The 57671-nt window shown below is 58.3% G+C and carries 41 protein-coding genes and 12 pseudogenes (1 of these 53 running past the window's edge); 24 read left to right on the top strand and 29 right to left on the bottom strand.

Going from position 1 to position 57671, the window contains the following annotated elements; translation table 11 throughout:
* Positions 1–166 precede the first annotated feature (166 nt).
* The 5 genes and pseudogenes from NKJ00_RS25840 to NKJ00_RS25860 all read right to left on the bottom strand — a co-directional run.
* Positions 167–307: pseudogene (locus tag NKJ00_RS25840) on the bottom strand (uroporphyrinogen decarboxylase family protein); the annotation flags it as partial.
* 147 nt (positions 308–454) lie between these two features.
* Positions 455–1063: a D-alanine--D-alanine ligase family protein gene (locus NKJ00_RS25845; RefSeq protein ID WP_352631762.1), complete on the bottom strand. Its 609-nt coding sequence runs from the start codon at positions 1061–1063 to the stop codon at positions 455–457.
* A 428-nt stretch (positions 1064–1491) separates the two neighbouring features.
* A complete protein-coding gene (locus NKJ00_RS25850) occupies positions 1492–1653 on the bottom strand; it encodes a GNAT family N-acetyltransferase (RefSeq protein WP_352631865.1) in 162 nt (53 codons plus the stop codon).
* Between the two features lie 50 nt (positions 1654–1703).
* Positions 1704–1940: pseudogene (locus tag NKJ00_RS25855) on the bottom strand (GNAT family N-acetyltransferase); the annotation flags it as partial.
* A 145-nt stretch (positions 1941–2085) separates the two neighbouring features.
* On the bottom strand, positions 2086–3333 hold the full coding sequence (locus NKJ00_RS25860; protein ID WP_352631764.1) for an ATP-grasp domain-containing protein: 1248 nt from the start codon (positions 3331–3333) through the stop codon (positions 2086–2088).
* A 610-nt stretch (positions 3334–3943) separates the two neighbouring features.
* Here NKJ00_RS25860 and NKJ00_RS25865 point away from each other — a divergent pair.
* The 7 genes and pseudogenes from NKJ00_RS25865 to NKJ00_RS25895 all read left to right on the top strand — a co-directional run bounded on the left by NKJ00_RS25865 (position 3944) and on the right by NKJ00_RS25895 (position 11846).
* Entirely contained in the window at positions 3944–4237 is a 294-nt protein-coding gene (locus NKJ00_RS25865) for a LysR family transcriptional regulator (RefSeq protein WP_352631766.1), read from the top strand.
* A 782-nt stretch (positions 4238–5019) separates the two neighbouring features.
* Positions 5020–6120 carry an ABC transporter ATP-binding protein gene (locus NKJ00_RS25870; protein WP_352631768.1) on the top strand — a complete coding sequence of 367 codons (1101 nt, stop codon included), beginning with the start codon at positions 5020–5022 and terminating at the stop codon, positions 6118–6120.
* Between the two features lie 37 nt (positions 6121–6157).
* A complete protein-coding gene (locus NKJ00_RS25875; RefSeq protein WP_352631770.1) occupies positions 6158–7195 on the top strand; it encodes an extracellular solute-binding protein in 1038 nt (345 codons plus the stop codon).
* Positions 7196–7277: 82 nt separating this feature from the next.
* A complete protein-coding gene (locus NKJ00_RS25880; protein ID WP_352631772.1) occupies positions 7278–8102 on the top strand; it encodes an ABC transporter permease in 825 nt (274 codons plus the stop codon).
* An 8-nt stretch (positions 8103–8110) separates the two neighbouring features.
* A complete protein-coding gene (locus NKJ00_RS25885) occupies positions 8111–8998 on the top strand; it encodes an ABC transporter permease (protein WP_352631774.1) in 888 nt (295 codons plus the stop codon).
* A gap of 269 nt (positions 8999–9267) precedes the next feature.
* Entirely contained in the window at positions 9268–10329 is a 1062-nt protein-coding gene (locus tag NKJ00_RS25890) for a C45 family autoproteolytic acyltransferase/hydrolase (RefSeq protein WP_352631776.1), read from the top strand.
* 215 nt (positions 10330–10544) lie between these two features.
* Positions 10545–11846: pseudogene (locus NKJ00_RS25895) on the top strand (NAD(P)/FAD-dependent oxidoreductase).
* Positions 11847–12094: 248 nt separating this feature from the next.
* On the opposite strand, the pseudogene NKJ00_RS25900 reads toward NKJ00_RS25895, so the two are convergent.
* Positions 12095–12221: pseudogene (locus tag NKJ00_RS25900) on the bottom strand (IS6 family transposase); the annotation flags it as partial.
* A 161-nt stretch (positions 12222–12382) separates the two neighbouring features.
* Here NKJ00_RS25900 and NKJ00_RS25905 point away from each other — a divergent pair.
* A complete protein-coding gene (locus NKJ00_RS25905; RefSeq protein WP_502906414.1) occupies positions 12383–13024 on the top strand; it encodes a CoA transferase subunit A in 642 nt (213 codons plus the stop codon).
* A 16-nt stretch (positions 13025–13040) separates the two neighbouring features.
* Positions 13041–13697 carry a 3-oxoacid CoA-transferase subunit B gene (locus NKJ00_RS25910; protein ID WP_352631780.1) on the top strand — a complete coding sequence of 219 codons (657 nt, stop codon included), beginning with the start codon at positions 13041–13043 and terminating at the stop codon, positions 13695–13697.
* 112 nt (positions 13698–13809) lie between these two features.
* Here the strand turns inward: NKJ00_RS25910 and NKJ00_RS25915 are convergent, their stop codons facing one another.
* Complete coding sequence (locus tag NKJ00_RS25915) at positions 13810–14772, bottom strand: LysR family transcriptional regulator (protein ID WP_352631782.1); 963 nt, start codon at positions 14770–14772, stop codon at positions 13810–13812.
* A 724-nt stretch (positions 14773–15496) separates the two neighbouring features.
* On the opposite strand from NKJ00_RS25915, the gene NKJ00_RS25920 reads away from it, so the two are divergent.
* Genes NKJ00_RS25920 through NKJ00_RS25930 form a run of 3 tightly spaced genes read left to right on the top strand, consistent with a single transcriptional unit; the run spans position 15497 to position 17653 of the window.
* The gene (locus NKJ00_RS25920; RefSeq protein WP_352631784.1) at positions 15497–16591 is read left to right on the top strand and encodes an IS5 family transposase; all 1095 of its coding nucleotides are present in this window, start codon (positions 15497–15499) and stop codon (positions 16589–16591) included.
* A complete protein-coding gene (locus tag NKJ00_RS25925; protein WP_352631786.1) occupies positions 16591–16935 on the top strand; it encodes a hypothetical protein in 345 nt (114 codons plus the stop codon). Before NKJ00_RS25920 ends, NKJ00_RS25925 begins: the two co-directional genes overlap by 1 nt.
* Entirely contained in the window at positions 16856–17653 is a 798-nt protein-coding gene (locus NKJ00_RS25930; RefSeq protein ID WP_352631788.1) for a class I SAM-dependent methyltransferase, read from the top strand. The genes NKJ00_RS25925 and NKJ00_RS25930 overlap by 80 nt, the downstream gene beginning before the upstream one ends.
* A 23-nt stretch (positions 17654–17676) precedes the next feature.
* Here the strand turns inward: NKJ00_RS25930 and NKJ00_RS25935 are convergent, their stop codons facing one another.
* Together NKJ00_RS25935 and NKJ00_RS25940 are read right to left on the bottom strand one after the other, a co-directional pair.
* Positions 17677–19098: a CocE/NonD family hydrolase gene (locus NKJ00_RS25935; RefSeq protein WP_352631790.1), complete on the bottom strand. Its 1422-nt coding sequence runs from the start codon at positions 19096–19098 to the stop codon at positions 17677–17679.
* 4 nt (positions 19099–19102) lie between these two features.
* Entirely contained in the window at positions 19103–19432 is a 330-nt protein-coding gene (locus NKJ00_RS25940; protein ID WP_352631792.1) for a CocE/NonD family hydrolase, read from the bottom strand.
* A 589-nt stretch (positions 19433–20021) separates the two neighbouring features.
* Here NKJ00_RS25940 and NKJ00_RS25945 point away from each other — a divergent pair.
* From NKJ00_RS25945 to NKJ00_RS25960, 4 genes are all read left to right on the top strand, one after another.
* Positions 20022–20795: an enoyl-CoA hydratase/isomerase family protein gene (locus NKJ00_RS25945; RefSeq protein WP_352631794.1), complete on the top strand. Its 774-nt coding sequence runs from the start codon at positions 20022–20024 to the stop codon at positions 20793–20795.
* A 2-nt stretch (positions 20796–20797) separates the two neighbouring features.
* On the top strand, positions 20798–22918 hold the full coding sequence (locus tag NKJ00_RS25950) for an acetate--CoA ligase family protein (protein ID WP_352631796.1): 2121 nt from the start codon (positions 20798–20800) through the stop codon (positions 22916–22918).
* A gap of 73 nt (positions 22919–22991) precedes the next feature.
* Positions 22992–23852: a hydroxymethylglutaryl-CoA lyase gene (locus tag NKJ00_RS25955; RefSeq protein ID WP_352631798.1), complete on the top strand. Its 861-nt coding sequence runs from the start codon at positions 22992–22994 to the stop codon at positions 23850–23852.
* Positions 23849–24634: a crotonase/enoyl-CoA hydratase family protein gene (locus NKJ00_RS25960; protein WP_352631800.1), complete on the top strand. Its 786-nt coding sequence runs from the start codon at positions 23849–23851 to the stop codon at positions 24632–24634. Before NKJ00_RS25955 ends, NKJ00_RS25960 begins: the two co-directional genes overlap by 4 nt.
* Positions 24635–24931: 297 nt before the next feature.
* Here NKJ00_RS25960 and NKJ00_RS25965 read toward each other — a convergent pair whose 3' ends face one another.
* From NKJ00_RS25965 to NKJ00_RS26005, 9 genes are all read right to left on the bottom strand, one after another.
* A complete protein-coding gene (locus tag NKJ00_RS25965) occupies positions 24932–25063 on the bottom strand; it encodes a hypothetical protein (RefSeq protein ID WP_352631802.1) in 132 nt (43 codons plus the stop codon).
* Between the two features lie 250 nt (positions 25064–25313).
* Positions 25314–26495: a M24 family metallopeptidase gene (locus NKJ00_RS25970; RefSeq protein WP_352631804.1), complete on the bottom strand. Its 1182-nt coding sequence runs from the start codon at positions 26493–26495 to the stop codon at positions 25314–25316.
* A 94-nt stretch (positions 26496–26589) separates the two neighbouring features.
* Positions 26590–27363: an AroM family protein gene (locus NKJ00_RS25975; RefSeq protein WP_352631806.1), complete on the bottom strand. Its 774-nt coding sequence runs from the start codon at positions 27361–27363 to the stop codon at positions 26590–26592.
* An 83-nt stretch (positions 27364–27446) separates the two neighbouring features.
* Positions 27447–28871 carry a M20/M25/M40 family metallo-hydrolase gene (locus tag NKJ00_RS25980; protein ID WP_352631808.1) on the bottom strand — a complete coding sequence of 475 codons (1425 nt, stop codon included), beginning with the start codon at positions 28869–28871 and terminating at the stop codon, positions 27447–27449.
* A gap of 117 nt (positions 28872–28988) precedes the next feature.
* Positions 28989–29786 carry an amino acid ABC transporter ATP-binding protein gene (locus tag NKJ00_RS25985; RefSeq protein WP_502906415.1) on the bottom strand — a complete coding sequence of 266 codons (798 nt, stop codon included), beginning with the start codon at positions 29784–29786 and terminating at the stop codon, positions 28989–28991.
* 68 nt (positions 29787–29854) lie between these two features.
* A complete protein-coding gene (locus tag NKJ00_RS25990; protein ID WP_352631812.1) occupies positions 29855–30829 on the bottom strand; it encodes an amino acid ABC transporter permease in 975 nt (324 codons plus the stop codon).
* A 65-nt stretch (positions 30830–30894) separates the two neighbouring features.
* Positions 30895–31737 (bottom strand): transporter substrate-binding domain-containing protein, encoded by an 843-nt coding sequence (locus tag NKJ00_RS25995; RefSeq protein ID WP_352631814.1) that lies wholly within the window; start codon positions 31735–31737, stop codon positions 30895–30897.
* Positions 31738–32338: 601 nt separating this feature from the next.
* Positions 32339–33280 (bottom strand): methyltransferase domain-containing protein, encoded by a 942-nt coding sequence (locus tag NKJ00_RS26000; RefSeq protein ID WP_352631816.1) that lies wholly within the window; start codon positions 33278–33280, stop codon positions 32339–32341.
* A gap of 284 nt (positions 33281–33564) precedes the next feature.
* Positions 33565–36240, bottom strand: coding sequence for a condensation domain-containing protein (locus NKJ00_RS26005; protein ID WP_352631818.1), 2676 nt, complete (start codon positions 36238–36240; stop codon positions 33565–33567).
* A 655-nt stretch (positions 36241–36895) separates the two neighbouring features.
* Here NKJ00_RS26005 and NKJ00_RS26010 point away from each other — a divergent pair.
* Positions 36896–37228 (top strand): annotated as a pseudogene (locus NKJ00_RS26010) (IS21 family transposase); the annotation flags it as partial.
* Positions 37229–37413: 185 nt separating this feature from the next.
* Here the strand turns inward: NKJ00_RS26010 and NKJ00_RS26015 are convergent.
* The 3 genes from NKJ00_RS26015 to NKJ00_RS26025 are packed head-to-tail and all read right to left on the bottom strand — an operon-like array spanning position 37414 to position 42673.
* Positions 37414–39852 (bottom strand): GcvT family protein, encoded by a 2439-nt coding sequence (locus NKJ00_RS26015; RefSeq protein ID WP_352631820.1) that lies wholly within the window; start codon positions 39850–39852, stop codon positions 37414–37416.
* 59 nt (positions 39853–39911) lie between these two features.
* A complete protein-coding gene (locus NKJ00_RS26020; protein ID WP_352631822.1) occupies positions 39912–41078 on the bottom strand; it encodes a mandelate racemase/muconate lactonizing enzyme family protein in 1167 nt (388 codons plus the stop codon).
* A 50-nt stretch (positions 41079–41128) separates the two neighbouring features.
* A complete protein-coding gene (locus NKJ00_RS26025; protein WP_352631824.1) occupies positions 41129–42673 on the bottom strand; it encodes a trimethylamine methyltransferase family protein in 1545 nt (514 codons plus the stop codon).
* Between the two features lie 103 nt (positions 42674–42776).
* On the opposite strand from NKJ00_RS26025, the gene NKJ00_RS26030 reads away from it, so the two are divergent.
* Both NKJ00_RS26030 and NKJ00_RS26035 read left to right on the top strand, forming a co-directional pair.
* Positions 42777–43685 carry a LysR substrate-binding domain-containing protein gene (locus NKJ00_RS26030; protein WP_352631826.1) on the top strand — a complete coding sequence of 303 codons (909 nt, stop codon included), beginning with the start codon at positions 42777–42779 and terminating at the stop codon, positions 43683–43685.
* Between the two features lie 163 nt (positions 43686–43848).
* Positions 43849–44491 (top strand): annotated as a pseudogene (locus tag NKJ00_RS26035) (IS5 family transposase); the annotation flags it as partial.
* Positions 44492–44684: 193 nt separating this feature from the next.
* Here NKJ00_RS26035 and NKJ00_RS26040 read toward each other — a convergent pair.
* The 3 pseudogenes from NKJ00_RS26040 to NKJ00_RS26050 all read right to left on the bottom strand — a co-directional run.
* Positions 44685–45125 (bottom strand): annotated as a pseudogene (locus NKJ00_RS26040) (transposase); the annotation flags it as partial.
* A 322-nt stretch (positions 45126–45447) separates the two neighbouring features.
* A pseudogene (locus tag NKJ00_RS26045) lies at positions 45448–46613 on the bottom strand (IS110 family RNA-guided transposase).
* 82 nt (positions 46614–46695) lie between these two features.
* Positions 46696–47603 (bottom strand): annotated as a pseudogene (locus NKJ00_RS26050) (transposase); the annotation flags it as partial.
* 517 nt (positions 47604–48120) lie between these two features.
* On the opposite strand from NKJ00_RS26050, the gene NKJ00_RS26055 reads away from it, so the two are divergent.
* Together NKJ00_RS26055 and NKJ00_RS26060 are read left to right on the top strand one after the other, a co-directional pair.
* The gene (locus NKJ00_RS26055; protein ID WP_352631828.1) at positions 48121–49671 is read left to right on the top strand and encodes an ABC transporter substrate-binding protein; all 1551 of its coding nucleotides are present in this window, start codon (positions 48121–48123) and stop codon (positions 49669–49671) included.
* 285 nt (positions 49672–49956) lie between these two features.
* The gene (locus NKJ00_RS26060) at positions 49957–51474 is read left to right on the top strand and encodes a M81 family metallopeptidase (RefSeq protein ID WP_352631830.1); all 1518 of its coding nucleotides are present in this window, start codon (positions 49957–49959) and stop codon (positions 51472–51474) included.
* A 59-nt stretch (positions 51475–51533) separates the two neighbouring features.
* Here the strand turns inward: NKJ00_RS26060 and NKJ00_RS26065 are convergent, their stop codons facing one another.
* The gene (locus NKJ00_RS26065) at positions 51534–51638 is read right to left on the bottom strand and encodes an integrase core domain-containing protein (RefSeq protein WP_352631866.1); all 105 of its coding nucleotides are present in this window, start codon (positions 51636–51638) and stop codon (positions 51534–51536) included.
* A gap of 175 nt (positions 51639–51813) precedes the next feature.
* On the opposite strand from NKJ00_RS26065, the gene NKJ00_RS26070 reads away from it, so the two are divergent.
* Both NKJ00_RS26070 and NKJ00_RS26075 read left to right on the top strand, forming a co-directional pair.
* A complete protein-coding gene (locus NKJ00_RS26070) occupies positions 51814–52590 on the top strand; it encodes a serine hydrolase domain-containing protein (protein ID WP_352631832.1) in 777 nt (258 codons plus the stop codon).
* The gene (locus tag NKJ00_RS26075) at positions 52578–53024 is read left to right on the top strand and encodes a serine hydrolase (protein WP_352631834.1); all 447 of its coding nucleotides are present in this window, start codon (positions 52578–52580) and stop codon (positions 53022–53024) included. The genes NKJ00_RS26070 and NKJ00_RS26075 overlap by 13 nt, the downstream gene beginning before the upstream one ends.
* Positions 53025–53441: 417 nt before the next feature.
* Here NKJ00_RS26075 and NKJ00_RS26080 read toward each other — a convergent pair.
* Positions 53442–53930 (bottom strand): annotated as a pseudogene (locus tag NKJ00_RS26080) (IS630 family transposase); the annotation flags it as partial.
* A gap of 49 nt (positions 53931–53979) precedes the next feature.
* Here NKJ00_RS26080 and NKJ00_RS26085 point away from each other — a divergent pair.
* Positions 53980–55181 (top strand): annotated as a pseudogene (locus NKJ00_RS26085) (IS256 family transposase).
* Positions 55182–55220: 39 nt separating this feature from the next.
* Here the strand turns inward: NKJ00_RS26085 and NKJ00_RS26090 are convergent.
* The 3 genes and pseudogenes from NKJ00_RS26090 to NKJ00_RS26100 form a co-directional block, all read right to left on the bottom strand.
* Positions 55221–55695: pseudogene (locus NKJ00_RS26090) on the bottom strand (transposase); the annotation flags it as partial.
* 257 nt (positions 55696–55952) lie between these two features.
* Entirely contained in the window at positions 55953–57236 is a 1284-nt protein-coding gene (locus NKJ00_RS26095; protein ID WP_352631836.1) for an NAD(P)/FAD-dependent oxidoreductase, read from the bottom strand.
* A protein-coding gene (locus tag NKJ00_RS26100) for an aminotransferase class I/II-fold pyridoxal phosphate-dependent enzyme (RefSeq protein ID WP_352631868.1) crosses the window boundary here: on the bottom strand, positions 57230–57671 show its 3' portion. 179 nt of this gene lie beyond the right edge of the window; 442 of the gene's 621 nt are visible here — the last part of the coding sequence; its start codon lies beyond the right edge, outside the window — the gene reads right to left on this strand; it ends in the stop codon at positions 57230–57232. Before NKJ00_RS26100 ends, NKJ00_RS26095 begins: the two co-directional genes overlap by 7 nt.

Here is a 57671-nt window from a genome sequence, read left to right on the forward strand (position 1 = left end):
CACGAACAGGATGGAAACGAATCTCCATCCTGTTCGATAGGTCTTACCAGATCCTCATCCAGCCCAACTTAAGTGAACTGCATTACTCGCTTGGCGGAGTGTTTGCATGTCAAGGGAATGCAGATCCGAAATACCGCGCGTGAGCAACATCCAGGATGCGATTGACCAAGCCTAGGAAGCTGCGGGCCCGCTTTCTGGTATCGCGATACTCCGGCAGATAGCGCCCGGCCTGACGCATGATCCAGAGCGGTGGCGGAGACACCGCCTCGCCCTTCAATACGTCCAGCATGATCCGCTTGTGCCGCATGCAGCGTTCGTCCGGCGGTCATCGGCATTGGCAGGCACGGAAAGTCGCAACCGAAAATATCCCGCAGCACCGTCGCAAGGCTGCTTCCGATCTGAGCCGGGCAAATCTTCGGCGGCGGCGGGACCGCCATGTGCTTCGCTTCCCAACTTACAAGACGGGTTTCGCAATCGAGTCCTGCTCCACCAGAGGCAACACTACAAGCTCTCCGTTTCCCAGCAGCGCCACGCAGATTGCTCTCCCTTCGATGTACTCTTCCACGAGCGCCTCCTGCCCATACTGCGTAACGGTCACTTCCACAGCCTGCCTTAGCTGAGCGGGCTCATGGACGAGGTGGACTCCGCAGCTATCGGATTCGTGGCGCGGCTTCATTACCAATGGGAATTGCAGGTCGCCAGTACTCTGCGTGCCGCGACGCATCACGCGAAAGTTCGGCGTCGGCATGCCACGATCGCGGATGAGCCTCTTAGTGATAACCTTGTCGAGCGCCAGCCCATGCCCGAGCGGGCCGGATCCGGTGTAGGGTACGCCAGCCATCTCGAGCATGGCCGGAACGTGGGCGAGACGGCTCTCGCCCTGAATTCCGTATGCCAGGTTGAAAACGATTCCCGAGGGGCAGGCTTCGGACGCAGGTGGCATGAACCGCTCGAGTGTAGCGAGCAGTCCTCTATCGCCTTCGCACAGCAGCGTCTCGTGCCCGCCCTCTTGCAGTGCCGCCGCACGCGTTTGCCTGCATCGCGGCCGAATTTCTCGGGACAAGGCTGACCAATCCGGTTGATCACACCCGTGTTTTCATCATTCCGCACAATAGCTATTCGCATGAGCCACTCCTTGGATGTTTGCTCAGCTGTCACCTTCATTTGTTCGGATTTGATAGACCGAACACAACAACTCGTCTGGCGCGCATGCCCCGCCGATATCGGTGGGCCAAGCGGCGAGCGGGCTTGGTCCGACCTCCTCGGTCGGAGCATGCGACACCGCTATGGGAACAGGTCGTGCGCCGGGTCCAAGCAATCGGCGTGCCACTGAGAAGGTTGTGGGAGAGAGGGGCAAACCACGTGTTTCGCGGCGCAACGACGGAATGCTTGCCCTCATTGTGTCGGGTTCCGTTTCCGGTAGACCACGCCCGGCCGCAACCAATGACCCGCGCCGAACGTCCGGTTTTCGTAGTCGCGCTGGATCATAGATCATGCCGATCTTTGCATGACCCGTTGGCTCGGCGCGTTCTCCCTGGCCGTGCAGGCGGCGACCTCAGGCAGACCGATTGACCAAGCGTAGTCAAGCCATGCCTGCGCGCCTTCCGGCGCGAGTCCGTTGCCCCAATGCTCCTTTGCGAGCACCCATCCGATTCGACGCGCGGAGGGCTGGGAATTGCCGCCTGCACCGTCTCCGAGAGGACGCCAAGCCCTATCAGACCAATAAGCTCGCCGCCGCCTTTCAGCTCCGCCGCCTGATAGTGAAACCCGTTGGTCCGGGCGCGCTCGATCGCAACGTCAATCCTGACATTCGCTTCCTCGACCGTTAGCACTTTGGGAGAGAACCGTCTGACGTACGCATCACGGTAAATTCTTGCCATTGGGCCCCGGTCTTTGTCCTCCCAGGGACGCAATATTAGACGTTCGGTCGTCAGCCTCATCGGTCAACTCATCGATATTTCGAGATGGATGTCGGCAAAGCTTGCCCACCTCAATTTCACTTGACGACGACATTCATGCGGGCTCGACCTAATCTTTCCACGAGCTGAAGACAAAGGACGCCCTCCGCCCGCCTACCCATCGCCTCTACGGGACGCCATGAGCTGGTGGCCGCCAATTCTTCCTGTTCGCCAAGTTCGGGAACGGTGAGATCGACCAATCGATTGAGTCGACGGCACGCTCAAGTAGTGCCTCTGTCCCAGCACGGCTGGGTGAAACTGCAATGACAAATCCAATCCAGTCGCGGAAATCGCCGTTCCTGACGATCGGCATGTTGGGTTTGACATACAATTTAACCTCGACGATACCGGGCACTGCAGCCGCCCCACGCTCGCCATCGATCCAATCGAGGATGCCATCGCGATCAGGAACCAGGATCCGCGCGGCAGCAGTCTGCGAATGGGTTGTTCGCAAATCCCATTCGTCGCCGATGACGAGCTTGATGTGCTCGGTGACGAGGTCGACACCGCATGCCAGCTGAACAAGTTGAGGAGTAGGCACGGCACCAAGGCGCGGATTGACCTCAATGACGACTGGGCCACGCTCCGTCCATCGGAATTCTATGTTCATAGGCCCCCAGCCGACGCCGAGAGCTCGCATACAGCCAAGCGCAATACCGGCGATACGCGAATGCTCCTCATCAGTAAGCGCCTCCGGGAACGTGAACTGGCGAAGCACAAAATGCGGTGGGGGACCGAAGTCAGCGGCGGCAATCCCAATGACCTCATTTCCCATGGTTTCAATGCTATACTGGGGGCCTTGTGCGAACTCTTCGACCAATATCCTCGGCAAAGACCGCCATTTGTGCTTCCCGCCCAACAGATAGGTCGTATGTTCGGCCACCTCATCTGCGTTGCGGCACAATCGGACACCTTGGCTGCCTGCGCCCACGGCTGGTTTAAGAACCACCGGCAGGCCGATCTCCGCGGCTGCGCTTTCCACCTCCGCCGCATTTGCGGCGACGCGAAACGCAGGTATTGGAACGCCGGCCTCCGCGAGAAGCTGACGTTGAGCGGGTTTGTCACAGCATCGTTCAATCGATTCGGGATTCGGTCCCGGTAGATCGAAGTGCCGGCAAAGCTTGCCAACGGTCGCGTAGTAATCCTCCCGGGAGGACGTGATGCCAGCAATGTCATAAGTAGCCCCTAAATGGGAACATTCGCGGATCAGCGCGTCGAGATTGGCGGTATCGACACAGAGTGCCTCATAGTCGTACTGATGTGGATCAGCCGATAGGGTAATTGGATGAAGACCAAGACGCCGGGCCGCTTGGACGTATAGAAGACCAGTACCCGTCGTACCGCCTTCGACCAGGATGAGCGCTCTACTTGCCATTGGCGGTGGCCTCCGTTGCATTCTGTGCGGCGGTTGAGCCTAAAAACAGGCATCAATCTTTCAGGGGTGATTGAGCTCGAACTTTGCAGTGAGGCTAGCATCCTCAGTGATCCGCGGTCACGAAGGTTCTGTAAATTTAGTTGAAGGATCTGTTGCGACGTAGATTAATTTTGTTGCGGAATTCACGCAGTCGTCGCTACGCCGATAGCGTTCACTCATGGCAGCAGCGCGTCAACGCCTCAGGAGGCGTTTTCCAACAGAGCGTCCTTCTTGGTCGGGCATTGAGCTGCTGCCACGGCGGCGACCTCGGCAGCGCGGCAGCCCGTTGGTGCTCTCGTTGGTTCGACGCTGCCGGGCTTTGCGCGACCGCGATCCCGCGCATCTCTCCACAAACCTCATGTACTAAGCTGGACAAGACTGTCGAAAACCTGACGAAACCAACGCCAGGGCTGGGCCATCGGCACGGGTGAGTGGTGCAACTAAAACGCGCCAATTCGGCACGCAATTTGCGGGGGTCGCGGCGGACGGCTGCAATCCGTCACGGAACCCAATGGTGGCACGGGATACGATGTCGTTCTGTTCCCGATTGCCAATTCTCTATGAGTGATCAATGGTCCATCTCTATCATGATATCCCGTCCCTGACTGCCCTAGAGGGATTCGAGGGATCGGCACGCCATTTGTCGTTCAAGCTTGCGGCTTCCGAGCTAGAAGTGACATCGGGAGAGATCCGTCGGCAGATCAAAGCCATTGAGGAGGAACTTGGCGTTCGGCTGATTGTGGGGCTTGGGGATGACGTCGTGCTCACCAGCGTCGGCGAAGACCTCTATAGGTTGCTGGCAAGCAGTTTTTCACAGGCGGCGGAAGTCGTGAGGATCATTAGACGCCGTGATTATCCCCGGTAGGTCACGATTGGCTCGATGCGTTCGCGTCGACGTGGCTGATACCCGTATGGGGCTGGTCCGAACCTCGGTCGAAGAGTGCAGATCGCCAGGATTGCCGACGGCCTTGAGCATGCCCGGGAGAATAGTATCTGATGCGGAACAGACCCTCACCAGGGGCCAAGCGTTTGCGTGAGTGGTCACGGGAGATCTCGACCGAAGAGCGGAGCGCTTGTCGTCAGAACCAGCGCCCGACGCGTCTTCGGCCCTGAAGCTAGCGCTGTGGTGATCGGCATCACGGGCACGGGATGATGTTTGCATCAATGCTGCGTGCCGTGCCCCAGCACTAGCAAAGACCGCAGGTCCACATCCGGGGCAGAAAGCGCTGCCGCGGATTAGCTAAGCTAGGTTCTAAACCGGCCGCAGCGCGGCTGGTTGTCGTCGTCCGGCGATTATTGAGCCGCCGTTTCCATCCGACCCTTCGTAGGCGCCGTTATCCATCGGTTTTGCGGTAGACGCGTCGGCCGTGAAGGCGCGGCGCACAAGCGAGGCTTTGATTTGGCCGCCCACGCGGGCAGAGGTGGCAGCCGTCGTAGAATTCTGGCGCTGCAACTCAATTGCGCGATCTTCCGGGAGTGGCCGCAGCGGTATGTTCGTCGCGCTCCGCGATCACGACGAACTCGCGACTCTTGAGAGTTGGTATTATTGCTCATTCGCGATTGATCTATGTCCAAAAAATGTTAGACGCGCAATGGTTTTTAACGAAGATACGGGAAGCAGAGGAGAAAAAGGGAGGCGCTCGGCTAATGGCATCGATCAGTCTTGAGGGGCTTTCGAAGCAATACGGCCAGTTCCGCGCGCTGGAGCGGCTCGACTTCGTGGCCCAGCAGGGCGAGTTCGTCACCATTCTCGGACCCAGCGGGTCGGGAAAAACGACGGTCCTCTCGCTGATTGCCGGCCTGACGGAGCCAACCACGGGTCGTATCGTCCTCGGTGGGCGCGAAGTTACGGCAACCCGACCGGCGCAACGCAATATCGGGCTGGTGTTCCAAAGCTACGCGTTGTTTCCGCATATGTCAGTGTTCGATAACGTCGCTTTTCCGTTGAAGGTCCGGGGCGTGACGGCAGAGGATGCGCGGCGGCGGGTGGGCGATGCGCTGGACCTGGTGCGACTACGCGGTTTCGAAGCCCGACGCCCTACCCAGCTTTCCGGCGGCCAGCAGCAGCGCGTTGCGTTTGCGCGGGCCATCGTGTTTCAGCCCGATATCCTGCTGCTCGATGAACCGCTTGCGGCTCTGGACCGAATGCTGCGCGAGGAGTTGCAAGTTGAGCTGAAACAATTGCAGCGCAAACTCGGAATTACCACGATCCTGGTCACCCACGATCAGGAGGAGGCGCTTTCCCTCTCGGATCGCGTGCTGGTCCTGGCCGACGGCGCGGTTCAGCAGATCGCCGAGCCCCTGGAAGCCTATACCCGACCCGCCAACCGGTTTGTCGCAGGCTTTCTCGGCACTACCAATTGCCTTGACGGCGAAGCGATCCGGCATGGTGCCGGGAATTGGGTCGTCCGGCTCAGCTCCGGCGAGGAATTGCCCTACCGCGCTTCGGACGAGCCGTCCGGTTCGCTGGTTACCATCAGCATACGGCCTGAACATGTTCGCGTGCTCGGGCCGAATTCGGAGCGGGGTGTCCCCGCGACCGTCATCGAATCCGTCTATCTCGGACAGACCATTCGTTATCATGTCGAGACAGTGCGCGGCACACCATTGATCGCCGCTTGCATGCAAACGGGGCGGCCATATCCGCCTGGGGCATCCGTTCGCCTCGATTGGGATGCCGAAGCCGTGTGGCTCATTCCCGATGGCGCCGCGGTACGCAGTGAGCGCCCCGTATTACTACCAGTCTAAGTCTAACAAAACAAAAAACTCTGAGAGGAACTTGACCATGAAAATGAAAAGGACGCTTTCCGCGTTCGCATTGCTTGCGGGGGCAACAGTCTTTGCTGGTGCTTCCTTCGACGCCAGGGCGGATGATGCGGTAACTGAACTCCGCATGGTCGAAGCCGGCGGTCAATCCGGTGACTCGATCCAGAAAGGCTACATCGAGCCGTTCACGCAAAAGACTGGCGTAAAGGTGGTCCGCGAGAACCCGAACGGGATCGGAAAGCTGCAGGCGATGGTCGCGTCCGGCAGCATCTCGGCAGTGCTTTTCGAGCTCGTTGGCACTGAGGTCCAGCAGGCCAAGGCTTTGAACCTGATTGAGCCGCTCGATTGGGGTGCGATCGCTCCCTTGCCGATGTTTCCCGAGGCGCGCGATGATTATGCACTGGGATATGAGTATTATTCAACAATCATGACGTGGCGTAAGGACGCCAAGGCGCCAAAGACCTTGGCCGATTTCTGGAATGTCAAAGATTTCCCGGGTAAGCGCGCCCTCCCGAACATTGCATTTTATGCTATTCCGATGGCCTTGTTGGCCGACGGCGTTAAGCCTGAACAGCTCTATCCACTCGATCTTGACCGAGCCTTCAAGAGTTTGAAAAAGCTTAGCCCCGACGTTGCCGTCTGGTGGTCCACCGGTGCCCAGCCGCCCCAACTCCTGAATGACAATGAAGTTCAGTATGCTATCGCGTGGTCAGGGCGCGTCACCACCGAGCCGAAGCTGGACTACTCGTTCAACCAAGGTCTGATCGATCTCAGCTTCTTCGCCGTCCCGCGCGGCGCCAACCCGGCGCAAAAGGCTGCCGCGATGAAGCTGCTGCACGAGATGACGGTACCGGAGAATCAGGCTGTGGCGGCGACCGTCATTTCGTATACCGGAACCAGCCCGGATCTTAGTGCCCTCTTGCCAAAGGATAAGATCGGTCAGTTCCCGACCGCGAAGCAGAACAAGGATGTCCAGGTCGGTTACGACTACAAATGGTGGGTCGATCACGGCAAGGAAGTCGAAGAGCGCTGGCAGGAATTCAAGTTGGGACTTTGAAAGTATACTGAATCCTCTAGCTCGCTGCCTGGAAATGAATAGGGCAGCGAGCTGGGAATAAAACAGCTGGCGGATTTAGGACATGGGACGTACCGGGCTCAATCGCAACGGTTTTGCATACGTGCTTCCGTTAGCTGTGATCATGTTGGTCGCATTCGACGTTCCGATTTTGCTAATGTTGCGTACCAGCTTCGCGCCCTCATGGACGCTGGCAAACTACCAACACCTTATTGGGCAAGAGGTTTATCTCAAAGTCCTGCTGAACACCTTCAAGGTGGCCGCAATTACCACCTTTTTCTCCGCTTTGCTTGGATATCCAGTTGCCTATTGGATGACCCGGCTATCGCCAACTGGGCGGTTGGTAGCGATGGCTTTCGTAGTCATACCCTTCTGGGTCAGCGTCCTGGTGAGGAGTTATGCTTGGATCGTACTCCTCGGAAATGCTGGCATCGTCAATCGGGCGCTGCTGTCTCTGGGTGTTATAGATCAACCAATCGCTCTGATGTACAACGAACTCGGGGTGATCATCGGCATGACGAACATTCTCATCCCGTTCATGGTCCTACCCCTCTATGCCGCGATGACGAAGCTCGACCGACGCCTGCTGCAGGCCGCAGCGACCTTAGGCGGATCGGACGTCCAGACATTCTGGATGGTTTTCTTTCCCTTGACTCTGCCAGCTCTTACCGCGAGCACTCTCTTGGTCTTCATCTCAGCAATCGGGTTCTACATCACTCCGGCACTCCTTGGCGGCGGGCGCGTCTCAATGATAGCAAATGTGCTCGACGTCTTGATCAATAAGATGCCGAGCTGGGAACTCGCCGCAGCCATTTCTACCGTATTACTTGCGGCCAGCCTCGCTCTCTACGCGCTCTATCGCCGCGTTGCGCCCCATTCGGGCATGTGAGGAGTGTCATGAGCAATCGACAAGGGCGTAACGGCCGCCACGACATACCGATCAGCCCGAGCGCTTTTGAGGCTATGCCTATCGTGGTGCACCAGCACAAGATTGCCCTCGACCGCGTGATCTTGGGTGCGGCGGCGATCTCAGTCCTCCTTTTCCTGTCTCTGCCGATCCTTGTGGTCGTGCCAATGTCGTTCTCGAGCGCGAGCGCACTCCAATTTCCACCACCTGGATTATCGCTTCGCTGGTATGCAGCATTCTTCACGGATCCACGCTGGATCGACGATCTATGGACCTCGTTAGGAGTGGCGGTTGCTGCAAGCACTCTGGCGCTACTGCTTGGAGGCTCGGCCGCCTACGGCTTGGTGCGGGGGAGGTTTGCCGGGCGGCTGGTCGTCGAGGCCAATTTCATCGTGCCGATCGTGGTTCCATCCATCATCACCGCGCTGGCGCTATATCTTGTGTTCGCGCGTACCGGTCTGCTGGGAACCTTGTCGGCGCTTATCATCGGCCATATGGTGCTTGGGGTTCCGGTAGTAGTCCTCGTGATGACCGTCGCCTTCCGGAGTTTCGACGTCAGATTAGAGCAAGTGGCCTTCACATTAGGGGCTTCTACGCGAGTAATGCTGTGGCGCGTCCTGATTCCTAACGTTCTTCCCAGTATCGGAGCCGCCTGGATCTTCGCTTTTATCACCAGCTTCGACGAGGTCATCGTCACGACCTTCATCTCAGGAACCTATGAAACCGTTCCGAAGCGGATGTTTAATGAGCTGGCGCTTCAGATCAATCCGACGATCACGGCCATCGCCTCTTTGCTTACCGGAATCAGTATTTTTCTGCTCGTGGTATCGGCCCTGCTGATGAGGCTCGGAGAGCGGGCTAAATCGGGATCTGACTAGCTCGAATCTAGAGGGATCGCTGAACGAGCGGACTTTATTCATGCATGGACGTGAATGAGTGAGGGTCAGTCATGCGTCTGGCGAAGAGGCGCCGCTTGGTTGGGGTCAATGGAGAGCGAGAGGTTGGCCGCCCAAAGGGACGGATTCTGAGGGAACGGATGGTGCTAACCGGGCCGGCCCTGCAGTTGGTATGGCCTCGCCGAATGCCCAATGTTGCGCCGGCTCGCTCCGGTAGATTTTAGTAACCTCACAGAAAGCAGAGGCCGCATATGTCCAGAAATCCCATCTCGCGCGTTCGCGCTAAGGGCGACGCCTTTTCCATTGGCTTCACGCTCGGGCGGGCCACCGCCTCCGGCTTCCGCCAGCGCGTCCTGGGCACCGAGGAATTCAAGGCTCTCTACGCCCGCTGGCGTGGATCGGAATATCTTCGTGCGCTGGAATCCGCGGCCCGCGCGGCCTATCCCGGCTTTGTGCGTGAGATCGAGGGCATCGCCGAAGGCGCCGGGCAGGATTTCGAAACGGTCTTCCTCTGGAACTGCCGGGGCGACCTACGGCTTCCCAAGCACGTCTCCCCAGCAACGAAAGCCATAGCCGCCGCCGGCTGCACCACACTTCTCATTCCGGCGGAAGGCGATGCTCCGGCGATAATCGCCCATAACGAAGACGGCGCAGCCGAATTTCTAGGCGCTTGTATTTGGGTTGACGTCGAGCCCGAGAGGGGCCCCGCCTGGAGTAGCTTCATGTATCCCGGCATGCTGCCGGGGCACACATTTGGGTTAAACGAGGCCGGGGTCGTTCAGACTGTCAACCACATCAGCGCTCAAGATTTTCAGCCTGGCGTGCCCCGGCAGGTCATCTGCCGCGCGATCCTCGATGCGGGAAGTCTGGACGAAGCAGTCGACATACTTAAGCGTAAGGACCGTGCCAGCGGCTTTCATCACAATCTCGGTCAGGCGAAGACGCGCCGGCTTGCCTCTGTCGAGGCGCCGGCCTCCGGCTGCGCCGTTCGAGAGGTCGCCTCGCCGCGTGCCCACGCCAACCACCTGCTTTTGGAGGAATTCGACGGGCTAGAGCAGACGATCACCCTCTCTTCCCGCAACCGGCAGGATGCGGCGGACCGTATGATCGCGGAAGGCGCGCTCGCTAGGGGCGTGGAGGCGGTGCTGTTCGACAAGACCACCCCGATCTTTTGCGACAACAATCGGCGGGAGGATTGCGTCCAGACCCTCGCCACGAGCGTTTTCGCGCTTTTCCCTGATCGTGTCGAATGGCGCGTGCACGCCGCTCCGGCCGAGCTCGACGCGCTAAGCGGAGCGATGCTTGTCGTCTGAATCAAAGCTCCTTGTGATTCTATAAGGCAATTACCAAGGCCTTGATGACAGAACTGGCGGAGATGGTGTTGCTCGGCCGTCTCATACGTGCGCACCAGAAATCTTCGATCGGTGCTGCCTTCGAAGCTGATCGCCAGAAAAACGCCGGCAGATCGCCGGCTTCGCTGAGATCACGGAGTACGAACTCAGCGCTTATTTGGAAATTGTGTGATGTGATGAGACAGAAATCGTATGCCGGCGACGGCAACTATCCGAACAGTTACTACGCCGCCTCCCGCAACACGATCCGCACCCCAGTGCGGCTTCAGGGCCGGGTAGAAACCGACATTTGTGTCGTTGGCGCCGGCTATTCCGGGATGGCAACAGCAATCCACCTCGCGGAGAAGGGCTATAAGGTCGTTGTCGTCGAGGGTGCGCAGGTTGGCTGGGGTGCTTCTGGACGCAATGGCGGCCAGATCATCAACGGCCTCAGTACCAGCCTCGTGACGATTCAGCGCCGCTACGGCGAGGGCGCGGCGCGGTTCATCGGTGGTCTGGTCCAGGAAGGCGGCAAGATCATTCGCCGCCTCGTCAGCCAATATCAAATTGAGTGCGACCTGAATCCGGGAAACATCTATGCGGTCTATACCCCGGCGCATATGAAGGAGCTCGAATCCAAGCAGGCGCTCTGGCGCAAATACGGCATGGACGACCACCAGTTGCTAGACCGCGAGGCAATACGCAAGCTGGTCAATTCGAACGCCTATTGCGGGGGCATGCTCGATACCTCCGGCGGCCACATGCATCCGCTCAATCTCGTGCTTGGCGAGGCGCGCGCCTTCGAGGCCTCGGAGGCACCATTTATGAGATGTCACCGGTAACCAGCGTCGATGATATGTCCGCCCGGCCGATTGTCCATACGAAGGAAGGTGAAGTGTCAACGCGCGTCGTGGTGCTCTGCGGCAATGCCTATCTGGGCGACACCGTGCCCGAGCTCGTTTCCCGCGTCATGCCGGTCTCGACCCAAATGATCACCACCGCACCGCTCGGCGAAGAGCTCGCTCATTCGCTGATCCCGACCGACATGTGCATCGAGGATGCCCGCTATATCCTCGACTATTTCCGGCTGTCAGCTGACAAGCGGATGATCTTTGGCGGCGGCTCCGTTTATGGTGGCACGGATCCGGCCGACGTGGTGGCGAAGCTCCGGCCGAATCTTGAAAAGGTCTTCCCTCGGCTCAAAGGCGTGGCGATTGACTATGCCTGGAGCGGCAATTTCGCGCTGTCGTTCACGCGGGTGCCGCAGATGGGGCGGATCGGAACGAACACATATTTCGCCCACGCCTGTAGCGGTCATGGCGTGACCAGATCGCACCTTTTTGGCCGCATCCTGGCGAGGCAATCGACGGTGATACGACGCGCTTCGATTCTTCGAGAAGCTGCCATGGTATCCATTCCCAGGGGGTCGAATGTTCCGGGCGCAATATTCGACGCTGGGGTCATGGTGGTACATGTTTAGGGATGCGGTCGGATGGTAGCGGTAGCTCTCCGCGGATTAATGGCATGGAGCCCGTCTTATCTGCCATCTGGTTGGTGACCTTACGCAAAGCAACAGCCTGCCGCCGTGGTCCGTCGTCACGCGACCGAGACCTCCGCGCGGCGCGCGCCCTGCCGGTGTCCTCCCCATCGGCAGGGCGCTATATCCAAGCGCTGGACGGAGCGTTTACGGAGCTTCCGTGTGAGGGGTTTAAGAGGAGGAGGAGGAGGTATATCCAGATGGCATGCCTTTCGCCGCTCCGTAGGAGCGCAATTTGTCCATGATCATACGCTCTGGCGGCAGACCTTGCTTCTTCAGAAATCGGGTCAGCAGCCGCTTGGGCGGCCTTGGTGCTGCGGCGCGTCTGGACGATCTGTGTGCAAGCTCGGGCCTAACCAAGTCCTCGTTAAGAAATGCAAATTCTAACGGCGGACGTCGGTCCGCCGATCGGCTCAGCACTATCTATTTCGGAGGCGTGACGTGAACAAAATCTATACCGACGCGGGCTCGGCGCTTGATGGCTTGCTATTCGACGGGATGTTCCTTGCCGCTGGCGGGTTTGGCCTTTGCGGCATTCCGGAGCTGTTGATCGGCGCGATCCGGGACGTCGGCACGACCGGGCTGACGATTGCATCCAACAATTGCGGCGTCGACGACTTCGGGCTTGGCGTGCTGCTGAAGACAAGGCAGGTCAAGAAGATGATCTCGTCCTACGTCGGCGAGAATGCCGAGTTCATGCGCCGGTACCTGAGCGGTGAACTGGACCTCGAATTCAACCCGCAGGGAACGCTCGCCGAGCGCATGCGCGCTGGTGGGGCCGGCATCGCCGGCTTCTATACTAAGACCGGCGTGGGCCCCTTGGTCGCGGAGGGCAAGGAGCACAAGAGCTTCAACGGCGAGACCTATGTGCTTGAAACCGGCATTGTCGCGGACCTATCGATCGTCAAAGCCTGGAAGGCGGACACGACAGGCAATCTCGTTTTCCGCAAGACGGCGCGCAACTTCAACCCGCCGGCCGCGACCTGCGGAAGGGTTTGCGTGGCGGAGGTCGAGGAGATCGTACCTGCGGGACGCCTCGATCCCGATCAGATCCACCTCCCGGGGATATATGTGCATCGCCTTTTCCAGGGCGAGCATGAGAAACGCATCGAACAGCGCACGACACGCCCGGCAGCTTGAGGGCAGGGAGAGACGAATGGCTTGGGACAGGAACCAGATGGCGGCACGGGCCGCGCGCGAGCTAGAGGACAGCACCTACGTCAATCTCGGTATCGGCATTCCGACGCTGGTCGCCAATCATATCCCCGAGGGTGTTCAAGTGACGTTGCAGTCGGAGAACGGCCTGCTCGGCATAGGTCCCTTCCCGACCGAAGACGCGGTCGACGCGGACCTCATCAATGCCGGCAAACAGACGGTGACCGCACTACCGCATTCAGCCTTCTTCGACTCGGCGCAGAGCTTTGCAATGATCCGCGGCGACAAGATAGCCATGGCTATCCTCGGCGCGATGGAAGTTTCGGAGAGCGGTGACCTCGCCAACTGGATGATCCCCGGCAAGCTGGTCAAGGGCATGGGCGGCGCAATGGATCTGGTTGCCGGCGTGAAGCGGGTGGTCGTCGTCATGGACCATACCAACAGGGCAGGGGAGTTGAAGATCCTAAAAGCCTGCACGCTGCCGCTGACGGGCCAGGGCGTGGTCGATCGGATCATCACTAACCTTGGGGTGCTCGACGTCGTCGAAGGCGGTTTAAAGCTCGTTGAACTTGCCGACGGCATCACTGACAGCGAGCTGCGCAGCGCAACCGAAGCAACGATCGTTGACCGATCTACCACGGCTTTTAGTGCAGGCTAGACGTCACCGAGGCCTATCGACTTCGGAGGTGCTACCCTGAGCGGCTCCACCCATCGGACAGGGATCAAGGCTAGTCCGGACTCTGCAATAGTGGGTGCGCTTTCGCTTGTTCTTATTTCTTTTTCATCGGATCAGATTGCGACTTGTCTAACCATCTGACTCCGGTCGGAATTCTGAATTCCTGCTTTGCTCCCTGCCGCAGCATTTCCATGAGAATTCCGGCAGCCGGAGGCATAGGTGTCTGTGGATCGTGGATAAGATAGATCTCGCGTTCGACTACCGGATCCACCAACTCTTTTTCGGCAAATTCACAAAACTGCATCATGGGCACGACAAGGCTGGGCACTGCGGACACGCCTAGATCGGCGGATACAAGGCCCGCAACCGCGCCGACGTCACGAACCTCTGTGACGGTCCCGAGTTGAATTTCGGCAATTTGCAGAGCGCGATCCACACACGTGCGAATGCTGCTCAAAGGATCGAATGCGACGAAGTCTTCCCCGGCCAAGTCGTTCCAGGACACTGTTTCCATGTTCACAAATCTGTGAGATTTCGAGCATATGCAGATCAGTCTATCCGCCACGATCCGTTCGCAGACCAGCCGTCCTTTCGCCTTTGGAAAGGAAGTGATGCCAAAATCGACTTGTCCGTTGGATACGTAATTGACAACCTCCTCCGCAAAACCGTCCTTTACCGATATTCTAACGTTGGGCCTGGCGTTCCGGAATTCGGAAATGACCGTCGGCAGTATGATGGACGCGACCGAAGATAGTGCCGCCAGGCTCACGACCCCATTCAGTCCGTTATGGTAAAGCTGGAACCGCGACATCGCGCTGTCGAATTCCTCAAGGACACGGCGCGCGTTCATCAAAAGCTGTTCGCCGGATGCTGTGACAACGACCCGCCTTGTAGTGCGCTCGAATAGGCGGGTGTCCAGTTCCTCCTCAATCTCCACAATTGTTCGGCTTAAAGCCGACTGCGAGATGTTCAGAAACTGGGCTGCAGCGGTATACCCGCCCCGCTCCGCGATCGCGACGAACGCACGCAAATGCCTGAGAGTGATATTATTCCTCATTCGCGATCGATATATACTTAAATCATGTTGGATGGGCAATAGTTGTGACGAATGTATCGGTATCAGTGTACGCGCGAAGCTGATGCCGTTCAGCGCGGGCAATTCCATCCGTTCGGGGTGACCTCTTAATCTTCTGGGCCGTCAAGCTCTACCCCGCCACCCGCTCCGTCCTTCAAAACCGCCCGACGACGGACCATCAATCCACTCAACGGCTCAACCTCAACCCCCGGCGCCCACTCACTGCCCACCGCTAGCGCAGGGGGTGAGCAATTACTCCGTCTGTCTGCAACGGCACAATTTTGTGCGGTTTCCGACGATCGCCAGTCGGTCCTGAACTGGTCGCGCCTGCAGCGGACGCAGCAGGCGCCGCCGTAAAGCTCGTCTCGCATCACCACCGGCTGGATCCGACTAGTTGGCATAGCGCTTGCTCTTTGAATAGCGCTTGCTCTTTGAACTGCGAGGTTCGCCCAGGAAAGGGAGCCGGTCATTGTCCGTCCTGGTGACACGCTTGAAACCCTGACCACGTCGCCGCCCTTCGGCCAGTTGCTGAGACGGATATACGCAAATACAGGAGTATCTTATGTCTAATGAGTATAGCTATGACGAGAATTCGGCTCCGACTTATGAACAAATTACCAGAATGCTAGCAGGCTGTTGAAAAAGTGGCTCGCAGCGAGGCAGTGAGCGTGATTCAGTGTCTCCGGAGAGATTCGGAGAACGAGGCATGCGCGGCGGGGACGACCGGTCTGGCGAACTGTTCAGTTATGTTGATCTCGAGGCTCGGGTGCGGCGCGATCATCCGTTGCGCCGCATTCGGGCGATTGTGAACGAGGCGCTTTCGGCGTTGGAGCGGGACTTCGCGGCGCTGTATTCGCCGATGGGGCGGCCTTCGACCCCGCCGGAAAAGCTGCTGCGAGCGATGCTGCTACAGGCGTTCTATTCGATCCGCTCGGAGCGGCTGTTGATGGAGCGGCTGGAATACGACCTTCTGTTCCGCTGGTTCGTCGGGATTGGCGTTGACGATGCGGCCTGGGATCATTCTGTGTTCTCCAAGAACCGCGACCGGCTGCTGGAGGGCGACATCGCCGCAAAGTTCCTGAGGGCGGTGCTGGCGCAGCCCAAGGTCAAGAGGCTTCTGTCGACGGATCACTTCTCGGTCGACGGGACGCTGATCGAGGCCTGGGCGTCGATGAAGAGCGTCAAACCGAAGGACGGCTCGGGCGAGCCGTCGGCTGAAGGGGGCGGGCGAAACGCGGAAGCGGACTTCCATGGCCACAAGCGCTCGAACGACACACATGCCTCGACCACCGATCCGGATGTCCGGCTCTATCGCAAGGGCAAAGGCAAGGAGGCCAAGCTGTGCTTTATGGGACATGGCTTGATGGAGAACCGCCACGGGCTGCTGGTCGACGCCTGCCTGACACTGGCCGACGGACATGCTGAGCGGGTGGCCGCACTGCACATGATCGAACCTCGCGCCGACCGACCGCAGGCGATCACGCTCGGTGCCGACAAGGCCTACGACACAGAAGACTTCGTCAATGAGCTGCGCTCGATGAGGGTGACGCCGCATGTAGCGCAGAACAACACGAGTGGCCGCAGTTCCGCGATCGACGGTCGCACGACGCGGCATGGCGGCTATGCTGTCAGCCAGCGGACCAGGAAGCGCATCGAAGAGGCATTCGGTTGGATCAAGGTCGTGGCCGGCCAGCACAAGACGAGGTTCCGCGGCCGCGACCGTGTCGGATGGGCCTTCACCTTCGCAGCCGCTGCCTACAATCTGGTGCGACTGCCAAAACTCATGGCGGAGACCGGCTGATGGCCAAGGTTCCCGGCTTCGCCAAGGCCTTTGCCGGCCGCTGGCGCATCGTCGAGATGGATGTTTCGGATAACGACTTCCTCGATCTCGTCGAGGAAGCGCATCTGACATTCAAAGGCTCGGCGGATGGCGAGATCGCCTTCGGCGCACTCAAGGGCTTCCTCGATGTCCGATATGGCACCCGCGATGGCTCAGCATGCGCGGAATTCTCGTGGGAGGGGCATGATGAGAAAGACCCAGCCTCTGGCCGCGGCTGGGCTGTCTTTGGCACTGCAGGCCGCCTCGTCGGCCACTTCTACATCCACAACGCCGACGATTCAGGCTTCGTTTGCGAAAGAGCCTGACTTCTTCAACAGCCTGCTAGGTAAAGACGCTGAGGCAGACGAAACGGCCGCTTTTCTCGAGCGATTTTCCGGGGAAGGAGCTCTTGAACTTGGCATAGGCAGCGGGCGCGTGGCGGTGCCATTGAGCGAGCGCGGCGTCAAGGTCGAAGGTATCGACAATTCGGACAGTATGTTGAAACTTCTCGCCAAGCGTACCGGTCTGATCAAGGCCTGGAACGAGGACATAGCCGATTTCAGTCCAGAGCAACGCTACGATCTGGTCTATTGCGTTTATAATACGTTTACGCTGCTCTCCAGGCGCGAAGAGCAAATAGCTTGCCTCAGATCTGCTGCACAGGCGTTATATGAGGGGGAAGTTTTTGTGATAGAACTGCGTGTTCCAGTCTTGGCTGGTTTCGTCAACGGCCAGAAAACTTCTACTACACTCGTTGATCACGATAATACATTCATCAATGCGGCAATCCATGAACCACTTAAACAGAACTTGATTTCGACCCTCCTCTGGTTTTCTGGCACATCGGTCAGACGTTTCCCACAGCGTAGTCGATACGTTTTTCACCAGGAGCTCGATACCATGGCCGAATACGTAGGACTGGAGTTAGCGGAGCGTTGGGGAGATTGGGCGAGAGGTGCGTTCACCGATGCATCCAACCGTCATATCTCGGTTTACCGCCGAACAGGATCGCCCAAGACCTCTCCCCATTCGGCAGATCCCTAGTTTGTAACAATATGGGCTTCTGCTCAAGGCTCGATAATCGGCAGGTCGATGTAACAACCGGCCGGGCCTCGATAAAATTGGAGGATGGGCGGCTCGCCGTCGACGGGAACATTTGCAAAGGTGGTCTTGTCGCTACCAGCGAGACACACCCTCAGACGGTAGCCGGCCGGGACACGGGCGGAAATCGGATGCAACGTGAAAGTCAGGATCGCGGCCTCGCCCGGTAGAAGCGGTTCGGCGTCGCGTCTCAGGTAGCTGTGCTGTGGTCCCAGCGCGCTGAATGGTGAGTCCGCCCACACCTTTCGGTGCAAGGCGCGAAGCTGGCCGTCGGTGAGGTAGCAGGACACTCCGTCGGGCTTCACGGCTTCCAGATAGGCGAAAAAGTTACCGTCCTCTCGGGTCGAAGTGATGTTCAAATGGACCACGACGTGTCCTGTTATCTCAACATCGCTAGTCAACGGCTCGCTCGTGTAGGCAAGGCGATCGGCGTCGAACTGTCGCCGATCTCCATAATCCACCTTGCCCGCGTCGTTATTAGTGGCCCACCGATTCGATCTGACATCTCCCAAGGCGACCTGGAGCATGTCGAAGCCCATCTCGCCAGGCGACGCGCTTAGTCCGAAGTTATTTGCCATGTGCCACCGACGGCGGGTGGCGCGGGGAGGCCATGAGCTCGTCGATTTCCAAACGCCTTCCCCGAGGGTGTAGTAATGGAGAACTTTTCCCTGCTCGTTGGCGGCCTGACCGCTAAAGCACGCGTCCGCGAAACGGATGTCGTTTGCCTGCTGCATTGGTGTCGTGGGAAGGATTGTCTTACCGGCGCCGAGGAGGGGGTCGTAAGGTATCTCGCCGCCAAGGTTCCAGGGACCTATAATCACATTCATCGGATATGACTGTCGCAGGAAACGACGAATAGCCCCTTGCGCCGTGCCGGCATCGAACCAGCCCCCCCAGGTCTGGGTCGGGGTCCCTGAGCTATCCAGTGTGTCCGCTACTTCCTGAATACTCCAATCAAGCATGGAGGCCCCGCCCCAGGACGGGGGACGATCGTCCTTGAACGCCACCTGTCGAAATCCCTCCCAGACAGACGGAACCCGCTCGTGATCGCGCAGGGCGGCGTGAAGCTCCGCCTCGCCGTTCGAGCCGACTGGACGCACGCCCGGCGATTTCTCGCCGTCCGCGAGCGTCAACAGATTACGGTCAAGATCTTTGACCCGGTTGCCCCACGTCTGCCCTATGAAGGCATTCGGCACTCCTCCAGGAAAGCAGTCATCTTCATAAGGATCGTAGTCTGGAAATCGTGGAATGATGCCCTTGAGCGCAACATGGTTTCGTTCCGCCATCCAGTCGGCAGTAATAGCGGTGTAAGAAAAGCCGTACCCCACGACGCAACCGGTAGACCAAGACTGCGCGACGATCCAGTCGAGCACTTCGCTGAAATCCAATGTCTCATCGCGCGCGCGATGATAAAGGCCACACTCCGAAAGAGGCTCCGGTTCCGCGAACATCTCCAACAACAACGGCATAACCGTGCGGCACAAATTGGTCGGCAAGGTGGTTGGACGGACGGCCTTTGATCCCGCGCCAATAGCGGGTCATGATCAGAATGGTATCAAGACCAGTGCTGGGATCCTTGTCTAACGGGCGAGAGACGTCCAAGGCCAGTTTCACGCCGTCGCGCATCGTCACGTATGTCGATTCCACATGTCCGATCTCAAAGGGCATCGCAGCAGCACCATCGAGGTCGAAGCGGAGAATCGTCTGACGAGAGCGACTCATACAGTCTCCTTATTCTCTAATCTTTCCCAAATGCATTATCGCGCACGATCCGCAGATGAGGCTCGTTCTGACGATCGGAATCATTGGCGCGTTCTACAGCACCGCGTCTAACATTATTTGGGTATAGATTGATCGCAAAAGGACACTAATAAACCTGGCTGGTCAGGTATTTGCGTGTTGGTTGCGATTGTGGGGCGAGACGACACAGGGCCGCGGCCCGGTCTTTGAACATCACTCATCGGCTAGTGACACGCAGGCGATTACATCGCCGGGTGTTCGTTCAAGGAAGGATCAGAACCCAAACTGCTTTACCGCCGATCGCCAAGCTCGTGACCGACATTTCGATATTGTTTTTGTCGGCGTCACGGTCCGGATCTTGCGCGCGACCTGCCGGCGACCATCAATTCCAGGCTGGACACGACGGTCATGCAACCAGCAGTGCGCGTTGCCCCCGGCGATCCGCGCCAGCAACGAATGTCCGGAGTGCCTACCGATTATTGCGCTCTAACGATCAATCTATGTGCAAAAAATGTTAGACGCGCAATATTTTTTGGCGACACTGAAGGGATCAGCCGCAAAGAGAATATCCATGAACGAAGTTGTTACGAAGCAAGAAAATCAAGCGTTTCACATTATCTTCAACCGCCCAGAGCGACTGAATGCCGTCAACGAAGTCCTCTATCAACAAACGTTGGATGCCCTCCAGTATGCAGATAACGACCCAAATATACGCTGTGTGGTCCTTTCCGGAAACGGTCGGGCATTCTGTGCGGGTGCCGATCTAAAGGCCCACAAATCTGGCGTCCGGACGCGCGATGAGCGCGAGGCCTATATCATGCTCGGGCAGCGCGTTTGCGAACAGATCCAGACGATGAAGACGCCCGTTATCGCCCAAGTGCATGGTTATGCCGTCGGGGGCGGAGCGGAAATCGCGACCTCTGCTGATTTTCTGATCATATCCGAGGATGCCCAGCTCGGGTTTCCGGAAGTTGCCATCGGCACTTATGTAGGAGGAGGTGTAACGGTCCGACTCCCCAGCCTTATTGGATTAAGAAATGCGGCGAGTCTTTTGCTGCTGGGCAACAGGATAACCGGCGCGAAATGCTTGGAGATTGGCCTAGCAACCGAGGCTCCGCCAGCGGATCAGTTGGCGGAGCGTACCAGCGCGCTGGTGGAGCGACTCGTAAAGAACGCGCCGTTGCCGGTGGGCCGCCTTAAGGCGGCGATCAATTTCCCGAAAAGCCCCGAAAGCCTATTCCGTGCCGAGGCCGAAGACGTGCTGGCGATTATGGAAACGAAGGATTGGGCTGAGGGAGTCGCAGCCTTTGCCGAACGCCGCTCCCCAAAGTTTGAAGGAAAATAAGAATGGACGCCCTTAACAAGGCAACAGCGGTAAGCCGCATACTTGAACCGCGTTCCGTCGCGGTCGTTGGAGCATCTGCAAGTCCCTCTAAGCGCGGATATCAGATCATCAACGCGCTGCAGAAGGCCGGCTACAGCTATTCAATCCTTCCGGTTAACCCGAAGGGAGGGACGATCCTCGGTTTGCCCGTAGTCACCGAAATTGATGCCCTTCCGGAGGGCGTTGACATTGCAGTGATAGTTCGGCCCGCTGAGGAGGTGCCAGATCTTCTTCTCGAGTGCGGCAAAAAGGGCATCGCGGGTGCCATTGTTGTCGCACACGGCTTTGGCGAGCGAGGAGACCAAGCGGCAAGCACAGAAAAGAGATTGCGTGACGCCCTAGCAGAAAGCGGGGTCCGTATTATTGGGCCGAACACGTCCGGCATGGTGAACTGTACCATACAGGCGGACCTAATCGGCCTGCCGGAACTGCCCCCAAAGGGACCCGTCAGCGTCTTAACGCAAAGCGGCAACATGATTTTGACGGTACTCGAAGACAGCCGCGCGATAAACGGTCCCGGCTTCGATGTCATTGCTGGTTTAGGGAACCAGGCTGATGTTGGATATGACGAACTGATCGAAGAGCTTTGTCTACGCAAGAGCACTCGTTCAATTGCGATCTACAATGAAGGTTTCATTGATGGGCGGCGTTTTCTGAATTCGGCCGCACGAGTCGCGCAGAGTTGCCCGATCGTAATGCTCCGAGGAGTGCGATCCCACGAAGGTGGAAAGGCGGCGCTTTCTCATACTGGTTCGATTGCTGGTGCCGACGATATCGCTTTGAGAGTGCTGCCGCAGATGGGTGTTACGCTGGTGGATCGTTCGGACGAATTGCTTCCGATAGCTGCGCTTCTGGCAACCACTCCTCTTCCCAGACCAGGGGTTGGGATTGTGGTTCTGGCTGACGGAGGTGGACATGCCACGCTGGCAGTTGATGCTCTATCCCGCGCGGGGGTACCCCTTGTATCTCTTTCTGGGGAAACCAAAGCGAAGTTGAGAAAGGTGCTCGGGGAGGAAGCCAGTGTCGAAAATCCGATCGACGTTTACAGCGCCATAGATGCCCATCCGGATGTCTTTCCGGAATGCATTGAGATCTTGGCGGCAGACCCAGAGGTAGGGCTCATCCTGACATCCGGGATGTTTGGAGCGTACCACTTAAGGTTCGAAGCTTCTCTCGTGACTGCTGAGAATTCGGCTGCCGAGCGTATCGTTGCATTGCAAAAAGCCTCCGGCCTTCCTCTCGTTTTCCATAGTTGCTACGCCAGCCGAATGCCTGAAAACCACCAGATCTTGCGAAATGGTGGCATGCAAGTTTTTGCCTCGTTAGATTTGGCCGTCGCAGGTTCGAGAGCACTTTTTGAGAGAGCGAGCTGGCTTTCAAAGCACGTTTGTCACAACGCAACATTGGCAACCGAGGGGCAGCGCGTGGTCGTGCCCAACGGCTTGTCGGCAGAGACGACGGCTCGCGAGATACTGCAGAAATTGGGTGTGAACGCTGGTCAATGGTCGCCTGCTGTCGATGCCGAATCCGTAGAGGCGGCAGTTTCCGAGTTCGCTACCTCTTGTGCGGTGAAGGTTGATTCGGCGGCGGTCAACCATAAGTCTGATGTAGGCGGGGTGCGTCTCGGAGTGACGCGAGAGGCGGCGCAGGCTGCAGCCGCCGATATCACAAAGGCCCTGAAGCCACACGTCGGTCGGGGAACAACCTTCGGGTTCATCGTCACGCCGATGGTGGATCGCGGCACAGAACTATTTGTGGGCGCTACCGACGATCCTGTTTTCGGTCCGGTGATCTTGTTCGGCTCAGGGGGCGTGTTGGTTGAGGCGGCCGCAGACGTCACTTTCCGCGCGGCACCGGTGTCTCTCGAGGAAGCCTTGAATATGATTGAGGAAACGCGCGTTGCGAAGATCCTCGACGGTTTCAGGCACTTTCCGAGAGTCGACAAGCTATCTCTCGCCACCTTCATCTCGTCCTTGTCTATGGCGGTCTTGAGAATGGAAAATCTTGCGGAGCTCGACATCAACCCGATTATCGCTAACGAAAGCGGTATCTATCCGGTCGATGTGAGGTTGGTCGGAAAATAATAGCCACCACGCACGCAGGCGATCCTTTGGTTGCCGATGATTAAATCGCTTAATTTCTGCAAAGGCCTAGCCGATGGGCGAATTCGTTCGCATTTTCGAGATGTCGGCACGCGACGGACTCCAAAACGAGGCGCGCCTCGTGCCGGCTGCCGAAAAGATTCGACTTATTGACCTGCTGTCAGACTGCGGCTTGCAGAAGATCGAGGCAACCTCCTTCGTGTCGCCGAGGTGGGTGCCGCAGATGGCTGACGCTGCGGGGGTTATGGCCGGTATTCGCCGTGCGCCGGACGTCGTCTACGCGGTACTGGTCCCCAACTTGAAGGGCTACGAGGCGGCGCGGGCGGCCAATGCTGACGAGATCGCCGTGTTCGCGTCGGCCTCCGAAACCTTTAGCCGCAGGAACATTAACTGCTCGATTGCCGAGAGCCTCGAGCGGTTCCGCCCCGTGCTCGCTGCGGCTTCCGCCGACGGCACTCCGGTGCGGGGCTATGTCTCCTGCGTGACCGACTGTCCCTATGAAGGCCCAGTGCCTCCCGCAATTGTCGCACAGCTTGCGGCAACGCTCCTAGAGATGGGCTGCTATGAGATTTCGCTGGGCGACACGATCGGCCAGGGGACGCCCGCAACCATCTCGGCCATGCTCGATGCCGTGTTGGAAGAGGTGCCGGCCGGGAGGCTTGCCGGGCATTACCACGACACGGGGGGGCGGGCCCTCGATAACATCCTTGCAAGCTTGGAGAAGGGCTTGCGCACCTTCGACGCCGCGGTCGGTGGCCTTGGCGGCTGCCCTTTCGTCCCCGGTGCGAAAGGCAATGTGGACACTCTCGCCGTCGCCGCAATGCTAGCCGACAAGAGCTATGAGACGGGTCTCCATATCGAGCGACTGGGGGCGGCGGCCCGCTTCGCGGACAGCCTGAGAGAGGAGCGGCCATGAACTTCGAGACCATCCGGGTCACGACTGACGAGATCGGCGTCTCTACGTTGACCCTTGCCCGCCCGGACAAGCACAACGCCATGTCGGGACAGATGATCGCCGAAATTGCGGCCGCCGCCGAACTGCTCGCCAATGACGACAAGGTGCGAGCGGTGGTGCTGACGGGCGAGGGTGACAGCTTCTGTGCCGGTGCCGATCTCACGTGGATGCGGGTGCAGGCTTCGGTCGCGCGTGACGAGCGAATCGCCGAGGCCAGGAAGCTGGCCCTGGCTCTGCGCGCGCTCAACGAACTACCCAAGCCGCTGATCGGCCGCATCAACGGCCAAGCATTCGGCGGTGGTCTCGGCCTGATGAGCGTCTGCGACGTCGCGATCGCAGTCGACACTGGGAAGTTCGGCTTCACCGAGGTCAGACTAGGCCTCATCCCTGCGACGATCTCTCCCTATGTGCTGGCTCGAATAGGAGAGGGCCTGGCGCGGCGGGTCTTCATCTCAGCGAGAATATTCGATGCCATTGAAGCCTGCGAACTCGGACTGGTTTCCCGAGCCGTGCCCCCGGCCGACTTGGAGGAGGCGGTCGAGGCCGAGATCCGGCCCTATCGGTCGGCCTCGCCGCAGGCCGTCGCCGCCACCAAGGCGCTTGCGCGCCGCCTTGGGCCGACAATCGATGACGCGGTCATCGGCGAGACGGTCGCTGCACTGGCCGATGCGTGGGAAATGACCGACGCCGCCGAAGGAATCGCGGCTTTCTTCGATCGCCGCAGGCCGCGCTGGCAGGCGTGAGGCTAGCCCGGCCCTTTAACTGCCCCAGTTACGGAGCGGTGTTCTGTTTTGGGGTGGCACGGAGTGCGACTTGGCCTTTGATGTTGAGATTCATGGCCGCGTAAAACCCCTGGCACCACGGCCGGGGGTCGATGCCGCCGCTGGGCTTGGTGGCGAATCGGCGCGCATAATCCTGCGGTCTATCGAAGAGCGTCTCGTTGATCCGGTTGTGGATCCTGGCGCCACTGGCAAACGCGGCGTGATCGGTTGCAGACCTTTAGCCAGGACGTCGCGCGGCAACCGCATGACCCGGCACATCTAGTTGCGCGGCCCCGTTACGAAGCAATCCAGCGCCGACATGGTCCGCACCAACGGGCTGGGGTCGGTCTTCACGGCCATCCAGGCCTCCAGCCCCTCGTCCGACAGCGCCATGTCATCGATTGCGCTCATGTTCTTACTTGTTCCAGCAATCCAACGAGTCCGTCATGATTATAACGCACCCTCGTGCCTTCAGGGGCACGATAGGTGGTGTTGACTGATCTCGCGCTTGCATCGAAGAATCAAAGGCGGAGCATTGCCGAGAATATCACCATACCTTCCGAGAGTGGCCAAATACTCCAAGCGGTAACGCGCGTGCGACCTTGAGCGCGACAACGGGCCGCCCGATGAAACCGTTCTCAAACAGGACGTCGTACAGATGTCAGTCAATCATTACCAGCTTCCGTGGAAAGCTAGACAAGCATTCAACTTGCCCCTCGTTGATGAGTATACTTTCTGTGATTTCGATTCCCCAGTCGCCATACCACAGACCAGTCATGAAGTGGAACGTCATGCCGGGACGCAACTCCGTTTTGTCGCCCTCCCGGAAGCTAGCTGAATTCTCGCCCCATGCGGGTGGGTAACCGAGGCCTATCGAATAGCCAGCACGCCCATTCTTGACCAAACCGTAGCGAGCCAATTCGGCAACGTAAGCCAGATAGATGTCCTCGCAGCAATTGCCGGACACGGCTTTTTCGAGGCCAGCCTGCATTCCTTCAAGAACTGCCTTCTCGGCATCAACTATCTTTTGAGGGGGTTTTCCAAGGTAATAGGTCCGCGCCAGCGCGCAATGGTACCGTTTATGAACACCCGCAAGCTCAAAGAAGATGCTCTCGTCGGGTCGGATCGGACGGTCGGTCCAGGTGAGGTGGGGAGCCGCAGCATCAGCGCCGGCGCCTATGTTTGGCACGGAGGCCGTATAATCACCCCAATATGGCCCCACGCCGCGTGTGCCAGCATAGGTAAACTCAGCAACTACATCCGACTGCTTTACGCCAGGCCGCAGCACTTCGGAGATACGCTGAAACATTGCGTCAACGATCTTGCCAGCGCCGCGCATGTATTCGATCTCTTGTGGGGATTTTACAATCCGCTGCCAATTGATCATTCGATCAGCTTTTTTGAATTTTGCATTAGGCAACGCCGCTGACAGAGCCTCAAAAGCTGAGGCAGACATGTAGTAGTTGTCCTTCTCAACACCGACAGTCGATGAGTCGTGCCCTTCGTCAGTAATAACTTGACCAAGAACAGTCATAGGATGCAGTGTGTCGGATTGGACGTAAAGATCTTCGTACCACCTGATCCGATCTTCAGCTAGGTAGGTGGTCAGTCTGCATCCGTTAGCATCCATGTTACGACCGAACCAAAGGGGGTCGTTGTCGTTGGTTACAACTATGCATTGGGGAACGTAAAATGAATTGCCATCGTAGCCCGTCAGCCAATGCATGTTGGCGGGATCGGTCACGACCAGCACGTCAATGCCCGCCATCTCCATTGCATGGCGAGCCTTATCAAGGCGCGCTCTGTATTCAGACAATTCAAAACGTAGCGTATCTGCACTCATAGTTGATCTCCATGATCATGATCTTGTGAACAAGCCCCGGAAAGGCGTCGCAGGATCTGGCTAGCGCCTACTGACTTTCGGGCTTTGGCAGCGCCTAACGACTTTCGCTCCCGAAACTCTCCGGTTCCGACAACGGAGCCTGCGCCCTAGCAGCACAATAACGAGGTTCCAAGGACGCCAACGTTAGTCGGCAAAGGTGCGTGGTGTCATACACTGGAAGACCAGTGCGCATTCGAATCGCGTCGGTAACACACGGAAACCCCGTGCATTCAAATAGTAGCATGTCGATTTCAGGATGGTCGGCCCGCAGTTGCGCAACGCATGCGGCGACCTCCTTTTCAATCTGAGCGATATCGGTCCGAATGAACGGACGGGCGGTTGAATTACGCAAGTACTCACCGCCTTCAACACCGCCGATCACAATTCTCGCCCGTCTTTCTTGGCTGTCAACGCCGAGCAGATCGGCATCGAGGTTTGACGAGTCGGCTGTGACCACCGCAAGCTTACGGGTAGGCGCAAGCTGCCGGAGCAAAGCCGGAACTAGAAGGAGGCTCGATAGCACAACAGGCACATTGACAGCTGCGGCGACCGCCTCTTGATGGCGAATGAAGAATCCGCAGTCAGAAGTAATCACGCTGGCACCTTGTTGTACGAGCCGCCGAGCAGCTGCAACGCATGCCATATCCAGCAACGGCTCACCCCGGATGACTACATCAGGCCTCGCTCCCTCCACCATTTCGGTGATAATCAGGCATTCGAAGGTGGCTGGATTCGTTAGGGCTCCTGTCCGGGGGATTTGATTTGGGCTATCGGAGGACAGGCCTTCGTCAAGCTCAAGAACTCCGAGAACTGCGCGGTCTTGCAACATTGTCGGGACGCTCCAAGGTATCAAACTGCGGCTTTACGGATGCATAGGGTCTGGTTGAAAGCCACTGAACGTTAAACCTAAACTTAGGCAGGCACCTTCTCGGCCGCTACGGCCATCGATCGAAACTCGTCGACGCTGTGCTCGCCGAGCTGCGCTAGCAGCCTTGGCCATGCGGAAAGGCCTTCCGTTAATGAGGCCAACCGGAAAAACTCGTTGGGCGCGTGGATATCCTCATCCGGAAGGGCAAAGCCGAACATCAGCGTCTGAATACCGAACAACTCCTGGAATATCACGGTTATGGGCACAGACGCTCCCAGCCGAACAAGCACTGGCTCTTGACCAGTCGCGTCGGAGAGAACTTTTTTTGCGGCAAGCACGAGGGGGTGACCGGTGGGCAGGTTGAAGGCACGGCTCGCCGCGCCCAGGTCGTGGATCAAGAGTTCCACGTCCGGAGAGCAAACGGCTCGTAGATGAGCCTTAAGAATGTCTGAAACCTGGTCGGGATCCTGTCCGTGAACTGTTCTCAAGGACAGCTTGGCATGGGCCATGCTTGGAATCACTGTTTTCGTGCCAACCTCGGTGTAGCCCGCCCACATTCCGTTTACGTCCAAGGCCGGTCGAAGTGTCACCTGCTCACGTACCGAGAAGCCATGTTCTCCATGGGCACGCGCCTCGACGTCGTTGACGAACGCGGCATCGTCGAAGGGAAATCTGGCCGTATCAGCTCTTACGTTGGCGGACACCTTAGGTAGGGCTGTCAGTAATCCGGGGATCGCGATTGCGCCGTCCTTGTCATGAAGCGAAGCGATGATCGTCGCCATCTCGTGTGCAGCGTTCCGTACCGCGCCGCCGTACCGACCGGAATGCAAATCTCGGTCTGCGGTACGGATTGAGCATTCGAGTTCGATCAAGCCGCGGCAGCCAATATTGATGGTTGGAAATGCGAGGCTCGCGCGTCCTCCATCCGCCGAGATCATCCCGTCGGCAACAAGCAACGGAGCGTATCGCCTCGCGATCTCGCGGAGGCTTGCGCTTCCGCTCTCCTCTTCCCCTTCCAAAAAGAACTTTATGTTCACCGGACAGCTGCCACAGAGGCGCAAAAAAGCCTCGACGGCATGGAGCGCAATGACTGTGGAACCCTTTACGTCCGAGGCTCCTCGCGCATAAAGCTTGCCATCACGAATCGTGGGCTCGAATGGCGGGGAAACCCACTTGTCCAAGGGATCCGGGGGCATAACATCGTAATGGCCATAGATGAGGATAGTGGGCCGGCCAGGAGCACCATTCCAGGCTCCGTAAACAGCAGGATGGCCGCCGCCATCGAGAAGCTGGACATCGCTCAAGCCCATGCGCTTGAGCCGGTTCACGAGAAATGTTTGGGCGTTGCGCATCCCCTCTGCGAAAGCAGGGTCCGGGCTTACACTAGGCATACGCAAGAAGGTGCAAAGGTCATCCAAAATTTCGCCTTGCCGACCGAGCAGATCCAGAACTAATTGATCTACATGCATGGCGTTCTCCTGGCATCTTCTGGGCGGATGCACCGTTGGCTACGATAAGTGTTCATTTTTCCCGTCTCCACCACAGGAAGCATGCCTCAACACACTCTCCGCCGAACGACACAACAATCAGTGCGACAGTATTTGGCTGAGGAACAGCTTTGTTCTCTCGTGTTGTGGATTAGTGAAGAAGTCGTTCGGCTTGCCCTCTTCGACGATCCGGCCTGCATCCATGAAGATCACCCGGTCCGCGACAGAGCGCGCGAAACCCATCTCGTGGGTGACGCAAACCATGGTCATTCCGTCGCGCGCCAGACTGGCCATCGTCTCGAGCACTTCGGCGACCATCTCCGGGTCGAGCGACGAAGTCGGCTCATCGAAAAGCATCACGGCAGGCTCCATGCATAGGGAACGGGCGATTGCGACGCGTTGCTGCTGCCCTCCGGATAGCTGACCGGGGAACTTATTCGCCTGCTCCGGTATGCGCACGCGCTCAAGGAATTTGAGCGCGAGCTTCCTTGCCTCGGCCTCAGGAACTCCCTTGGTCCACATCGGGGCGGCCATACAGTTCATGAGCACTGTCAGATGTGGGAAAAGATTGAAGTTCTGGAACACCATGCCAATGTTCTTGCGAACTTCGGTCACGTTGCGCATCTTGCTGTGCAACCTGATCCCGTTGACGGTGATTTCGCCCTCCTGGTGAGCCTCGAGTCGATTGAAGCAGCGGATTAGCGTTGATTTCCCCGATCCGGACGGGCCGCAGATGACGACACGTTCGCCCTTGCGGACGGTGAGGCTGACGTCAGTCAGTGCTCTGAAGGTGCCGTACCACTTTGAAACGTTCTTGGCTTCAATGACTGTGTCGTTCACCGTCCTCTGCCTCCGGTTCGATGGTTCTCGATCCGAACTTGTCTCAGGACGCGGCATATCGGCATGCACCCTGGAAAAGCCGTTCCGGATAGGACCATCCATCACTTGACCTGTGCTGTCGGCGGTCATCGTATCTTGCTCCTCGCAAAATGATGCTCTATCCGGGATTGGATCACCTCGAGGCAGACGGTCATAATCCAATAAATGATTGCCGCCGCTATCAGCATCTCCATGTGATGGAAGGTCGGCTGGCCGATTGTGCGAGCAAGGAATGTCAGCTCCCACACACCCAAGACGGAGACGAGCGAGCTGTCCTTCACCATCCCGATGAACATGTTACCCATCGGTGGAATGATTACGGGGAGCGCCTGCGGCAGGATGATCTTTCGCATCGTAAGGCCAAAGCCGAAACCCATGGACCGGGATGCCTCCCATTGGCCGCGGTCAATGCTTGCAATCCCCGAACGAAAGATCTCCGTCATGTAGGCTCCGGCGCACAGCGATAGCGCCAGTATCCCCGATGGCACGGCATTCATCACGATGCCTAGCTGCGGCAGGCCGAGATAGATCAGATAAATCTGCATGAGAAGCGGCAAGCCGCGAAAGAATGAAGTGTAAAAACTGGCGATGCCGTAGGCAAAGCCGTTGCTTGAAAGTTTTGCGATAGCTGCGACAATCGCGATAGCCGACGCGAATATGAGTGAGATCGCCGAAACATAGATTGTCGTCACCACCCCCTGCGTGATCAGGAAGGGCAGATTCTCCCAAATAAAAGGCAGACTCAAGTTAAACGTCTTGAAGAACGCTAGAAACAGGATCAGCAGTTCAAACCACACGACGCCGATCTGCATTCTTAGAGGGATAAACCCAATCAATACGAGATTTAGGCAGAACACGATTGCAAGCACAAATGCGATCGCGAAACGACCGTAAAGGCCGCTTTCCAGCGGATCGCCGATGACCGGCCGCATAAGTTCGCCCACGGAGGCGCCTGCGAGGTCAAGCGAAAGAAACGCAACGAATGCCAGCACAAAGACTGACGTTATAAACAAGGGCTTATGTACGAGAACCTCGGCTTCAACCGTATCCTGATAAAGCATAAGACGGCCTTCTTGAGACAGGAAGCGACCCAACGGCTAGGCCGGGCCGCTTCGGTTGTAGACCTTTACTGTTCGACCGAGTAATCTATGCCGTCGTACCACTTTTTTGATAGTTTCGAGAGTGTTCCGTCAGCTTTCATGCTCTCGACGGCGGTAGAAATTTTCTCACTGAACTCTTTGTCACCTAGCTGAACTGGGATTGCTCCTGGCGCGGAATACAGTGGATCACCAAGCACCTTTATTGGATAGCCGGCCTTAATCGCATTATCCGCAATCGTTCCATCAGCGAGGACTGCATCGAGACGGACACCATCGCCAAGGCGAAGGTCGTCAAAAGCAATGTTAGTGCTTTCGTACGTTTTCAACTGCCCAACCTTGAATTTGTATTCAATCGGTTTGGCACCGAGCCAGTCTGGTACCAGGTTGTGATTTGCATATAACTGTTGCGTATTGCCGGAGGCAACGCCAACTACTTTACCATCGAGGTCGGAAAGCTTGGTAGCCTTGCTATCCTTGTGAACGACAGCGACGGCCTTCTCATAAAAATATACGGCCGGGAAAGCCAGTTTTTCGGTGCGCGCCTTGGAAGGCGTCATCTGACCCATTGCCATATCCCAACGGCCCTGCCAATTGGCTGAGGCGATTATGTCCCAGCCCGGCGTAACGAAGTTGACCTTCACACCCAATTTCTCCGCGATCCCCTTCGCGACATCGATGTCGTAACCATCGAGTTCGTGCTTGTCGTTCAGGAACGACATTTTCCCCCAGTCCGTCCCGACCGCCACTGTCAGCGTCTTGGTGTTAAGGACTTTGTCGAGTACGGCGCCAGCATTGGCCGTAGCCGAGCAAGCCACGGACGCAACTACGAGCGAGGCTGCAACTGCTATCGTCGTTACAAGCTTGTTCATGCGATGTTCCCTTCTTATTGTCTTGCAGAATTGTCTTGCAGATTTTGTGCCCCGACCCGTTCTCCATGGCTACGACAACAGGCGCGCGCCTGCTCCTCTGGGCCCATGCATTCTAACCGTAATCCCAAAATTTATTACGCGTCTAACATCTTTTGAGCATAGATTAATTGCGAATGGGCAATAATATGAAATCTAGGGCATCGCGCGAGTCCCGGGGGACGGTTGCGGCAAACGGACTATGATGCCGGTGCACAGGGGCAGTCGAAAGTCAGCCATTCTGCGATGCTGGGCCGACCCTCGTCGGTGTGAGGAGCAGTTTCGGAACAGGGAGCGCCTTCCCTCCGCAAAGCGTCACAGAATCGAACGCGCCTCGCGACGGTCGACGAGGGTGACGCGCGCGGCGCGACGCATTGCATTGGGTCGCATCTCTCCGGCGTGTGATCCGTGAAGATTTTGTGCTGACTGGTTCTGCGAGGTGCAATTCTAACGGTTCATCAAGGCAGGATCGCTACAACTTCTCCTCGTTCGGATGCCCGCCCGTGGCGAGGCGAGTGAGGCAAGCAGAAGCCCTGGCTCTTGATGGGACCAGCGATAATGGGTTTCACACGCGTCGCCCGCTCCCGACCAATGCATTGCGCTCTATGCGCGCTTCGAACTCACCGTGAGAGGTTTGTGTCACGACGAGCCCGAAATACTCATCAAGGAGCGCGATCACGCGCTGCGTGTGGTTTCGGAGCTGCTCTAGCCCGTACATCTTGACGACGTATTCGGCTAACAGTTGGAGAGCGCTCTCTTCGTCTCCTCCGTGGAAGACGAAGGGGTCTGTGATTCGCTGCACAGTTACGTCATTAAACTGCGCAGCAGCAAACAGATCGAGCACCTCGCCCGCGGTAAAATGAGGATAGTCATGTGGGGTCACGGAATGAGTTGACACTACGTCAGCGAACCAGCGGGCAGTGGGGGAGCCCTCTTCGAAGTCATGAAGAACGAAGATGCCACCGGGCCGGAGAATGCGCGCAGCCGCCCGGACAGCAGTGGCGCGCTCAGCGTGGGGGATGTGGTGCGTGCCGTAAGCCATCAGCACACCATCCACCGATCCATCTTTTATCCAGAACGGATCGGTCGCGCCCTGCCAGATCGCAAACAGGCCATCTCGGATGCAACGGTCCACCATGAACTGGGAGACGTCAGAGTTGATGAAACTTGGGCAGCGAGCCGCACCCAAGAGCCGGTGGGCTACCTTGTTCACGTATCCGTCACCGGCGAGAAGATCGCAGAAGATCAATGATGAACACAGTCCGTCGCGACCATTGGGGTGCATTTTTCCCAGTAGATCCATCACACCCTCCGATCGTGCCAGCAGAGACAGTTGGATACTATCGAGGTAATCCGAACCACGCGCTTCCGAGGTGAACTCATTGCGCGACAGGTTGGCAAGGCAGTCGAATGACTCTCTAGTTATTCGGGGCTCGATGGCCTTGAAGGCCACCGGGTTCATTTTTTCCAACTGGGAGAGGTGCGAATCTATACTATTGGGAAACATTGTGGTTCTCCATGGTGACCAGGTGCCGGCGGGTAGAGCGATAGAACATGTTCTTGGTTGAGTTTACGGACACTGGCCTTGGAGAGACTGTTGCGGCCGGTGGGAGGCCCGTAAATATCGGCATTCAATATGGCGTTACTCTTCCGGTCGGACTCCGTATCCCTCGCACTGAAACAGGACTGTCATAGAGATCTCTGAAGAACCCATTGGGCTGTCTCGTGAGGCGGGCCAACAGCAAAACCTGCCGACTTGAGCACGCCGCATTTCACGCGCGCCGTTGGATCTCATCCTTCGGGCAAATCGTCCAACCAGCAGGCGCCCTCAAGGTGCGGCCGGGAAAAGATCTTTCCGATCTTTTCGGGACTCTTGTTTTGATGATACCGCATATACATACGGCCATCGACTCCAAGGTCGAGGACTTCGATCTTTCCTGTGTGATGGGACATGATGTATTTGAAGGTTTTTTGGATGCCGCTGAGGCGTTGGTTGATGCCGCGAGCAATCTCTATTCCGCGGCGCAGTGAAACCTGAAAATGGGAAGCGCCTTTCACCGGTCTGGCCTGAAAGAGATAATACGGGCGGATACCTATTTGGTGACACTTGGCGAATGTGGCTGCCAAGATCTCAGGATCATCGTTGACTTTCGCGAGAAGCACGGTTTGGTTCAGGAACTGTACGCCCTGTGCGCGTAAGGAGCGAACCTTGTGCTCCGCCTTGACGGAGATTTCGCCGATGTGGTCGAAGTGTGTGACGATCACTGCGGCCTTGCCCGCTTCATCGATCCGTTTGAACAAAGCCGGCAAAGCGGGATCCTCGAACCGTTTGGGCTGATACGCTAGTGTTTTTGTACCCAGTCGAATCGAATCCAGATGCGGGATTGGCAGCAGATGATCAAGCATCTTGTCGAGCTTGGCCGTGCTGAGTACCAGCGGGTCGCCTCCTGTTATCAGCACGTTCGTAATCTCGGGATGGCCGAGAATATATTGCCCAATTTGTTCGAAATCGGCTGCGATTTCATCGGAGTCCTTTCCGACGAGGCGTTTGCGAAGGCAATAGCGGCAATATGAGGCGCAACGGTCCGTTGCCATCACCAATCCGGTTTGGGCGTACTTGTGTTGAAACCCGGGAAAGACCGTGTTATCTAGCTCACCGCTCGTGTCCAGGTTTCCGGGACTTTTGAATTCTTGGAATGAAGGCTCCACGATGTACTTGAGCTGTTCGTAATAACCGCTATTGATGATCTGCTCGCGATAAGACTTTGTGACGTGATAACGCATGATGCTACTGGCTTGCAGTTCCCCCTCGGTAACGACGCGCGGCCCCTCGATGAATTTCATCACCGTTGTGTCGGGCCGCAGGGCCGAGTTGGCGAGTGGTGCTTGAGGAGGGCAAACGCGAGGCGCCGCGGCGGTCGCGCGCGCCTTCAGCTCTCCATCGCTAAGGCTCTGGTCCTTGTAGACAACCGCGATCGCTTTCGGATCCCACTCCGTCTGCGCCCCAAGCAGTTCGTGAACCCAGCGGTCCTGGAGACAGGCCTCTTCCTCTGGGTTCGATTCAACCGCAAATCGACGTTCCTCCGCCAATAGAAGCGGTACCGACCAGACTCGCTGCCCGGGGCCGGCCGCCATCTGGCTCAGCGCCTGCTGCAAATAGCTCACAAACCGCTCCACCGTCCTCCGCTCAAACAGGGACGTCGGATAGATCAGCCTTCCACAGATCGCCTCGCCGACCTCGGAAAGGTTAAGCGCGAGATCATGTTGCGCGACACGATCGCCAACGCCAACATGTTCTAGCTCGAGCCCCGGCAGTTCGGCCGGCTCGCCAGGATTGTTTTGCCATGTAAGTATAATCTCCGGTTTGTGAGGCGGATCGACGAGTTCCACCGCCTGCTCAAATGGCAGGTCCTGATCATCCTGCGCCCCAGGCGCGGCGGCATTCGCCCGTTCTAGCAATGTCTCCAGTGTCGGATCTCCCGACAGATCAATCCGCAACGCCAGGGTCCTGACGAAGCAGCCGATCAGCCCCTCGATCTCGGAGCGGGTGCGGTTGGCGCGAGGTGTGCCAATCACCAGCTCGTTCTGACCCGACAGCCGCGCCAGTACCAGCGCCCAGCCGGCCAGCAGGGTCACGAACAGGGTCGTCCCATGACGCTGGCTCAGTTCCCTGAGCTGTGCACTCAGCCGCTCGTGCAACACGAACTCGACGTAACTGCCGCTATAGTCTCGCTGCGCCGGACGCGGCCGGTCTGTCGGCAGCTCCAGCACTGCTGGCGTGCCGTCCAGCATTCGGAGCCAGTATTCCGACTGCCGCTGCAAGAGTTCCCCTGCCAGCCGACCTCGCTGCCAAATCGCGTAGTCCGCATACTGCACCGGCAATGGCCTCAGCCGATCCGCGCGGCCTTCCCGGGCCGCGGCGTAGAGTTCGCTAAGCTCGCAGATCAGAATCTCCCGTGACCGGCCGTCCGAGACCATGCGGTGCATGATGATCAGCAGCATATGATCGTCCTCCGCCAAGCGCGCCAGTCGAATACGGATCAGCGGCCCGGCTTCCAGGTCGAACACCGCCTGTCCTTCAAAACGCATCAGCTCCGCGAGGGCCGTCTCCACATCCGCTGCCGCCGTCAGATCGTCTCGTTTCAGCGGCAGGCCGGTATCCGCCGGTCCAATCCTTTGGAACGGCTCGCCGTCCTCCACCCCGAAGGTGGTGCGCAGCACCTCATGACGCGCCACCAACCCGTCCAAGGCCAACTGCAGGGCCGCCTCGTCCAATTCGCCGCGAAGCCGAAGCCCCACATAGATGAGATCGGCCTTACTGCCGCCCTTCCGATGGGACAGGAACCAAAGCCGCTGCTGGGGAAGCGACAGTGGCACCCGTGCCGGACGCGGCAAAGCTTCAATTGGCGGGACCGCACTCGGTGCAGCGTCTGTCGCATTGGTTTGGGTTGTTCGAGCAAGTTTCATGTAGCTCTCCTCGGTCGGAGCATGCGACACCGCTATGGCGCAACAGGCCCTCCACCGCGTCCCTGCAATCGGCGTGCCACCGAGGAGGTTGTGCGAGCAGAGGGGCAAACCACGTGTTTTACGCCGCGACAGCAGAATGCTGCGCCCCATTGTGTCGGGTTCCGGACAGCGACGTCTTCAACCGGATACGGCTGACACAGAAAGTGGCGTCCCGCGACGTGCTGAAACTCGACAGCACACTGGCCATCAGGAAGGCGCCCAACGATAGGCCGTCGGTATAGGAGCCTCCTCCCGCTACTGACGCCAGTAATAGGGACGGCCGTTGATGATTTTGATGGTGCCGTGGTCGCCGGGCCGCAGGTGAGGACGGGGCTGTCGGGCAGTTGTAGGCTGAAAAAGTGCCGTTGCCGAGCACGAAGTCCCCATCGTCAACGGCCGATACCTGCGCGTATTTCGCCACATAGCGTTATTAAGCGCCCGCTGATACCTTTCAGCCAATGCCTGCCACGTCTTACCGATTTTTCGGCGCAGCTGAACGTTTCTGATGTTTCATACGTCTTTTCATATCCCCTACCTCAGGCTCGCTGAGACGAAGCAGCGTGCCTACTTCAGGTTTCGAAGCAGTTTCGACTCCGTACCTCGCCAACCTCAATTTGATCTATACAGGGGCTGGGCATCCAACCTGCCAGTAACGATGCGGCAGAACCATGTCGCCGGCGACAAGCTCTTCGTCGATTATGCCGGCGATACGGTGACGGTGATCGTCGACCGGCTGAGGGGCAAGACGCGCCAGGCGCATCTGTTCGTGGCCGTGTTGGGCGCTTCGAGCCTATCCTATGCGGAAGCGCGCTGGAGTGAGACACTTCCGGATTGGCTGGGGTGTCACGTCAATGCACTGGAAGCGTTCGGCGGCGCGCCGGCTCTGTTGGTTCCTGATTACGTGCCCAGCCACGTAATCGGGAACGATTGCCTTGGTGACCCCACCGTAGAAGGCCAGTGCACGCACCTGACCGTCGATCCAGTCTGGCAGCTTCTGGCTGAAGCTGGCAAAGGCGAAGGTCAGGTTGGAGGCGCCCAGCACCGCGACAAAGATCTGGGCGGGATGCCTACGATCCGACGCCCGCGTGACGCTAAACCTGCCTCTGCGACCTCAGCTGGAAGCGACGGAACCAACTAAGATCGCATCAACTCACCGTTGGTGTCGTAGAGCGGTTGGACCATCACCATCGCTGGAAACATTTGCCCGTCAATTTCGACATCCAGCACGGTACCGTCGCTAGCGAACTCGACCGGAACGTATCCGAGCGCAAGAGATTTCTTGACGCGGTGCCCGTAGCCCCCAGAGGAGATGTAACCAACCGCCGCCCCTGCCTTGAGCAGGGCTTCATCTCCGACGACATCGCGGTCGTCGACATCGATCATCAACCCGACAAGCTTCCGGACAGGCCCTCTGTCGCGCGCGTTGGCAGCTGCTTCCTTACCAACGAAGTCCTTATTCCAGTCGATGAATGCGGCCAGTCCGCTCTCGGTCGCGTCGAAATCGGGACGGAAGTCCATCGTCCAGACGCCCCAGTTCTTCTCAAGGCGCATCGACATGAGCGCACGGCTTCCGTAGAAACGCAGCCCGAGGCCGCCGCCTGCCTCTTCGACCGCCTCAAACAAGCGAATGAGGAACTGGGGACGGCAATAAATTTCATAACCCAGCTCGCCTGAGAACGAGAGGCGCGAGAGGATCACCCGAACGTCTCCCACGACGCATTCCCGGATGTCGCGGAATTTGAAACCGTTGTGAGACACGTCCTCACGCGTCATCCGCGAGAGCAGTTCTCTTGATTTTGGGCCCGAGATCGCGAGCCCGTGAAGCTCGTCGGAACGGTTGGTATAGGTTACCCCGTCGGTCGGCAGATGCCGCTCGAACCATCTCCGGTGCATTTCCTGTGCCGCACCTGATCCGAACAGAATGAAACGGTCTTCCGCGAGGCAGGCGACGGTAAGATCTCCATAGAGTTTGCCTTTAGGGGTCAACATGGGGGTCAACGCGATCCGGCCGGGCTTGGGGAGTTTCCCGGCGAGGACGTGGTCGAGAAAGGCTCTCGCGCCCGGTCCCCCAAATTCATGCTTCGAATAGTTGGCGATCTCGATCGCGCCCACACCCGTCCGAACGCTCTCTATTTCCCGAGCAACGTAGCCATGGCTCCGGTTGCGCTCGAACGTCGGCTCTTCGTGCGCGTCTTCCGGCCCGTCTGCAAACCAAAGGGCGTGCTCTAGGCCGAAACTCACCCCCATGACTGCGCCCTTCGCGACTAGACGGTCGTAAAGGGCTGTCGTCTTCTGCCTCCGTCCTTTCGGCAAGGTTTCATTGGGAAACGTCATGACGAAACGGCGTTCATAGTTCTCCGAAGACTTCACGGTGCCCCAGTCCGCCGTCGCGAAGTTGCCAAACCGGGAGATGTCCATCGCCCAGACATCAATGGATGGTTCGCCTTCAATCATCCATTCCGCAATCGACCGGCCGACACCGCCGCCCTGGCAGAAGCCAGCCATAACACCGACCGCGGCCCAATAGTTCTGCAGACCGGGCACCGGGCCGATCATCGGGTTTCCGTCAGGGCCGAACGTGAAAGGCCCGTTCACAACGGTCTTGATACCCACTTGGCCAAGCGCGGGAATGCGCTCGAACGCGAGCTCGAGGCGGTCGGCGATCCGCTCGAGATCGGATGGCAGCAGTTCGTGGCCAAAGTCCATTGGGGTGCCAGCCACCTTCCAAGGCGTGGACTTCGGCTCGTACGTGCCCAGCAACATCCCGTTTCGCTCCTGTCGGAAGTAAATGTTAGCCTCGTAGTCGATGCCCGCCGGGAGGCGCTTGCCGGAAGCCATTCGTTCCACGATTTGGGGGATATCCTCCGTAATCAAGTAGTGGTGCTCCATAGGCTGCACCGGCATGGTTACGCCAGCCATCTCGCCAGCTTCTCGCGCCCAGAGCCCGGCGGCGTTGACCACGTGCTCTGCATTGATGGTTCCCTTGGGCGTGACCACGTCCCAGGTACCGTCCTTCCTTTGGCGAGTCTCAATAACAGGGGTGTGGGTGTAATACTGCGCGCCGTGCACGCGGGCAGATTTTGCATAAGCGTAGCAGACACCCGAAGGGTCGACATCACCGTCGAGCGGGTCCCACAGCGCGGCGAGATAATGGCTCGGATCGATGAGAGGATGCCGCTCGGCCGCCTCGTTGACGCTGATGAATTCCTGATCAAGCCCCATGTAACGGGCCTTTGACCGCTCCCGCTTCAGGTATTCATACCAGGTCTTGTTTGACGCCAGGTAGAAGCCGCCCGTGTTGTGAAGCCCGACCGAGTGGCCGGAAGTCTCTTCGATCTCTTTGTAAAGATTGATTGTGTAGCCCTGGAGGCGGCTGATGTTCGGATCGGAGCTGATGGTGTGGATTTGGCCCGCTGCATGCCAGCTTGACCCGCTTGTCAGTTCGTCTCGCTCAAGGAGCACACTGTCTTTCCAACCGAATTTTGCAAGGTGGAAAAGGATCGAGCATCCGACGACGCCGCCGCCGATGACGACCACGCGGGCGTCCGTTGGAAATGGTTTTTCGGCTGTCATGGTTGTCCACTTTGGGCTGGAGGAGGCGATCGCTTTAAGACCGGCCGGATGGGCGATCGCTAGGCGAGGGGAAGACGTCTGAACCGACCAGCCCGGGCTGGGTCAAAGAAGTGGTCGAGAGGTCCGCTGTCGACAAAATGGGCGTGCCATGTGGCTAACGCACCTCGGTCCAGTTCCACACCCAGGCCAGGACCTTCGGGCACGGTGACCACATTGTTGGTCTGACGGAACGGTCCGCCCTGGATGACATCACCGATCTGCCAACGAAACAAGGATTGGGATGGCTCCGTAATCCACGGCATAGCCGCTGACATGTGCAGGTAGGCTGCAGTCGCGACCCCGGCGTCGCCCGAGTAACACCAGAACCCGACTCCCATGGTCTCGCAGGCGCCGATAAAGCGCACGGCGCGGGAGATGCCGCCCAAGACCGCAAAATTGGTGACGATGAAATCTGGCACGCCGAGACGAACAGCCCGGCGGAGGTCCGGGACATGGGTGGAGAAGGGTATGGCCGAATGTCGGCGCAATACCTCCATCTCTTCGAAGGTGGCGACGGGATCCTCATAGTTCCTGATATCGAATGGCTCGATCTCGCGAAGGATCCGAATGGCCGTTGGCAATGACCACTGCATATTGCTGTCGAGCCGGATCATATCGCGAGTCCCCAAAGCAGCGCGCAGCGCCTTCACGGTCTCGATCTCAAGAACCGGGTCCCCCAAGATGAGCTTCCCCTCGAACATCGTCGAGCCGTGAAGCTCTCGCATGTGGACGCAATAGTCGGCCACCGCGTCGGGAGACATTTCACCTCCCTCACGGAATCCGAAGTATTCGGTGAAAGGAATGTCCTTCCTGACGGCACCGCCTAACAGCTTATAAAGTGGCTCCTGCGCTACTTTACCTCTGATATCCCAGAGAGCGATTTCGATCGCGCCGAAAGCTTTGACAACGGAACTATCATCCGTGTTTTGGACGATTTGCCATGGTGGAACAGTCAAAGATTCGCAGTACGCGATGCCGAGAGGATCCTGACCGACCAACCTTTCGCCCATAGCTTGAATGGTTGCCAAGACATCGACAGACGGCGCCTCGCCTAGGCCAACAAGCCCCTGGTCGGTTTCAACTTCGACGATCACCTTGGACGTGCCGGGATAATGTCCGCCCGTCCACCAGAGTGGTTTCTCAAGCGGTATGTTTACCGGAGTCGCCTTTACGGAACGAATCTTCATTGCCTTGTCCAAAATCGAGAAAAATTGAGTGGGGTGCTGACCTTGACTGCTCAGTACCACTGGTCAGTTTGCTGGGACTTTTTCCGCGCGCAGAAATCGGCCAACGCGTTGTCGATGGCCGGATCAAGAGGCGGCGCCTCGTACTCGGCAAGCAGCTTCTTCCAGCGCGCGTTGGCTCGGACCAGGGCATCTTTTTCCCCGGCGTCACGCCACTGCTCGAAGCTGTTGTTGTCAGCGACTTCCGACTCCCAGAAAGCCGTTCGATAGTTCGCGATTGTGTGGGCGCAGCCAAAGAAATGCTTGCCTGGGCCTACCTCGCGGAATGCGTCGAGCGCTAGCTGGTTGGGATTGACTGAAAGGCCAGCCATATAGACGTGCAGCGCGCTGCAGAAGTCGGCATCCAGGATCAGTTTCTCGTAGCCCATGGTCAGCCCGCCTTCGAGCCAACCTGCCGAATGCAGGATGAAATTGGCGCCGCACTGGACCGCGGCCTGCATGGCGACCGCGCTTTCCATCATCGCCTGACCGTCAGCCACCTTAGACGACGTAAAGGCGCCTGAGCAACGCAGCGGCAGGCCCAGACGGCGTGCGAGCTGGCCCACGACTAGCGATCCCAATGCCGGTTCTGGGGTACCGAAGGTTGGTGACCCGGTACGAAGGTCGGTCGAAGACAGAAAGTTGCCGAAGATGGTGGGAGCGCCGGGGCGCACCAGCTGGGTCAGGGCGCACCCTACCATGGTCTCCGCAAACGACTGTGCGATGGCGCCGGGCGTTGTCACCGGACCCATAGCCCCGCCCAAGATGAAAGGTACGATTACCGTCCCCTGACTGGCGCGGGCATAGACCTTGAGCGCGCCTGTCATGGTGGCGTCGAATACGAGGGGAGAGTTGGCATTGATATTCGCGAGGATGACGCAGTTCTGGTCGACGAACTCTCGGCCGAAAACGATACGGGCCATCTCGATCGAGTCTTCGGCCCGTTCGACCGAGGTGACCGAGCCCATGAAAGGCTTGTCCGAGTAGCGCAGATGGGCCGACACCATGTCGAGGTGCCGCTTGTTCACCGGAATGTCGACGGGCTCGCAGACAGTGCCGCCGGAATGGTGCAGCCACGGGATGGAGTAGGCGAGTTTGACGAAGTTTTCGAAATCGCCGAGCGTCCCGTAGCGTCGACCGCCTTCCAGATCGCGTACAAAAGGCGGGCCATAGGCCGGCGCAAACACGACATTTGGGCCGCCAATTTTCAGGGAACGCGCCGGGTTCCTGGCATGTTGCGTAAAAATCGAAGGCGCGGTTTTCAGGATCGGACCGAGCATGCCCCTTGGAAAGCGGACCAGTTCGCCCTGTACCACGGCGCCCGCAGACCGCCACAGATCCAGAGATTCCGGATCTTCTCGGAACTCGATGCCGATTTCCTCCAGGATCACCGCGGCGGCGTCCTCGATCGCTAGTAGTCCTTCCTCGGAAAGCAGGTCGTAGGGGCGGATTCGGAGCTCTACGCCAGCGAGAACTGCCGCTGCCTCGTGACCACCGGCGGCGGCACGTCGATTCGAACGGCCTCTTGCTCGAGTAGTCGGCGCCTCTGGCTCGGACATGCTTTTCCGTCTTCCCTTTTTATTTTCGTCCTATAAGTTTGATTGGTGGAAACCCACAGGTAAACCGCAATTATTCTGATGTCGGCATAAGTGGAAGTTATGCATGTCTCGTTTACGCATTCCGAGCCCTGCCGGCCTCATTACATTTGAGGCTGCGGGGCGGCATCTGAGTTTCACCAACGCGGCCGAAGAGCTTCGCGTCAGTCAGGCCGCTGTGAGTTCGGCCATCAAGAGCCTGGAGGGTGACCTTGGCGTTGAGCTTTTCGTGCGCCAGCATAAACGGATCGCTTTGACGGAAGCCGGCCTGCGCTTCTACAGCGATGTTGCAATGGGTCTCGGCCATATTGCCCGATCGGCCGAGGCTGTTCGACGGACAACCGAGGACAAGCATGTCATCCTATCGTCGTCGACGGCGTTTGCCAGCCACTGGCTGATCCCACGGCTGCCTGGTTTTCGAGCGCAACATCCGGAAATTGAAATCCGCATCCAGACGGCGGACCGGGACACCGATCTGGGGCCGGACCCCCATCTGATCGGTGTCCGCCGTGGGTTAGGAGACTGGCCCAATTACCGCGCTTTCCGTTTCGGCGGCGAGAACCTTATTCCGGTCTGCAGCCCCAGCTATCTTACGCAGTCCGGCGCGCCACGCGATTTGCCGGATCTCGCCACACGGACTCTCATCCACCTTGACGAGCCCCACCGGCCACGTCCGGGCTGGAGGGACTGGTTCGCCCATTTTGGCATAGACTTCCTCGACGTCGGTGAAGGACTTCGCCTCAATGATTACAGCTTGGTGGTGCAAGCAGCGATCGGCGGGCAAGGCATCGCGTTAGGTTGGACGCACCTCGTCAACCATCCGCTGAGCGAGGGGTTGCTCGTTCCCGCCCTCGGTGCCAACTGGGCAACCGGGTATGCATTCTTCATCGTCAGCAACCGTTCGGTTGACCTCGCTCCGGAAGCAAAACTGGTGAAGGACTGGATCCTCGATGGGGCACCTGATGAACGGCTTTGAAACCGGCGCGGCCTCGATTTGCTCAGAGTCACGGTCGCGTTTCAGCGCATTTTTTTGCGCAGGCCCAACCGCAGAATGAATCAATCGCAATAGAGATCGACTGTCGTACGCGGTGTAACGCGTGGCCGACCGTAAGTTTAAGGGTTAGGATCGTGCATTTATACGGTTCCGAACCGGATCGCCCTGGGCCGACGTTCCTGATCGTTATAGCCCCTACACCACATGTTACAACCGATTCGTGCGCTGGCGCAAAGCCGGTGTCTGGGATCGGTTGCTCGCGGCGGTTTCCAAGGCCTTCGACGGCGAGATCATCATGATCGACAGCTCTTGTGTCCGTGTTCACCAGCATGCGGCCACGGCAAAAAGGGGGCGCCGACGATGGTTGCATCCCGTGGCGGGCTCACCACGAAAATCCATGCGCTTGTCGATGCCGAAGGCCGGCCAATCGATCTCGTCCTGACCGCAGGACAGGCCCATGACGGCAAGCCTGCCGCTGCCATGCTGGAAACGCTCAAGCCCAATGCGATCCTGCTTGCTGACCGCGCCTACGACAGCGACGCCATTCGTGCTTTGGCCGCCGAACGAGGGGCATGGGCCAACATCCCGCCCAGAAAGACCAGAACCGGCAGCTTCGCCTTCAGCAAATGGGTCTACAGGCAGCGTAATCTCGTCGAGCGGTACTTCAACAAGCTCAAACAGTTCAGAGGCATAGCCCACGATACGACCGAAACCCGCTAAACTTCCTCGCCGCAGTCAAACTCGCTTCTGTTCGTATCTGGTTGCGCCATTATGAGTCTGCACCCTAGCTAGTTTCCGTCCATAAACGTGCGTATTTCACAGCGTTTACAAGATCTTGTGCTGGACCTGAAAGGCGCCTTTGACGGCAAGGCCAGGATCAAGAGCACTAATTGTCGACAGGATGGTGTCATCGGCACGATCAAGCACAGGCCACCGCGGACGGCGTTTGCCGGCTGAGACAGCAGCAATGCCGAGTTGGGATCAGGTTGGTTGGAGGCGAGTGAAGAGGACGAGGTTGTAAGCCACGACCGAGGACCAGACGTAGGTCTTGAAGTGGTCAAGTCCGCGCCGGGTGCAGCGTGCCAAGCCGTAAGCGCGTTTGAGGCAAGAGATGCCAGCTTCGATGCCGGCACGGAAGTTGCGTAGCTTGCGATAGACCCACTTGCTTCTGACCATGTCCTCGATCCGGAGGCCGGCTTTCTTGTGGAAGGCCATGTCGGAGACGCCCCACGCCTTCGCCGTGGCTAGGTTGTTGCGCGTGGCGAAGCCGCCATCGGCCGCCGCTTGCCGCGGCACTTGCCCATAGAAGGCGATGTGGCGCTCCAGCATCGGCAGCAAGCGGTCGCTGTCGGCCGGATTGCCGGCTTCGATCACCAGATCGAGGATCATGCCGCTCCTGCCTGTGGTCAGGTTGAGCTTATATGAGGAAAGTAAAGACGGAACGGGTGTGTCAGGGCAACATTTCTTCACCTTCTCGATGTGTTGCGGAATCCATGGTCTGAGCCCGATGGCATGACGCGGCCCGTTTATCCGAGCCCATCCAACTTATATACGGTCGCTGCTCGAAACAGCGGCACCAACATCCCGCTTGCGGCGGGTACGGGCTCAGGAGGACGGGACCATTCTTGTGGCGGGGCATTTCAGGCCATCCCAACCTTCGGTTCGTCCACCTGGATCCGCCAGGACTGATCAGGCCCTGGAAGAAGTGCTTAGTTCACATTCCATGGGTGAGCGGCAAGCGGCATCAGGCGCTCTTCATGACCGCCCCCTCGATGACGACGCCGGCGTTGACGTATTTCCACAGCGCGACGAGTAGCTTGCGGGCGAGCGCCACAATCGTCGCCTTCTTGAGGCGCCCGCCGTTCTGCTTCACCCGCTCCTTGAACCACAAGGAGAGCGCCGATTGCGATTGATGGCGCAGCCATAGCCACGCGAGCTGGATCAGCGTAGTTCGTAGCCTTGGATTGCAGGATTTCGAAACGCCCTGGTCGTGTGAGACGGAGCCGCTTTGCCAGGGGGTCGCCGCCAGGCCGGCGTAGGCGGCCAGCTGTCGTCGGTTGTCGTAGTGCCGCGACAGGCCCTCCGTCCACAGCACGGCGGCAAACTCCTGCCCGATGCCCTTCAGGTCGAGCAGCATGGCCGGGGCTGGCGAGGCACTCTGCTCGGTCGCAAGCATGGCGTCGCGCTCGGCCTCGACCGCCTTGATCTGTTCCATCAGCAGCTCCAGCCGTTCGAGTTCGCGATCAATCTGCTGCTTCAGATGGTCCGGCAGCGGACGCCCGTCGCCGGTCTTCAGCGCCTCAAGGCACCTGCGCCGATCGCGCCGCAACGGCTCGTAGCCGGAGACACCCTGTGCAAACAGCAGGCCTTTGATGCGGTTGACATGGCGGGTCCGCTCGTTCGTCAAGGCCTTGCGCTCACGCGAGAGGCGCCGGCGGTCCTCCTCCTCGGGGGTGGGCACCCGCAGCATGGCGCAGACGCTCGGCTCGTCCCTCTTATAGGCAAGCAGCGCGCGCACCAGCGCCTCGCCGTCGATTTTGTGTCGGTCTTTGCCTGACGCCGCCGGCGTGAGGTGGCAATCGAGGCCGGATCGACGACGTGGCTTTCGATTCCTTCGGCCTGCAGCACCCTGTGGATCCAAAAGCCGTCGAGCCCAGCCTCTTGGACGACTATGATCGGAAAGCATTTCCCGGTCCGCGCCTCGGCCTTCCGGTTGAGCTCGGCAAACCGCGCCAGCATGCCGGCCACGTCGCCGGCCGCCACTGCGTGTTTCGACATCTTCTCGCCAGCGCCCGGCGACAGCGAGGTGATCAGCCATTTCGAGCGGCTGAGTTCCAACGAGACGAAAATTGCGCCAAGATCAGTGCGGATGGCAGTCAACGCATCGGGTCGGTGTGCTGCAACGGGCATGCTCGGCCTCCAAGGTAGGATGTCTAGGGTTTAGCAACCTCACCTTTGCCACAGCGCAGGTCGCTATCCACCCTCCTCATAGGATCTTGTGGCCGTACTCGGTGTCGCGGCTGCCTTTGACGATGATATCGGCATGCGGCTCGAACAGGCTGACCAGCTTCTCGCTGGCCGGCACCGGCTCGCCGGCCAATACCCGCCGCTCGCTCTGTCTGATGATGCGTTCGACCAACGGCCGATAGTGACGGACCTGGCCTGCCACAGTGCGATGAGCGGAGTGCTCACTGCGGCCAATCGCTCGGTCGCCTGCGTCAGATAGGCCAAGGTCGTGCGGGTGATTGCGATCAGCTCGCGGTAGAGTTGGACCCGATTGGGTCGACCGCGCGTGAACTGGATCTTGCGGGCGCGCTTCTTGGCTGCGCGGCAATGATCGCGCCATGATGAGCCGGCGCCGCCGGCCAAGGTATAGGCCCGCTTCAGCAGGCGCACCATGACCCGCACCGCATCCCAAAGCAGGCTGCTGTCGCTCGGCTCGTGCATGAGTGCCGAGGTCGCGGTGCTGTCCAGCCGCACGACCGTGCCGTCTTCGAGCTTCGCCTCCCGAGCGCCCGACAGCAGTGTCCGATTGATCTGTTCCCAAGTCTCGGGCCGGATCGCGCTAATGGTCTTTTGTAGTACAGACTTCTGGGGGCTCCATGACCACGGCAGGCGGGCAAAGGCGCGAAACGAGGCGGAGTCCTCGAGGTGGAACGCCAGTTCCTGGTAGCTCAGTTGCCGGTACTGCTTGAGGATCGCGCAGCGCAACACCGCTTCGCCCGGCAAGCCCCGCCGCCCGGTGGCCTTGACGCCGACCCGAACCAAATCGCGAGCCACCAAGCCGAGCAGATCGCGATGTTCGTCCAGCCATTGCGACATCGCCTTCAACTCGTGGCCGATCTCGTGCGTGGCGAAAACATCGAATATGCTGGCTTGGACGGTGCGTTCTTGGCGCATTGTCGGGCTCCGGCGGTGACAGGTTTTGGACTCAGTAGCATGATCCAAGATACCTGAAACCGCCGGGCCTTGCTCGCGCAAAGCTACGATTCAATCAATAAAATCAAATATTTGCCCGTTTGTGGACGGAACTAGCCTAGACTAAGACTAGTCCGACCGCTTCCCAGGAAGACGAGGTGGAGAAACATCGGACAAGGTGTCCTGTGCGATTGGCGATATATTCCCTTCAGAGCTTGAAAGGGGCTGCCACTACCCAAGATAAAGGAATCAGCCTGATGGCAGCGAGCTCAGTAGAGACGACGCATAGCATAAATGTCACTTATGCGGACATCAGATTAATTGCGGTTTACCTGCCGGTTTTTACCAATCATGTTTATATCAGAAAAGCAGGAAAAGCACAAAGCTGTGGCGGTGCACGGGTAGAGCCGCCTAGTTGAGCAAGAGGCGCTCGGCGGACGTCCTTTTGGCAGGACGTGAGGTCGCGGCAGGTCAACACCACATCAAAAAGGGGAATACAGTGGCAAACGACAGCAAAACGCCCGAGTTTTTGATAAATCGCCGCAAACTGCTTTCGACCTCAGCCGCGGGGTTAGGAGCCGGGTTGGTTCTCTCCCACGCTCCTTCAATGGCAAGAGCCCAAACGCCGGTCAGAGGCGGCAAATTTGTCGTCGGAGTCGACAATGGATCATCAACCGACACCCTTGATCCCACCAACATCATTGCATCTGCGGGGGTGTTTGCGTCTTATCAGTTTGGCAATCGGTTGCTGGAACGTACAGCGGATGGAAAGCTAGGGAGCGAACTGGCCGAGAGCTGGGAGCCTAGCGACGGCGCAAAACGTTGGAATTTTACGCTGCGAAAGGACGTAACATTTCACAACGGGAAAAAGTTCACTGCCAGTGACGTGATATATTCCATGAACCGTCACCGCGATCCTGCTTCAAAGTCTAGTTTGGCCCCACTGATGAAGGGTATTCAGGACATTACTTCGGACGGACCTCATCAATTGTCGGTGGTCTTGTCCGCGCCGGACGTGAACTTCCCGTACCTGGTGACGAACATTATCGCCCAGTGCGAAGGAGAGGATCCAAACAAGGCGATCGGAACGGGGCCTTTTATCCTTACCGCTGCGCAACCAGGCATTCGCTACAGTTTTGAACGAAATCCACACTATTTCAGGCCCGAGCAGCCGTATTTCGATGAACTCGAAATTGTGGTCATCAATGACGACTCTGCAAGGCTATCGGCACTTTTGGGTGGGACGACACAGTTCGCCTCGAAAATCACACCGAAACTTGTCGAGCGCATGAAGAGTGCACCGTCCGTCAAGATCGACGTAGCCGACACGACCACGTTCTACTATTTCCTCATGCGGACCGACCAAGCACCTTTCGATAATCCTGATCTCAGGCTTGCGCTCAAATACGCAGTTGACCGCAAGCTTATCCTGAAAACTACGCAGTCAGGTTACGGCTCGATCGGGAACGACAATCCTATCAACTCAATTTATCCCCTCTATTCACCGTTGCCGCAGCACGAATACGATCCCGACAAAGCGAGCTTCTACTACAAGAAGTCCGGTCATAGCGGCCCGATCGAGCTCATCGCGTCAGAGACGATATTTCCAGGGGCGGTCAACGCTGCAGAAATCTTTCAGCAAACTGCAGCCAAGGCCGGCATCACCATCAATCCGAAACGTGTGCCGGGTGACGGCTATTGGAGCGATGTCTGGATGAAAAAGCCGTTTTGCGTTTCCTACTTCGGAAGCCTTGCCACGGAAGATCAGGCGTTTACGCAGCCCTTCGCGAGTGTCTCGCCGTGGAATGATAGCTACTGGCACCGGCCGGAGTTCGATAAACTCCTTGTCCAGGCCAGGTCGGAACTCGACGTCGAAAAGCGCAAGCAGATCTACCATGATGCCGCGAAAATGGTGCAGGAAGACGCAGGCCACATCACCGTGATGTTTGCAGCGTCCATCAACGGCCTCGCGAAGAAAGTCCAGGGCTTCGTGGGCGATCACTTCCATGGCGAAGCGAAAAACTTTGCAAGGTGCTGGTTCGAAGCTTGAAATTGATTGTGGCGATGCGTGATGCACACAAATTTTGCGTGCATCACGCCGTCTCAGCTAGCTGTTTGAGAAATCAAAAAGACTCACGTCTGCAGAAATATACAGGCGACACGTCCCAGTCACATGTCGGGAGCGTGTTGGACAATGCTCGATCCAGCATCCGCGATTTCCGTGGCTTGGCATCTCGCGCAAGCTTTTTCTGCATAACGTTACGAGCAACGCACGATACAGCTCGAAGCCGGACCGTCAGGGCCACCGCAGCGCGCCCCCAAACGTGAGGAAAGTATGAAAATTTTGTTCGGTAGGATTGGTTATGAAACCAACACCTTTGCCCCCGGGACCGCAGATCTCGACCGCTGGGCGCCGAATGGATTGCTGGTGGGAGAGGACATTTTTACCCAATTTCGGAATACGCCTGACTATCTGGGGGGAATGATCAGAGCCGCGGAAGAATGTGCTGTAGAATTGATTCCAAGTGTTGCCGTACATGATGTTGCGGGTCCGATACTCACGAAAGAAGCCGTTGAATATGTTGTAGGCGAACTTATTCACATCGCCGAAGAACGAAGGAGCGAATATACAGGAATATGTATGATGCTCCACGGCGCGGGGTGTGCGGAGAACACGGATGATTTGGAGGCCTATACCTTAGAAAAACTGCGGAAGGTAGTCGGGCCGAATATGCCAATTACCGTTGCGCTTGATCTCCATGGGAATATCACACCGGAAATGGTTGAATTGTCGAATGGACTTTTCGGCTGCAAACAATACCCCCACGTTGATATGGCGGACGCTGGCTACTTGGCCATGAAAACCTTGATTGGCGTGTTGCGTGGCGAGGTGATCCCCAAAACAGCGCTTGTTCAACTCCCTCTGCTAGTCTTCAAAATGGGCCAGACCTCGGTTGAACCCATGAAATCTGTGACAGAGTATATCGCCGATTACGTTGATAAGCACGGCCTAATTGATGCAACCTTTTTCCAGGGTTTCGCTCCTGCGGATGTGCCGTGTGTTGGAGCGTCTGTCGTGGTTATAGCAGAAAATGGCGCAGAGGGGGCCGCCTCCGAGATCGCCAAGTACATCTGGGACAAACGGGATCAGATGAAAGCGGATGAGTTCCCAATGCCGGACGCGGCTGTAGATCTGGCTCTCGCCGAGCTACAAAAACCGGGTGTCGGGTATATCGTCATCAATGAAACGTCTGATAATCCCGGTGGCGGGGCACCTGGGGATGGAACGCATCTTTTGCACGAGATTTTGGCTCGAGATCTCCCCAAGGCAATCTTCGGATACATTTACGACCCTGAAATTGCCTTTCTTGCTCACAAGGTGGGTGTTGGGGGAGAAGTTTCTGGTTTGCTCGGCGCTAAGACCGACGAACTTCACGGCACTCCTATTGAGCTGCACAACGCAAAAGTCTGCGCACTGTCAGATGGGAATGCCACATATGTAACTCCTATGTACGCACAAATGTCGGTGTGTTATGGGAAAACAGCTCGTTTGCGCGTCGGAAATGTAGAAATTATCGTTACGGAGAATTTATTTGATCAAACTTATGACGATCGTCCTTTCTTGATAGCAGGCGCGGATATCACCCAATATCAAATCATTTGCATCAAATCGTCCGTTCATTTTAGAGCATTTTTTGAGTCCAGAGCAAAGGCTATTGTGACTACTGATGCCCCAGGCCTCTCTACAGGCAATATGGCTTTCTACAACTGGCGTAGAGCCCGCCGACCTATATATCCCATTGATCTCGGCACCCCATTTGACCTGCACTCTGATTATTTCGTTAAAAGTTAGCTCTGACCATGGTTTGGTTCTTTTTGGATCGGCTTACGAACTCATTAGGTGCTAACTAATCAGTCAAGGCTCATATGGGGGCGATGGTTGTTATAGTCGCTTCTCCAGTCTTCGATGATCTGCCTTGCGTGGCGGTAGCTGGGTGAGCGCCATAAACAAGGCAGCGATCAACGCAGACACGGTCTTTGGGGAACGACTAAACCATTGGATTACCTGGCTTGCCGCTCATATTTAGCCTCGGCTTGCGCTGCCGATCGGTAATTCATTCTGAGCGGTCCATTCAACGCTCGCATTGCACATGCGTTTATCGATCGTACCTTGGTCACAGAAAGGGGTTATATGGGCACGCTTGAATTTGATGGAGTGCGCTATCTCGACGGCCACGCGTCTGATCCCGGCGTTCTCGGCTGGATGCAGGGTGCGCCGCCACGCGCCGATAAGCAAATTACATTCGAAAGCGACTCCTTCCGCAACTTCCCGCAAATCCGGTGGTCGCTGTCACATATGCGCGAGCTCACCGCTACAGTGAATGTGTGGCGCGGGGCTGGCGCGCCTTCGATTCTGGAGCACTTTGACAGAACGAGCGAGATCGACGCGTTAGCGTTTACGGACGCAAACGGCCATTCTCGCGGCTTCGAAGAGGCGCTGTTCGAGACATACACCGATGGCATCCTGGTACTGCATCGTGGCTGCATCGTTTACGAGCGCTACCTGGGTGCGCTTGAGCGGCATCGGCCGCACGCCTGTCACTCAGTGACGAAGTCTTATGCGGGCACCCTCACAGCGGCTTTCGTGCATGAAGGTGTTCTCGATGATAGCAAGCTGATCCCGTACTACCTGCCGGAGCTGCATGGGTCGGGTTGGGGAGACGCGACGCTGCGTCAGGTCATGGACATGCAGACCGGTCTGGCCCACACTGAAGTGTACGCCGACGAGAACTCAGACCTGTGGGAATATGCGCGGGCCTGTGGCTTTCGCCCCCAGTCAGCCGGTTACATGGGGCCGCGGACGGTCTGCGACTACCTGCCAACCGTTCACAAGAACGGTCCTCATGGTGGACCCTTTGATTACCTAACATTAACACGGAAGTGTTGGCGTGGGTTATGGCGCGGGTGACAGGCCACTCGTTTGCGAAGCTGTTACAGGAGCGCCTCTGGCAACCTCTTGGCTGCGAAGACGACGCCTATGTTATCGTCGATCGCGCCGGCATGCCAATGGCGGGTGGCGGATTGAGCACGACCCTGCGTGGCCTCGCGCGCTTCGGGGAGCTGATGCGGTGCGAGGGTGCGTGGAGTGGTGACCAGATCATTCCAGCGTCGGTAGTTGACGACGTTCAGAACGGCCACCATTCGGCCATGCTTGCTGATGGCTATTCTTACAGGAGCCAGTGGTGGGTAACGCACAACGAGCTGGGTGCCGTCGATGCCCGGGGCATCCACGGGCAGCGGCTTTATATCGCGCCGGAGGCGGAAATGGTAATTGCGCGCTTTGCGTCGCATCCACACGCGTTGTCCGATGCCGGCGACGTAATCACCAAGCACAAATGTTAGCTCTAGGGCGCATGCTGCGCGGGTAGCCTGCGCGTGCAGAAGCCTGGGGAACGGCGCAGCCGTCCTGTTTCTCTGTTTTAGCTGAGCGTACGGACGATTTTCTGGCGCCAGGTCTGACCCGATGTCTCGACGATATCGCGCGTACGGAAATGTAACGCGTCACCCCCTTTTCCAAGCTGATTTGCTGAATGGGCCAAACTATCTCTACATGGCTATCAGATACACCCTTGGGAATCGGAGGCAGAACTCTAATAGCTACCCGACATAGTCGACATAGTCGGGCGGGGTAGATAGTTCCGCCTATGTCGACCAAGACGACCAACACATAGGCGGCCACACTGCGACCGACGCGGTCTAGATGGCGTGACGCGTCAGCGGTGGTCATGACAGTGGAAATAGGCGCAGACCTAGAGCGTTTCAGATTTTGACAGAAGCGTATCCAGCGTTTGCGGAGTAGTTTCTGCATTCATTGGGTTCGATGGTTGATACGAGGTCGCCGATGTGTCGCCAGGTGTCGTCGATGGTTCGCTTCTGGGCGGCTCGCATCCAGTGTTTGATCTTGGCGAAGGCTTGCTCGATTGGGTTGAGGTCGGGCGAGTATGGCGGCAGATACCAAAGCCTGGCGCCTGCGGCGCGGATCATCTGCCGGATGGCGGCCGACTTGTGGGAGCCAAGATTATCCATGACGACGATGTCGCCGGGCTGGAGCACTGGCACGAGCTGCTGCTCGACATAGGCCCGGAAGCTCTCGCCGTTGATCGGTCCATCGAAGACGCAAGGGGCAGCAAGACGGTCGAGCCGCAGGGCGCCGAGGAAGGTCAGCGTGCGCCAGTGGCCGTGCGGAGCAAAGCCGCGCAGGCGTTTGCCGCATGGTCCCCAGCCGCGCAGCGGTGCCATGTGGGACTGTCAGGAATTTTGTGCATGAGGCCATGAGGATGGAAAGGAGAATCATCGCATGGCTATTGAGAAGGAACTTTTGGACCGTTTGCTTGCCGGGCGCGATCCGCAGGAGCTGTTTTCCAAGACGGCTTGCTTGATGATCTGAAGAAGGCGCTTTCGGAGCGGATACTGAACGCCGAGTTGGACGATCATCTTGAAGAGGAGCAGGGCGAAGGCTCGGCGAACCGGCGCAATGGGCATTCGAAGAAGACGGTTCTGACGGGCACATCAAAGCTCGAACTTTCGATCCCGCGTGACCGGGCCGGCTCCTTCGACCCGAAGCTGATTGCAAAGTATCAGCGTCGCTTTCCCGATTTCGACGCCAAGATCGTGTCGATGTATGCGCGCGGCATGAGCGTGCGCGAGATCCGCGGCCACCTGGAGGAACTGTACGGCATCGACGTTTCGCCGGACCTGATCTCGGCGGTCACCGATGCCGTGCTGGAGGAGGTCGCGGAATGGCAGAACAGACCGTTGGATGCCTGCTTTCCCCTGGTCTTCTTCGACGCTATCCGGGTCAAGATCCGCGACGAAGGGTTCGTCCGCAACAAGGCGATCTACATCGCGCTCGGCATCCTGCCCGACGGCGGCAAGGAGATATTGGGTATCTGGATCGAGCAGACGGAGGGCGCTAAATTCTGGCTGCGCGTCATGAACGAACTGAAGAACCGAGGTATCGCCGATATCCTTATCGCCGTCGTCGATGGCTTGAAGGGTTTTCCAGAAGCGATCAACGCCGTTTTCCCGCAGACGGTCGTGCAGACCTGCATCGTGCATCTGATCCGCCACTCGCTGGAGTTCGTGTCATGGAAGGACCGCAAGCTTGTGGTGCCGGCGCTGCGGGCGATCTATCGGGCCAAGGACGCAGAGGCCGGCCTGGCAGCGCTCGATGCCTTCGACGCCGGCTACTGGGGCCAACGTTATCCGGCAATCGCCCAGAGCTGGCGGCGCAACTGGCAGCACGTCGTGCCATTCTTCGCATTCCCCGAAAGCGTGCGGCGCATCGTCTACACCACCAATGCCATCGAGGCGCTGAACTCAAAGCTGCGGCGCGCCGTGCGAACGCGTGGCCACTTTCCCGATGACGATGCCGCAATGAAGCTGTTATATCTGGTGCTGAACCACGCCGCCGAGGAATGGAAACGCGCCCCGCGCGAGTGGTTCGAGGCAAGGACACAGTTCGCCGTCGTCTTCGGCGAAAGGTTCGTCAGCCAATGATGAGAACCGGCCTCATGCACAAAATTCCTGACAGTCCCGTGCCATGTTGGTCTTGATCCAGGTTTCGTCGATGAACACCAGCCGTTCCGGATCGAGACCCGCCTGCCAGGAACGCCAGCGTTGTCGTCGGCGGGCAACATCGGCGCGAGCTTGCTCAAGGGCGAATAGCGTTTTTTTTGAACCGCAATCCTTCGCGCCGCAGGAAATGCCATACCGTGTCGTGCGAGACCTTCACACCGCGCGCCGCAAGTTCGTCCTTCAGCCCATGCAGCGACAGATGCGACGTCTGGTTGATCCGTTCCACGATGAACGCCCGGTGCGGCTCCAGAACACGCTTGCGGTGGCCGCCCATCTTACCCGATGCCACAGACCCATTCGCCCGATAGCGCTGCGACCACTTCACCGCCGACGAAACCGCCACGCCAAAACGAGCCGCCACCGAGCGGCAGCTCTCGCCAGCCTCGATCGCGCCAACAACACGCTCACGTAGATCGTTCGAAAGGGGAGCCGTCATCTGATGCTGGCCTCCGATCCAGCCAGCATCTTGAATCACAAAACCACTCTCACGGGAATCCCGCAGATTCAGTCAAAATCTGAACTGCTCTAGTGGTCGGGGTTCCCGGCGATGTGCCGGTTGATTGAGTTGCGGCCTTGGTGCGCGCGATGCGCAGGATGACATGTTCGTCGCGGGCCAGCGATTACCGATCCTGATCGCCAATGAGTTTCGGCACGGACTCTAAGAACAGCAGTCGCTTTGGGAGCGGGGGGTGCTTACAAACGCGCCAAGGACAGATGCGCGATCTGGGCGCCTATTTCATACCAGGCTTCCCGGGCGCGGATAAAGGGAATTTCGACCAGGTCCGATGACGGCAACGGCAGCTGCGCCTCACTTTGTTCTCCAAGGATCAGCAGGGCGAGCTCACGGCCGAACACCGTGCCTGGCGAGATGCCGCGACCATTGTAGCCGCAGAAGCCGACAACGTTCCTGCCAAATTTATGGAAGCGCGGCAGCGCATCCGTCGTCATGCCGATCTGTCCGTACCACTCGTGGTCGAAGGCAATGTCGCGAAGCCGCGGGTAGAGCCTCGCCAGTGCCCGCCGGGCCCAGGCCTTGTGGATGGCCGTCCCGGTGTTGCGCAACGCACCAACACTGCCGAAGACGAGCCGTCCCGACCTGTCCAGTCTGAAGGAGGACAGGACAGTCCTGGTGTCCCAAGCCCCCTCATGCCCGGGCAAGATGGTTCGCAACAAATCGGCGCCGAGCGGCTGCGTTGCCAGATTGAAGTATGGCAGATGCACCTGCTCTGCACGCGTGCTTCGCCACGGCCCCGTGCCATACGCGTCCGTGGCGACCACGACCCACTCGGCATCTACTGCGCCGCCGGCGGTGCGGACAGTCCAGCCATCAGCTTTCCGGTCGGCGGCGACGACGGGACTGGACGTGTGTATCGTCACGCCGGCTCGGAGACAGGCCAGGGCAAGGCCGCGCGCATAGGCGAGCGGCTGCAGCGTGCCGGCGCGCTCGTCGAGCAAGGCGCCAGAATAGGCCGGCGTGCCCAGCCTTGCTTTCGTTTGCTCGGCATCGAGGACACGCACCGGCGCGCCGCGCCTTTGCCACTGCGCCTCGCGCTCCTTGATCTCCTTCAGCCCTGCTGGGCCGACGGCGCAGTGAAGCGTACCGTTTCTTTCCAGTTCGCAGTCGATGCGATGCCTGTCGATGATATCCATGACCAGTGCCGGGCCGTCGCCGAGCAACCGCAGCAAGCGTTCGCCATGGACAGGGCCGAGCGTGGCGATCATGTCGTCAGGCATCAGCCACAAGCCGGCATTGATCAGCCCGACATTGCGGCCCGCGCCGCCAAAGCCGATCTCGCGGCTCTCCAGCAAGACCACCCGGCGGCCTGCCTCGGCGAGATGAAGGGCGCAAGACATGCCCGTGTAACCGCCGCCGACGACAACCACATCGGCGAATACTTCTCCGTCCAATGAGGCTGTTGCCGGCGGCTGGGGCGCGGTCGCTTGCCATAGACCATGAGAGCGGGGATCATTCAGCATCGGTCGCTGTCGCTCCCGAGCCGCGCACAGGACGCGGCGATGCGCAGGATCGCTTCCTTCAACTCTCTTTCAAATGTCGCATAGGAAATACGAAAGCAATAGGCAGCACCGGACGGGTTTGAGGGGGAGTTGAGGATCAGCCATACCGTCCTCGGCGTGATCGCTGCCTCGAGCTGGTTCGCCGTCAGCTTGAAACCGGCTTGCGCGCTGCACGGGACACAGACAGGCTTGCCTTCGGCGATAGTGACGATATCCGAATAGGACGTCCATGCCGGCGTCGGAATGATAACCTCGTCGCCGGCATTCAAGGTCGCCATCATGGCGTTGCACAGAACCTGCTTGGCCCCGGTCGCGACGGTGATCTCGTCGGCGGCATAGTCGAGGCCGTTCTCCAGCCTGAACTTTTCGCGGATCGCCTCAGTTCCGGCGTGCCGT

It is taken from the genome of Mesorhizobium sp. M0227, from assembly GCF_040321855.1.
GTDB lineage: Bacteria > Pseudomonadota > Alphaproteobacteria > Rhizobiales > Rhizobiaceae > Mesorhizobium.

Bases quoted from the DNA above. Each gene is read 5' to 3' on its own strand.
- NKJ00_RS25955 (WP_352631798.1), top strand. From the start codon at position 22,992: ATGGGCGAATTCGTTCGCATTTTCGAGATGTCGGCACGCGACGGACTC.
- NKJ00_RS25905 (WP_502906414.1), top strand. From the start codon at position 12,383: ATGTTCCTTGCCGCTGGCGGGTTTGGCCTTTGCGGCATTCCGGAGCTG.
- NKJ00_RS25985 (WP_502906415.1), bottom strand. From the start codon at position 29,786: ATGCCGCGTCCTGAGACAAGTTCGGATCGAGAACCATCGAACCGGAGG.
- NKJ00_RS25920 (WP_352631784.1), top strand. From the start codon at position 15,497: ATGCGCGGCGGGGACGACCGGTCTGGCGAACTGTTCAGTTATGTTGAT.
- NKJ00_RS26000 (WP_352631816.1), bottom strand. From the start codon at position 33,280: ATGTTTCCCAATAGTATAGATTCGCACCTCTCCCAGTTGGAAAAAATG.
- NKJ00_RS25875 (WP_352631770.1), top strand. From the start codon at position 6,158: ATGAAAATGAAAAGGACGCTTTCCGCGTTCGCATTGCTTGCGGGGGCA.
- NKJ00_RS26005 (WP_352631818.1), bottom strand. From the start codon at position 36,240: ATGAAACTTGCTCGAACAACCCAAACCAATGCGACAGACGCTGCACCG.
- NKJ00_RS25960 (WP_352631800.1), top strand. From the start codon at position 23,849: ATGAACTTCGAGACCATCCGGGTCACGACTGACGAGATCGGCGTCTCT.
- NKJ00_RS26060 (WP_352631830.1), top strand. From the start codon at position 49,957: ATGAAAATTTTGTTCGGTAGGATTGGTTATGAAACCAACACCTTTGCC.
- NKJ00_RS25995 (WP_352631814.1), bottom strand. From the start codon at position 31,737: ATGAACAAGCTTGTAACGACGATAGCAGTTGCAGCCTCGCTCGTAGTT.
- NKJ00_RS25975 (WP_352631806.1), bottom strand. From the start codon at position 27,363: ATGTTGCAAGACCGCGCAGTTCTCGGAGTTCTTGAGCTTGACGAAGGC.
- NKJ00_RS26070 (WP_352631832.1), top strand. From the start codon at position 51,814: ATGGGCACGCTTGAATTTGATGGAGTGCGCTATCTCGACGGCCACGCG.
- NKJ00_RS25965 (WP_352631802.1), bottom strand. From the start codon at position 25,063: ATGAGCGCAATCGATGACATGGCGCTGTCGGACGAGGGGCTGGAGGCC.
- NKJ00_RS25885 (WP_352631774.1), top strand. From the start codon at position 8,111: ATGAGCAATCGACAAGGGCGTAACGGCCGCCACGACATACCGATCAGC.
- NKJ00_RS25980 (WP_352631808.1), bottom strand. From the start codon at position 28,871: ATGCATGTAGATCAATTAGTTCTGGATCTGCTCGGTCGGCAAGGCGAA.
- NKJ00_RS26075 (WP_352631834.1), top strand. From the start codon at position 52,578: ATGGCGCGGGTGACAGGCCACTCGTTTGCGAAGCTGTTACAGGAGCGC.
- NKJ00_RS25870 (WP_352631768.1), top strand. From the start codon at position 5,020: ATGGCATCGATCAGTCTTGAGGGGCTTTCGAAGCAATACGGCCAGTTC.
- NKJ00_RS25865 (WP_352631766.1), top strand. From the start codon at position 3,944: ATGGTCCATCTCTATCATGATATCCCGTCCCTGACTGCCCTAGAGGGA.
- NKJ00_RS25915 (WP_352631782.1), bottom strand. From the start codon at position 14,772: ATGAGGAATAATATCACTCTCAGGCATTTGCGTGCGTTCGTCGCGATC.
- NKJ00_RS25940 (WP_352631792.1), bottom strand. From the start codon at position 19,432: ATGAGTCGCTCTCGTCAGACGATTCTCCGCTTCGACCTCGATGGTGCT.
- NKJ00_RS25990 (WP_352631812.1), bottom strand. From the start codon at position 30,829: ATGCTTTATCAGGATACGGTTGAAGCCGAGGTTCTCGTACATAAGCCC.
- NKJ00_RS25860 (WP_352631764.1), bottom strand. From the start codon at position 3,333: ATGGCAAGTAGAGCGCTCATCCTGGTCGAAGGCGGTACGACGGGTACT.
- NKJ00_RS26025 (WP_352631824.1), bottom strand. From the start codon at position 42,673: ATGTCCGAGCCAGAGGCGCCGACTACTCGAGCAAGAGGCCGTTCGAAT.
- NKJ00_RS25910 (WP_352631780.1), top strand. From the start codon at position 13,041: ATGGCTTGGGACAGGAACCAGATGGCGGCACGGGCCGCGCGCGAGCTA.
- NKJ00_RS25945 (WP_352631794.1), top strand. From the start codon at position 20,022: ATGAACGAAGTTGTTACGAAGCAAGAAAATCAAGCGTTTCACATTATC.
- NKJ00_RS25970 (WP_352631804.1), bottom strand. From the start codon at position 26,495: ATGAGTGCAGATACGCTACGTTTTGAATTGTCTGAATACAGAGCGCGC.
- NKJ00_RS25950 (WP_352631796.1), top strand. From the start codon at position 20,798: ATGGACGCCCTTAACAAGGCAACAGCGGTAAGCCGCATACTTGAACCG.
- NKJ00_RS26030 (WP_352631826.1), top strand. From the start codon at position 42,777: ATGTCTCGTTTACGCATTCCGAGCCCTGCCGGCCTCATTACATTTGAG.
- NKJ00_RS25890 (WP_352631776.1), top strand. From the start codon at position 9,268: ATGTCCAGAAATCCCATCTCGCGCGTTCGCGCTAAGGGCGACGCCTTT.
- NKJ00_RS26095 (WP_352631836.1), bottom strand. From the start codon at position 57,236: ATGCTGAATGATCCCCGCTCTCATGGTCTATGGCAAGCGACCGCGCCC.
- NKJ00_RS26015 (WP_352631820.1), bottom strand. From the start codon at position 39,852: ATGACAGCCGAAAAACCATTTCCAACGGACGCCCGCGTGGTCGTCATC.
- NKJ00_RS25925 (WP_352631786.1), top strand. From the start codon at position 16,591: ATGGCCAAGGTTCCCGGCTTCGCCAAGGCCTTTGCCGGCCGCTGGCGC.
- NKJ00_RS26020 (WP_352631822.1), bottom strand. From the start codon at position 41,078: ATGAAGATTCGTTCCGTAAAGGCGACTCCGGTAAACATACCGCTTGAG.
- NKJ00_RS25880 (WP_352631772.1), top strand. From the start codon at position 7,278: ATGGGACGTACCGGGCTCAATCGCAACGGTTTTGCATACGTGCTTCCG.